The organism is Pseudomonas sp. PS01297 (genome assembly GCF_029959305.1).
GTDB lineage: Bacteria > Pseudomonadota > Gammaproteobacteria > Pseudomonadales > Pseudomonadaceae > Aquipseudomonas > Aquipseudomonas helleri.
The window spans coordinates 56,785-113,511 of sequence record NZ_JASCPQ010000002.1 but is presented as its reverse complement, the minus strand read 5'-3'; the positions used below and the strand labels follow the sequence as shown (position 1 = coordinate 113,511).

General features: G+C 57.3%; 53 protein-coding genes (2 of these 53 cut by a window edge). 20 read left to right on the top strand and 33 right to left on the bottom strand.

The annotated features are described in order from the left end of the window. On the top strand, positions 1-817 hold the final stretch of the coding sequence (locus tag QMX84_RS01525) for a DUF2235 domain-containing protein (protein WP_282362942.1). The gene continues 1,025 nt to the left of window position 1, outside the view; only the last 817 of its 1,842 coding nucleotides appear in the window; its start codon lies off the left edge, out of view; the stop codon is at positions 815-817. After that, the gene (locus tag QMX84_RS01520; protein WP_262126395.1) at positions 810-1,466 is read left to right on the top strand and encodes a DUF2931 family protein; all 657 of its coding nucleotides are present in this window, start codon (positions 810-812) and stop codon (positions 1,464-1,466) included. Before QMX84_RS01525 ends, QMX84_RS01520 begins: the two co-directional genes overlap by 8 nt. Positions 1,467-1,517: 51 nt before the next feature. On the opposite strand, the gene QMX84_RS01515 is transcribed toward QMX84_RS01520, so the two are convergent. Continuing rightward, on the bottom strand, positions 1,518-1,709 hold the full coding sequence (locus QMX84_RS01515) for a TolC family protein (protein WP_262126396.1): 192 nt from the start codon (positions 1,707-1,709) through the stop codon (positions 1,518-1,520). A 58-nt stretch (positions 1,710-1,767) separates the two neighbouring features. Then, positions 1,768-7,497, bottom strand: coding sequence for a glycosyltransferase (locus QMX84_RS01510; RefSeq protein ID WP_282362941.1), 5,730 nt, complete (start codon positions 7,495-7,497; stop codon positions 1,768-1,770). 292 nt (positions 7,498-7,789) lie between these two features. On the opposite strand from QMX84_RS01510, the gene QMX84_RS01505 reads away from it, so the two are divergent. From QMX84_RS01505 to QMX84_RS01495, 3 genes are read left to right on the top strand one after another with little or no spacing between them, the layout of a single operon-like run. Further along, positions 7,790-9,625, top strand: coding sequence for a DUF2235 domain-containing protein (locus QMX84_RS01505; RefSeq protein ID WP_282362940.1), 1,836 nt, complete (start codon positions 7,790-7,792; stop codon positions 9,623-9,625). Continuing rightward, positions 9,618-10,271, top strand: a complete 654-nt coding sequence (locus QMX84_RS01500) for a DUF2931 family protein (RefSeq protein ID WP_282362939.1) — start codon at positions 9,618-9,620, stop codon at positions 10,269-10,271. Before QMX84_RS01505 ends, QMX84_RS01500 begins: the two co-directional genes overlap by 8 nt. Positions 10,272-10,301: 30 nt before the next feature. Then, a complete protein-coding gene (locus tag QMX84_RS01495) occupies positions 10,302-10,955 on the top strand; it encodes a DUF2931 family protein (protein ID WP_282362938.1) in 654 nt (217 codons plus the stop codon). 75 nt (positions 10,956-11,030) lie between these two features. On the opposite strand, the gene QMX84_RS01490 is transcribed toward QMX84_RS01495, so the two are convergent. The 8 genes from QMX84_RS01490 to kdgR all read right to left on the bottom strand — a co-directional run bounded on the left by QMX84_RS01490 (position 11,031) and on the right by kdgR (position 21,848). After that, on the bottom strand, positions 11,031-11,831 hold the full coding sequence (locus QMX84_RS01490; RefSeq protein WP_282362937.1) for a hypothetical protein: 801 nt from the start codon (positions 11,829-11,831) through the stop codon (positions 11,031-11,033). 194 nt (positions 11,832-12,025) lie between these two features. Then, positions 12,026-13,963: an autotransporter domain-containing protein gene (locus QMX84_RS01485; RefSeq protein WP_262126400.1), complete on the bottom strand. Its 1,938-nt coding sequence runs from the start codon at positions 13,961-13,963 to the stop codon at positions 12,026-12,028. Positions 13,964-14,312: 349 nt separating this feature from the next. After that, positions 14,313-15,077: an amino acid ABC transporter ATP-binding protein gene (locus tag QMX84_RS01480; protein WP_282362936.1), complete on the bottom strand. Its 765-nt coding sequence runs from the start codon at positions 15,075-15,077 to the stop codon at positions 14,313-14,315. 10 nt (positions 15,078-15,087) lie between these two features. Next, the gene (locus QMX84_RS01475) at positions 15,088-16,185 is read right to left on the bottom strand and encodes an amino acid ABC transporter permease (protein ID WP_262126402.1); all 1,098 of its coding nucleotides are present in this window, start codon (positions 16,183-16,185) and stop codon (positions 15,088-15,090) included. 10 nt (positions 16,186-16,195) lie between these two features. Beyond that, a complete protein-coding gene (locus QMX84_RS01470; protein WP_282362935.1) occupies positions 16,196-17,377 on the bottom strand; it encodes an amino acid ABC transporter permease in 1,182 nt (393 codons plus the stop codon). A gap of 70 nt (positions 17,378-17,447) precedes the next feature. Continuing rightward, positions 17,448-18,431: an amino acid ABC transporter substrate-binding protein gene (locus tag QMX84_RS01465; RefSeq protein WP_262126450.1), complete on the bottom strand. Its 984-nt coding sequence runs from the start codon at positions 18,429-18,431 to the stop codon at positions 17,448-17,450. Positions 18,432-18,640: 209 nt separating this feature from the next. Then, positions 18,641-20,737 carry an FAD-dependent oxidoreductase gene (locus QMX84_RS01460; protein WP_282362934.1) on the bottom strand — a complete coding sequence of 699 codons (2,097 nt, stop codon included), beginning with the start codon at positions 20,735-20,737 and terminating at the stop codon, positions 18,641-18,643. Between the two features lie 331 nt (positions 20,738-21,068). Then, positions 21,069-21,848 (bottom strand): DNA-binding transcriptional regulator KdgR, encoded by a 780-nt coding sequence (gene kdgR / locus QMX84_RS01455; RefSeq protein ID WP_048367132.1) that lies wholly within the window; start codon positions 21,846-21,848, stop codon positions 21,069-21,071. Positions 21,849-22,049: 201 nt separating this feature from the next. Between kdgR and QMX84_RS01450 the strand changes: the two genes are divergently transcribed. From QMX84_RS01450 to uxuA, 6 genes are all read left to right on the top strand, one after another. Continuing rightward, on the top strand, positions 22,050-23,051 hold the full coding sequence (locus QMX84_RS01450) for a sugar kinase (RefSeq protein ID WP_153337862.1): 1,002 nt from the start codon (positions 22,050-22,052) through the stop codon (positions 23,049-23,051). 4 nt (positions 23,052-23,055) lie between these two features. Next, positions 23,056-24,267: a D-mannonate dehydratase ManD gene (manD, locus tag QMX84_RS01445; protein WP_282362933.1), complete on the top strand. Its 1,212-nt coding sequence runs from the start codon at positions 23,056-23,058 to the stop codon at positions 24,265-24,267. Positions 24,268-24,345: 78 nt separating this feature from the next. Next, positions 24,346-25,377: a Zn-dependent oxidoreductase gene (locus QMX84_RS01440; protein WP_123751382.1), complete on the top strand. Its 1,032-nt coding sequence runs from the start codon at positions 24,346-24,348 to the stop codon at positions 25,375-25,377. 68 nt (positions 25,378-25,445) lie between these two features. Next, positions 25,446-26,738, top strand: coding sequence for an MFS transporter (locus QMX84_RS01435; protein ID WP_153336573.1), 1,293 nt, complete (start codon positions 25,446-25,448; stop codon positions 26,736-26,738). A gap of 18 nt (positions 26,739-26,756) precedes the next feature. After that, positions 26,757-28,217 (top strand): mannitol dehydrogenase family protein, encoded by a 1,461-nt coding sequence (locus tag QMX84_RS01430; RefSeq protein WP_282362932.1) that lies wholly within the window; start codon positions 26,757-26,759, stop codon positions 28,215-28,217. A 14-nt stretch (positions 28,218-28,231) separates the two neighbouring features. Beyond that, on the top strand, positions 28,232-29,407 hold the full coding sequence (uxuA, locus tag QMX84_RS01425) for a mannonate dehydratase (RefSeq protein ID WP_282362931.1): 1,176 nt from the start codon (positions 28,232-28,234) through the stop codon (positions 29,405-29,407). A gap of 72 nt (positions 29,408-29,479) precedes the next feature. Here uxuA and QMX84_RS01420 read toward each other — a convergent pair whose 3' ends face one another. Continuing rightward, positions 29,480-30,367 (bottom strand): SDR family oxidoreductase, encoded by an 888-nt coding sequence (locus QMX84_RS01420; protein WP_282362930.1) that lies wholly within the window; start codon positions 30,365-30,367, stop codon positions 29,480-29,482. 116 nt (positions 30,368-30,483) lie between these two features. Between QMX84_RS01420 and QMX84_RS01415 the strand changes: the two genes are divergently transcribed. Then, on the top strand, positions 30,484-31,404 hold the full coding sequence (locus tag QMX84_RS01415) for a LysR family transcriptional regulator (RefSeq protein ID WP_282362929.1): 921 nt from the start codon (positions 30,484-30,486) through the stop codon (positions 31,402-31,404). Here QMX84_RS01415 and QMX84_RS01410 read toward each other — a convergent pair. Then, entirely contained in the window at positions 31,393-31,845 is a 453-nt protein-coding gene (locus tag QMX84_RS01410; protein WP_048367120.1) for an Lrp/AsnC family transcriptional regulator, read from the bottom strand. The two genes, QMX84_RS01415 and QMX84_RS01410, sit on opposite strands and share 12 nt — an antisense overlap. 145 nt (positions 31,846-31,990) lie before the next feature. Here QMX84_RS01410 and QMX84_RS01405 point away from each other — a divergent pair, with 145 nt between their 5' ends. Next, a complete protein-coding gene (locus QMX84_RS01405; RefSeq protein WP_262126413.1) occupies positions 31,991-32,608 on the top strand; it encodes a LysE family translocator in 618 nt (205 codons plus the stop codon). A gap of 43 nt (positions 32,609-32,651) precedes the next feature. Further along, positions 32,652-33,197 carry a DUF924 family protein gene (locus tag QMX84_RS01400; RefSeq protein WP_282362928.1) on the top strand — a complete coding sequence of 182 codons (546 nt, stop codon included), beginning with the start codon at positions 32,652-32,654 and terminating at the stop codon, positions 33,195-33,197. Positions 33,198-33,283: 86 nt separating this feature from the next. On the opposite strand, the gene QMX84_RS01395 is transcribed toward QMX84_RS01400, so the two are convergent. The 3 genes from QMX84_RS01395 to QMX84_RS01385 form a co-directional block, all read right to left on the bottom strand. Beyond that, complete coding sequence (locus QMX84_RS01395) at positions 33,284-35,716, bottom strand: TonB-dependent receptor (protein ID WP_282362927.1); 2,433 nt, start codon at positions 35,714-35,716, stop codon at positions 33,284-33,286. 103 nt (positions 35,717-35,819) lie between these two features. Further along, complete coding sequence (locus QMX84_RS01390) at positions 35,820-36,788, bottom strand: FecR domain-containing protein (RefSeq protein ID WP_262126416.1); 969 nt, start codon at positions 36,786-36,788, stop codon at positions 35,820-35,822. Continuing rightward, positions 36,785-37,291 (bottom strand): sigma-70 family RNA polymerase sigma factor, encoded by a 507-nt coding sequence (locus QMX84_RS01385; protein WP_048367786.1) that lies wholly within the window; start codon positions 37,289-37,291, stop codon positions 36,785-36,787. The genes QMX84_RS01390 and QMX84_RS01385 overlap by 4 nt, the downstream gene beginning before the upstream one ends. A 169-nt stretch (positions 37,292-37,460) precedes the next feature. Between QMX84_RS01385 and QMX84_RS01380 the strand changes: the two genes are divergently transcribed. Then, a complete protein-coding gene (locus QMX84_RS01380; RefSeq protein ID WP_262126417.1) occupies positions 37,461-37,850 on the top strand; it encodes a cytochrome c family protein in 390 nt (129 codons plus the stop codon). Here QMX84_RS01380 and QMX84_RS01375 read toward each other — a convergent pair whose 3' ends face one another. The 7 genes from QMX84_RS01375 to QMX84_RS01345 all read right to left on the bottom strand — a co-directional run bounded on the left by QMX84_RS01375 (position 37,851) and on the right by QMX84_RS01345 (position 44,323). After that, complete coding sequence (locus QMX84_RS01375) at positions 37,851-38,180, bottom strand: hypothetical protein (protein WP_282362926.1); 330 nt, start codon at positions 38,178-38,180, stop codon at positions 37,851-37,853. It lies immediately after the preceding gene. A 163-nt stretch (positions 38,181-38,343) separates the two neighbouring features. Beyond that, positions 38,344-39,138, bottom strand: a complete 795-nt coding sequence (locus tag QMX84_RS01370; RefSeq protein ID WP_282362925.1) for a hypothetical protein — start codon at positions 39,136-39,138, stop codon at positions 38,344-38,346. A gap of 223 nt (positions 39,139-39,361) precedes the next feature. Beyond that, entirely contained in the window at positions 39,362-39,691 is a 330-nt protein-coding gene (locus QMX84_RS01365) for a hypothetical protein (protein WP_153336565.1), read from the bottom strand. Between the two features lie 130 nt (positions 39,692-39,821). Next, positions 39,822-42,311: a TonB-dependent receptor gene (locus tag QMX84_RS01360; RefSeq protein ID WP_282362924.1), complete on the bottom strand. Its 2,490-nt coding sequence runs from the start codon at positions 42,309-42,311 to the stop codon at positions 39,822-39,824. Positions 42,312-42,426: 115 nt separating this feature from the next. Further along, positions 42,427-43,368: a FecR domain-containing protein gene (locus QMX84_RS01355; protein ID WP_282362923.1), complete on the bottom strand. Its 942-nt coding sequence runs from the start codon at positions 43,366-43,368 to the stop codon at positions 42,427-42,429. Continuing rightward, complete coding sequence (locus QMX84_RS01350; protein ID WP_153336023.1) at positions 43,368-43,868, bottom strand: sigma-70 family RNA polymerase sigma factor; 501 nt, start codon at positions 43,866-43,868, stop codon at positions 43,368-43,370. The genes QMX84_RS01355 and QMX84_RS01350 overlap by 1 nt, the downstream gene beginning before the upstream one ends. 161 nt (positions 43,869-44,029) lie before the next feature. Beyond that, on the bottom strand, positions 44,030-44,323 hold the full coding sequence (locus QMX84_RS01345; RefSeq protein WP_153336024.1) for a DUF3077 domain-containing protein: 294 nt from the start codon (positions 44,321-44,323) through the stop codon (positions 44,030-44,032). Positions 44,324-44,871: 548 nt separating this feature from the next. Between QMX84_RS01345 and QMX84_RS01340 the strand changes: the two genes are divergently transcribed. Further along, complete coding sequence (locus tag QMX84_RS01340) at positions 44,872-45,870, top strand: site-specific integrase (RefSeq protein WP_282362922.1); 999 nt, start codon at positions 44,872-44,874, stop codon at positions 45,868-45,870. Between the two features lie 324 nt (positions 45,871-46,194). Here the strand turns inward: QMX84_RS01340 and QMX84_RS01335 are convergent, their stop codons facing one another. The 8 genes from QMX84_RS01335 to QMX84_RS01300 all read right to left on the bottom strand — a co-directional run bounded on the left by QMX84_RS01335 (position 46,195) and on the right by QMX84_RS01300 (position 51,465). Then, positions 46,195-46,632, bottom strand: coding sequence for a hypothetical protein (locus QMX84_RS01335; protein WP_282362921.1), 438 nt, complete (start codon positions 46,630-46,632; stop codon positions 46,195-46,197). After that, positions 46,629-47,072, bottom strand: a complete 444-nt coding sequence (locus QMX84_RS01330) for a DUF2528 family protein (protein ID WP_282362920.1) — start codon at positions 47,070-47,072, stop codon at positions 46,629-46,631. Before QMX84_RS01330 ends, QMX84_RS01335 begins: the two co-directional genes overlap by 4 nt. Then, positions 47,069-47,332, bottom strand: a complete 264-nt coding sequence (locus QMX84_RS01325) for a hypothetical protein (RefSeq protein WP_282362919.1) — start codon at positions 47,330-47,332, stop codon at positions 47,069-47,071. The genes QMX84_RS01330 and QMX84_RS01325 overlap by 4 nt, the downstream gene beginning before the upstream one ends. Before the next feature lie 67 nt (positions 47,333-47,399). Next, positions 47,400-47,693: a hypothetical protein gene (locus QMX84_RS01320; protein WP_282362918.1), complete on the bottom strand. Its 294-nt coding sequence runs from the start codon at positions 47,691-47,693 to the stop codon at positions 47,400-47,402. 23 nt (positions 47,694-47,716) lie between these two features. Then, positions 47,717-50,419 carry a toprim domain-containing protein gene (locus tag QMX84_RS01315; RefSeq protein WP_282362966.1) on the bottom strand — a complete coding sequence of 901 codons (2,703 nt, stop codon included), beginning with the start codon at positions 50,417-50,419 and terminating at the stop codon, positions 47,717-47,719. Between the two features lie 8 nt (positions 50,420-50,427). After that, positions 50,428-50,661: a hypothetical protein gene (locus QMX84_RS01310; protein WP_282362917.1), complete on the bottom strand. Its 234-nt coding sequence runs from the start codon at positions 50,659-50,661 to the stop codon at positions 50,428-50,430. 79 nt (positions 50,662-50,740) lie between these two features. Beyond that, positions 50,741-51,223, bottom strand: a complete 483-nt coding sequence (locus tag QMX84_RS01305; RefSeq protein ID WP_282362916.1) for a YmfL family putative regulatory protein — start codon at positions 51,221-51,223, stop codon at positions 50,741-50,743. Between the two features lie 29 nt (positions 51,224-51,252). Then, a complete protein-coding gene (locus QMX84_RS01300; RefSeq protein WP_282362915.1) occupies positions 51,253-51,465 on the bottom strand; it encodes a DNA-binding protein in 213 nt (70 codons plus the stop codon). Positions 51,466-51,549: 84 nt separating this feature from the next. Here QMX84_RS01300 and QMX84_RS01295 point away from each other — a divergent pair, with 84 nt between their 5' ends. Together QMX84_RS01295 and QMX84_RS01290 are read left to right on the top strand one after the other, a co-directional pair. Then, on the top strand, positions 51,550-51,900 hold the full coding sequence (locus tag QMX84_RS01295; RefSeq protein ID WP_282362914.1) for a helix-turn-helix transcriptional regulator: 351 nt from the start codon (positions 51,550-51,552) through the stop codon (positions 51,898-51,900). A gap of 100 nt (positions 51,901-52,000) precedes the next feature. Further along, the gene (locus QMX84_RS01290; protein WP_282362913.1) at positions 52,001-52,189 is read left to right on the top strand and encodes a hypothetical protein; all 189 of its coding nucleotides are present in this window, start codon (positions 52,001-52,003) and stop codon (positions 52,187-52,189) included. A gap of 43 nt (positions 52,190-52,232) precedes the next feature. Here QMX84_RS01290 and QMX84_RS01285 read toward each other — a convergent pair whose 3' ends face one another. The 3 genes from QMX84_RS01285 to QMX84_RS01275 all read right to left on the bottom strand — a co-directional run bounded on the left by QMX84_RS01285 (position 52,233) and on the right by QMX84_RS01275 (position 55,402). After that, positions 52,233-52,490 carry an ogr/Delta-like zinc finger family protein gene (locus QMX84_RS01285; protein ID WP_282362965.1) on the bottom strand — a complete coding sequence of 86 codons (258 nt, stop codon included), beginning with the start codon at positions 52,488-52,490 and terminating at the stop codon, positions 52,233-52,235. 79 nt (positions 52,491-52,569) lie between these two features. Then, positions 52,570-53,436 carry a phage portal protein gene (locus tag QMX84_RS01280; RefSeq protein WP_282362912.1) on the bottom strand — a complete coding sequence of 289 codons (867 nt, stop codon included), beginning with the start codon at positions 53,434-53,436 and terminating at the stop codon, positions 52,570-52,572. Next, complete coding sequence (locus QMX84_RS01275; RefSeq protein WP_282362911.1) at positions 53,348-55,402, bottom strand: terminase family protein; 2,055 nt, start codon at positions 55,400-55,402, stop codon at positions 53,348-53,350. The genes QMX84_RS01280 and QMX84_RS01275 overlap by 89 nt, the downstream gene beginning before the upstream one ends. 162 nt (positions 55,403-55,564) lie before the next feature. Here QMX84_RS01275 and QMX84_RS01270 point away from each other — a divergent pair, with 162 nt between their 5' ends. Both QMX84_RS01270 and QMX84_RS01265 read left to right on the top strand, forming a co-directional pair. Next, positions 55,565-56,485, top strand: coding sequence for a GPO family capsid scaffolding protein (locus QMX84_RS01270; protein WP_282362910.1), 921 nt, complete (start codon positions 55,565-55,567; stop codon positions 56,483-56,485). 1 nt (position 56,486) lies between these two features. Then, positions 56,487-56,727, top strand: the 5' portion of a protein-coding gene (locus QMX84_RS01265; RefSeq protein ID WP_282362909.1) for a phage major capsid protein, P2 family. Its footprint extends 779 nt past the window's final position; 241 of the gene's 1,020 nt are visible here — the first part of the coding sequence; it begins with the start codon at positions 56,487-56,489; the stop codon falls past the right edge of the window.

Below are 56,727 nucleotides of genomic sequence, written 5' to 3'. Positions count from 1 at the left end.
TTTCAACCTCAACTTTATCGGACTGTTTGACACTGTGGCCGGTGTGGTTGCGCCCTTGAGCGGCGACTTTAGCCCGCACAATGCCAGCAACCCGGGTCTCGACCTGCACCTTGCCCCGGGCATTGCGCGCCATGTGGTGCAATTTGTAGCGTGCAACGAATATCGTCACAACTTCTCACTGACCCGCACCGACAATGACGTCGAGCTGCCCGGCGTCCACTCCGATATTGGTGGCGGTTATTTGCCTTTGGCCACCGAAAAAGTGCTGCTGAGTAAACCCCAGAGCAGTCAGGTGCCTGTCGACATGCCAGAAACCTCCACGGTCGCTTATGACCGAGCCCGGCAGCTCATGGGGGTAATGCTGCCGGACATGGAGCCCTATCTGCAGCGCTGGAGTATCGACACATGGGCGGTGGTTCTGCCTTATAACAGACGCCGTGACATGTTTGCCGAGAAACGCGTGTATGCCTCCCTACGCAGTGAACGGCAAGTGCATGGTCAGTTGTCACTGATTTACTTGCGGGCCATGCGCGAGCTGGGAATACGAAACGGGGTTCCATTTGATGTGGTTCCAGACACTTCTGCGTTTGCCTTACCAGCAGACCTGCACACTATCGCTGTAAAGCTTCAGGCGTACGCCGTCGGCGACAGCTTTCCCGGACTGACCCATGAAGAGGTGGCTTTACTACAGCGCAAATACATCCACTTGTCAGGCAATTGGAATGCCGTCTGGGGCAAACACAACAGCGACATTGAGGTGCTCTTTATCAATCGGCCGGCTGCAGGCGGTAAACGTGCGGTGCATCCCAATGAGTAAATACAAGCTGGTATGGGTATGGGGTGTGTTTGGGTTGATGGTGGGCTGTGCCAAGGGCAGCAATGGGTTGCCCTATGATGCATGGCGCTTAGGGCTGGGAGCCCCTGATTATATGGAAGTGTGGATCGAAACCGCAGATGCAGTAGATGTGCGAGACCGTGTCTTCAAGCGAGCTATGAGCGGAGTAGCCGCTATCAATACACCTAAAAACCTCAAGGGCCACACGCGCGGTTGGCCCAGCTATCCCGGTTGGGGCGCAGGCAAGTATGTTTATGGGGCAGCAGTACCGCGCCTGATCTATGTGCGTTGGCAATCGCTGGTGGAGCCGCAAACCTACGAGGCTTATATCGTGATCCCAGAAGCCATTCAGCAGGCCATGGTCAAGCCTGAGAAAGCCTTTTGCGAGTTCGATGACAAATGGATCACTGATTACCGCAAAGGCGTGACGGTAGGGTTGGCCCCTGGCGGTATTGCCAAAGTGTGGATTTCAGGCCCTTGCGTCAGCCCAATCGAAGTGGCCAGGGTTCAGGGAGAAGTCGTTAAAGAGGGGCCTGATGGCGGTCGATCTGGTGGCAATTATGCCTTGCCCTTAAAACCAGAAACAAAAGCCTACATCGAAAAATACGGGGTGCCTTATGGCTCTTGGTAAAGGGCCTCCGCACACCTGTTAAGCATCCAATCGACATCCGTTTTTTCGACATTAGAGTGTGTCAGGAGAGCTCCAACCTGACCCCAGGCTCTTTTGCTGGGCTATGTAGTTCTTGATCAACTGGCCCTCACTCTGAATCCGGTCTTGTTCAGCCTGGTAACGGGTGCGTTCGGTGTCCAGCCAGTCAGGCACGCTGCTGGTGCCAGCACGGTAGCGTTGGTCGGTGAGTTGGGAGGCCTGCATTGCGCTGCATTCAACCCGCCCTTGGCTAAGAAGTGCGGGTTTTTTATTGTTAAGGGTTTTACTCCCAGGAATGTTCGCTGCCAACAGTGATCGGGTATTTATCCGCAAACGGGAAGAAGTGATTCGTGCAATCTATCGCTTGCTTGTTATGCAAAAAATCATGGACGCCGAGTGCTTGGACCGTGTTGTATTTGGGCATCAACTGATACACGGTGTTGTAAACGGCGGGGATTTTATCGATCAGGACATCATTCATCAGGGCGGGCCCAGTGAGTTGAAAGTATTTTTTATGATAAGTCTTGTACGCCTCCTGATTTTTCACCAACGCTTCCCCGGACAATGTTTTATCAAGCACAGGTTTTGCTTGTGAGTAAAAAGCCCTGTTATCTAAAAAGCGCTTATGCATTTCGGCAGAGATAGCGGTGAGCACATTGTTATTTGGGTGTGATGCAAAATGGCTGGTGTTATAGCCCTCAAAGTCCAGCCCGGGCTCCTTGACCACGCCACCTAACAAGAGGTCATACGGGCCGGCTTTAATATCGTCTGCAACGAGCGCTTTGCTCAGTACATCATCCAAATCCAGATAAAGACCGCCGTAATGATTGACCAGCGGAAAACGAATCACGTCGCTGGCCGCAGACCAGGTTTTATGGGTGGCTTCAAAAATGGTGGTGTACTGCTCAGCGTTCGAACTGTTTTTGAACACGTCGTAAAAGGCTTCTCCCCTGATTTTTGAGAGCCTCAAGTTGGGAGCGTGTTTCTGGCAGATGAGCTCTATTTGGATATAAAGCGCGTCACTGACATCAAGATGCAGGGTCGAGGTGAATTCGCTGGACAACGTCATGTTTTTAGCAATGTTTTCCACCAGATGGGTACCCGGTACTTGAGTGCCTACCCAGATGTAATGAATGTTATTCGGGATGGCCACGGGGTGTTGAGGCAGTTGCGGCAACAGCGGCAGGGTCAAGGACATCAGTTGTTTAGGGGGCGGGAGTGATGACCTGATGCTGTTTAAGGTTGCAATGCTGCCTTTTTGCCATTTTCCTTCAGCATCAAGCCAAACTGCATCGCCCAGAGGGTTATCAACATAACGGAGCTGTTCACGCCATGTAGCGAGGTCAGCGTCATACACCACAGAAATAGTGTAGTTGTTCCATTCGATGGCATAGTTGGGTACCGAAGAAGGCGCATTAAGATTAAACACTTTATCCATGGGGATACTTAACTGACGCTGATAAATCTGCACAGTCGAGGATGTTTCCATGCCGCCTGCCAGGCCGCTGCTGGCAAGCTCCCATATTTTTTCGGTTGTGTTAAATCGAACTATTGGCCCGGTGACAGGGCCTTTATACAGGTTCAATGATGTACTGCTTGCAGAGCGAGTAACCGCAAAGATATTGCCCTGCATTTTGATATAGCTTAAACCTGCCACTTGATAAATATTATCGATCTGCCGGGCGCCCGAAAGATCGATGTCGTCGATATGAAACATGCGTTGTTGAGCCACGCTCAGCTTTCTGTTTCCCCAGGAAAAATCCGGATTGAACGGAACAAGCGGCGGGTTGACGAGGCCGCTGCTAATGGTTTTTGGCTGAATAAAAGGTGTCGTCGAAGCCGATAAAAAAGCGGCCTCTGGATTCAGCTGTGTTTTTAGTTGCACGAGCGTTGTTACATTGTTTAGCGCTTTTTGGGTTTGTAGTTTGCGCTGAATAAACCTAAAGCCTTTATATCCGGCGCGAAACAACAGGCCGCCCAAGGCCAGAGGGTTGGCGGCAGAGATCAAGCCTTTACCCGCCGTTGTCGCAAACGCTTTACTGGCATACAGGGTGCGCATGGAGGCCAGGGCGAACTTCGATACGCCAAATGATGTGCCGCGCAACACAATTTTGCCCACCGCCACAGAGGCCTGGAAACCGCTGTAACCGCCTTTCCCGAAAGGCACGACAAAAGACACGATTTCTAACGCGCCGAAAATAACAGTCCAGGCGGTGACCTTGTTGCCTTCGATATCCCGATACAACGAGTAGAACGGAATGATGGCTTTGAAAATGCGCTCTGCTTTGTTGACCAGTTCATCCTTGTACTGCTCATAAGGCGTGGGGTGCCTGAATGCCGTACGCAATTGTGAAAGGCTTTTGCTGAAAGCTGCGTTGACCATTTGCTCGCAGAGTTGCTCGACGCGTTCCTGTTCAGGCTTATCGGTTTGCTGATTCCAGGTCATGCTCAACGCCAATGTCGGCGTGGCTCTCAGGGCACCCGGTTTGCCGTCCAAATAAGCCATCTGGTCCAGTTTTGGCAAGCCGCTGACAGAAAGTGCTTTATCGAGCGCAAAGCCCTGCTGAAGGTCATAGACGATGTAGCCACTGGCTTCTGGCGTGACCTTTCGGATCGTGCCGGAGGGGCAGAATATTTCATACACGTAGGTGTCATCAGGGCGCGTGGACAGTGCAAGCAAGCCATAGTGTCCGGCCGTTTCGTTACCTTCGACGGAAAAGGAGGCGGTCAAAAAATGATTGGCGCTTAACACCTCCTTTCGTTGTTCAGGAGGCAAGTCATTGATGGCATGAATCAGTTGCACCTTCACTGCGCTGTTGTATTGCACCTGGAATGCATCGAACTGTTCATTAAAGTCGCTTAGTAGTGCGCAACCTCCCAGCCCCTTTGAGTCGAAGCCCAGCACTTTGTTCGTGAAGGCTCGGCCCTGCCCGCAGGTTATGTACTGCTCCAGGAGCGACAGGTGCATGTTGCGGCCGCGGTTTTTGAATCGAGGGATGAAGTACTCATGAATTTCAGCGTCAGTAAATCGCCTTCTTGCACGTGCATTGACGGGTGGGTGGAGGTTCGATAACTGTTTGAGCGCCATCTGTTTGCGATCTGGAGGCGGTTGCACCAACGCTGTCATGGCAGTTGCCTTTTGCTCTTCAAGGTCGCTCACGTATTGCAGGGCGGTGATCACATCGGCGGGGTCTACATCCGCCGTGTCTGTGACCGGGATTTTTCCCCGGCACATCGCAAAATGCAGAACGGGCTCACGGCGCAGTAGGGTGATTGCCAGTTGTTCATCAGGGGTCATTGATTGTGCGAAGGTCGCGTTCAACAACGCGCTCAGGCGTTCATACCCCAATGCGACGGCAGCACCGGGGTGGGCCGATTCGGCCAGTGCCACGGCATGGCGAAAATGGATGGAGTCGGGGGTATACCCATAGCGCAGATCCTGCGGTACGTCATACACCATCAACTGCGGGCAGTAGCGCCCTGCAATCAGCTCGAACGCTACCTGCAGGTCAGTTTTGGTCTTGCAGTGGAGCGTGCTGCGCAGTTGCTCCATGACCTGGCGCCGGACTTCCTGGATCGAGTGCCCCCCCATTGCGGGAGTATTCAGGTTAAGCCCGCAGACATACCCTTCGCTGTGGTGTACGGGCGGGCACAGGTAGTCGGTGATGCACGTCAGCGTCAGTGTTCGGATCATGCCCGGCGTGGCGATTTTGCGTTCTTGTGTTGTCCATGAGGACGCGCCGACAACAGCCTGTTCCAACTGATGAAAAGCAGGTGAATCAACCACGATGCTCATCAGTGTGGAGCCGCTAAGCGGTTCTGAATCGGGCAGCTTTATGGCGGGCAAAAATGTCGGTACCTGCAGAAACTCCGTCAGCGCAGTGATATCCCGTGTTGGCTCAACCCCCGAAATATGGGCATGGATGTCCAGCGTTGAAGTGGGCACGGATAATTTTGCTGATGCTCCTGGGGGGGAACTCACAGGCTCAATGCTTGTACCTGTATCAGGAGGACTGCCCAGCATTAGAAAGCACGAGGTGAGGTAGTGATAGTCCGCGGTGAAAAACTTGTTTTTGCGAAGTCCTTGCTCCACCGCGATGATGACCCGGTGATTGAGGCTATCAATCTCGGGGACTGCTTTACTGTGGCTGACATATTTGTGCACCAGCTTCAGACCCGTTTCGGCGGTCATCGGAAAGCTTTCGGGGATCCAGTCAAGCCCCTCGTCCAGCACCTGTCTCAGTAGCGTTTTGTGCGCGGGTTTCGCCAGCAGATCGCTGGCGAAGGTTTTAAATTGCGCATCGGTGATCAGTGTTTGCAGATCGGCTGACGGCTTAAATACGTTGGCAATGTTGGGCACCGGCAATGGACGATGAACAGGCAGTTCCATGTCCGGTTCTTGCAGGCTAAAAAAGGCCTGGGCTATCGCTTTGGTTGGGGTGGGTTCGATAACACGCAGAGCTCGGGCATTCAAAAAGCCCTCTGTCGTGGGCACTGATGTGCGGCGTGTCGCCTGGTCAAACAACGTGCTCAGGTAGGCAGCTTTTGCTCGTTTTTCAAGCGCACGGGACTGATTAAAAACGGTGGTGATGTCTTGATAGTTTTGTTCGAGCTGGAAAGCGATCATCGCCTCTACGGTGTTTTTTCTGAGGGGCTCCACTTTCACGGTTTTGGGCCTGTGATGACTGAAAAACGCCGTCTCTGCCTTGTGTTCAAAGGCGACCTGTTCCACCCAGTCAGGGAGTGTCTGGCGGTTGTTCAATCGCTGGTTTAACGCAACTCTTGCTTGCCGGGCTCTGCCGAATACCTCAAAGCCGTTTTGCGGGGTGAACACGTACGTAGTCAGCAACACTTGAGCGCTGGGTGTTCTGAGCTGAAATGCCACGGCAAATGAACAGCGCCGCGGCTTGAGTGACGCCGCATTACGTATGGCGAGGCGCACAGCCCGCAATTTATTGGGCGCTTTATACGGGGCCTGGAAAATCAGGTTACGAATGGCGGTGTCATCGTCCTCGTCAAGGCTGCCATCGGCGCACAACAGTTGCAGTTGTGTTTCCATAAGCAGCCTGTAGTGGGTGACGTAGTCCTGTTCTTTTGTCGGAGCCCCTGCGCGGCTATCTGCGGGGTTGGCCCAATAGCGTTTCAGGCTTTCGATGTAGGTTGTGTCTAGATCTTTGATGCGCGCCCAGAAGGCTTTGAACTGAGTTTCAGTGATAGACAGGTAGTGTTCCTGGAGTGGATCCAGTTGCGTCTGATAGTAAATCTCACGAGGCAGAGGCGGTGGCTCTGCGGCCGATGTCAACGAGCGCTGGATCAGGTTCGCCAGGCTTTGATCAGGCACATTGTTGCCCTCCCTGTCGACAAACCACAGCGAGTTAACGTTCGCCAGCATCAGCGTATCCGGCAGGTCGGTAAAAATGGCTGTCAGTTCCGCGTGCAGGCAGTCCATCAGGCTCGGTTGCCTGGCCATCAGCATCTCAATGCCGTTGTGAGTCCTCAGCCGGTTGATCAGCACCCGTTGCAGGTTGTTCAGGTGCTGGCGGTCGAGCAGGTTGGCGATGAAGTGAGTGGTGCATTCGCTCATCACGCGGCTTAGCGCAAAACTGGACAGCTTTGTGATGATGGTTGTTCTGAACGTTGCGCGCGTCGTTTGGTTGGGGTGTATTACAGGGTAACTCAGCAACGGAAACTCAAGGCTCCAAATCAGGTTGGCCAGTTTGGACACCAATTCGCGTACGTGCTGATGACCGGTTTTCTCGACATCACTGCCCACGGCCAGTGCGGTGGTGCGGCGAACGCTGAGTTGTGTGCAAAAAGTTTTCAAGAAGAGCGGGTCTGCGCACTGCTCTTTTGAAAGGTCAGTGACGGAGCACTCGCGGAGCAGTTGGGCGATGATTTTCATCGCCAGGCTAAAGGCGCTTGAGTCACTGCGGTCGGTGGTGCGATAGCCCAGGTTATTGGCGATGTCATAGACATCCAGGCTCTGTATTTTTTGGCTGATATCGGTGTTCATGGGAGTCACTTGCCTTGGCGGTTTTAATGCCAAGGTAAGTGAAGGGCCTGGGGCCTGGTGGTAGATAAATACAGCGCTGTTGCGCCAGGTAAATTTCGGAAAGCTACGCGTACTACAAACCAAACTGATCCTTCTGACAGGGTTGTTCCGCACCCCCTCGGCATACTGGCTGAGCGCCGCCAACTGGCAATTTGACAGTTAGCGGGCACTCAACCTTCCTCCACCAGGATGCCGACATGCCCCTATTACACAACAACGCTAACGATTTGCCCGGTGCCTGCGTATGAAGCGCATGAACATCACCGTCGGGGCCAGAACCACGGTGGGCGGCGTGGTGGTGTCGGGCTGGGAACTGATGACAATCAATGACCAGATACTGGCCCGCGAAGGTGACAGCATCGAGTGCCCGGTGTGCGGCAGCACAGGCGTTATCGTACTGTGCGGTCCGCGCCATGATGAATCACTGGGAGGGCGACAAGCCGCGCTAGAAGGGGATTTGTGCCAGTGCCTCTGCCGCCCTGCGCCGCGACTGATCCCTGATCAATACATCAGAGGCCAAGTGCTGGGAGATGCCAGAGGGCCTCAGCAGAGTTACATGGAGTATTTGGCTCAGTGGCCCGAATCGCCGGCACCTAAAAAAACAGCGCCCGCCAGTGCTGAGCCCGAGCTGGAAGAAGAGGACGAAGAAGAGGAACTGGAGTCCGGCATCACCCTGCATGTGGGCTTGTTCTTCGATGGCACCGGGAATAACCAGGGCAACAGTGAAGCGGCGAAAGGGTGCCTGGCCATTAGCTTGGGTATGGGTGAACAGGAAGGCGCGGATATACGTCAGCATTGCGCGAGCTTTGGCTTTGACGGTAAAGGAAACTCGCCGGATAACAGCTATACCAACGATGTCACCAATGTGGCGCGGCTTTATGACTTGTATCCGGATCATGCGGATACGCAATTGCCGCAAGGAACAGAAGAGGCGTTTCTCAGTGTCTACCTAGAAGGTATCGGTACAGTCACGGGGCAAGCTGACTCGGTCTATGGCCAGGCCAGCGGTCAAGGCAGCACTGGTATTGTGGCGCGAGTTGAGCAAGCGCCTGCCTTGATTTTGGAGCAGATTCGAAGGCTGCAAAAAATTAATCCCGGCATAAAAATTTGGCGAATCGTCTTCGACCTGTTTGGTTTCAGCCGTGGCGCTGCTGCCGCACGGCATTGTGCCAATGACTTGTTGAAGGGGCCGAAAAGCCTTATCGCCCAATCGATCCCTCCGGGAACGAAGGGCATGTCAGATGGCTTTAGATGGCGCCACCGAACAGATTTCAACCTCAACTTTATCGGCCTGTTTGATACGGTGCCTGGGGTGGTTGCACCCTTAAGCGGCGACTTTAGCCCGCACAACGCCAGTAACCCGGGCCTTGACCTGCACCTTGCCCCTGGTATTGCGCGCCATGTGGTGCAATTTGTGGCGCGCCACGAATATCGTCATAACTTCTCACTGGTTCGTACCGACAATGACATCGAGCTGCCCGGCGTCCACTCCGATATTGGTGGCGGTTATTTGCCTTTGGCCACTGAAAAAGTGCTGCTGAGTAAACCCCAGAGCAGTCAGGTGCCTGTCGACATGCCAGAAACCTCCACGGTCGCTTATGACCGAGCCCGTCAGCTCATGGGGGTAATGCTGCCGGACATGGAGCCCTATCTGCAGCGCTGGAGTGTCGACACATGGGCGGTGGTTCTGCCTTATAACAAACGCCGTGACATGTTTGCCGAGAAACGCGTGTACGCCGCCCTTCGCAGTGAGCGGCAAGTGCATGGTCAGTTGTCACTGATTTACTTGCGGGCCATGCGCGAGCTGGGAATACGAAACGGGGTTCCTTTTGTATCCATTGATGATCGAAACCCTGCATTGGCGCTTCCTGCTGACCTGCACGACATTGCCATCAAGCTGCAAGCGTATGCCGTCGGCGACAGCTTTCCCGGACTGACCCATGAAGAGGTGGCCTTACTACAGCGCAAATACGTCCACTTATCGGGCAATTGGAATGCCGCCTGGGGCAAGCACAACAGCGACATTGAGGTGCTGTTTATTAATCGGCCGGCTGCGGGCGGTAAACGGGCGGTGCATCCCAATGAATAAATTCAAGCTGCTAGTAATGTGCGGTGTACTTGGGTTGATTGTGGGCTGTGCCAAGGGCAGCAACGGGCTGCCCTATGATGGCTGGCGGCTTGGACTGTTCGCTCCCAACTATATGGAAGTGTGGATCGAAACCGCAGATGCGGTGGATGTGCGAGACCGTGTCTTCAGGCGTGCTATGAATGGAGTGGCCGCAATTCAGACTCCGAAAAACCTCAAAGGTAATCCTCGTGGCTGGCCCGGCTACCCCGGTTGGGGCGCCGGCAAGTATGTTTACGGGGCAGCGGTACCACGCCTGATCTATGTGCGCTGGCAGTCGTTGGTGGAGCCGCAAACCTACGAGGCTTATATCGTGATCCCCACAGCCATTCAGCAGGCCATGGTCAAGCCTGAAAAAGCCTTTTGCGAGTTCGATGCCAAATGGATCACCGGTTACCGCAAAGGCGTGACCGTAGGGTTGGCCCCCGGCGGTATTGCCAAGGTGTGGATTTCAGGCCCTTGCGTCAGCCCAATCGAAGTGGCCAGGGTTCAGGGAGAAGTAGTGAAAGAAGGACCTTATGGCGGGAAGTCCGAAGGCCATCATTTCCCGCTTGGCGAAACGTCAAAAGCCTACATCGAAAAATACGGGGTGCCTTATGGCTCTTGGTAAAGGGCCGCCGCACGTGGGCGGAGCATCCCAATGACTATATTCAAGCTGCTATGGGTGTGCGTTGTGCTTGGGTTGATGGCGGGTTGTGCCAAGGGCGCTAATGGGCTGCCCTATGATGGTTGGCGACTTGGACTATTCGCACCTAACTACATGGAGGTGTGGATCGAAACCGCAGATGCGGTGGATGTGCGAGACCGTGTCTTCAAACGAGCCATGAGCGGAGTAGCCGCTATTCAGACTCCGAAAAACCTCAAGGGTAATCCTCGTGGCTGGCCAAGTTATCCCGGTTGGGGTAAAGGTAAATATGTTTACGGGGCTGCTGTACCACGCCTGATTTATGTGCGCTGGCAATCATTGGTAGAGCCACAAACCTACGAGGCTTATATCGTGATCCCCGAAGCCATTCAGCAGGCCATGGTCAAGCCTGAGAAAGCCTTTTGCGAGTTTGATGCCAAATGGATCACTGATTACCGCAAAGGCGTGACCGTAGGGCTGGCACCCGGCGGTATTGCCAAGGTGTGGATCTCGGGCCCTTGCGTCAGCCCAATCGAAGTGACCAGGGTTCAGGGAGAAGTAGTGAAAGAAGGACCTTATGGCGGGAAGTCCGAAGGCCATCATTTCCCGCTTGGCGAAACGTCAAAAGCCTACATCGAAAAATACGGGGTGCCTTATGGCTCTTGGTAAAGGGCCTCCGAGGCGACACTGCGGTGTTCAGCAGCGGATGACTCACTACGCGCCACTGGCCATGGCTTTAGCATGTCAGTGCGCGACAGGGTTCGTGTCAGCTTTCAAACCCGCCTTCCAGGGCGTGTATTCAATTCGGTGCACCAGGCTGGTCAAACCCGTGGCCTTGAAGCCCGGCATGGCGCTCATGTCGGTCTGTTTGCAGCGGGCGATCAGGGCGCGGAGTAAAACATCGTCCTGTTTGAATTCGGCCCGGCGCAGTACATGAGGGGCCAGGCTGGCCGCGCATTCCTGTACATGGCCACTGTTGTCGGTCATGACAATCAGGGTTGCGACACCGATGCTGTCGACAGGCAGCGGTGTGAACAGTTGCTGGTACAGAAAATCGTCTTGCGTCTTGGCTTGCACGGCCTCGTCGCGTTTGAGGCGTTGCTCGTCGCTCATCCCGGTCAGTGGGCCAACCGCTATCGGCGCAACCACTGTTGCCGTGCGCTTCTTTGGGTTGATTAATGACGATGGCAATTCGGGGAGTACGGCCGTCCAGCAGATTGGCAGCAGGTCTTTGGCCAGTTTTGCGTTGTAAGGGTAGAGTTTCGGGTCGAATTTGCGGTTGATCTGGGTATCGCAACCGATCACCCGATTATGTTCATCCAGGGTGATTTTCAGATTAAAACTGCCAGTGCGGCCCTCGGTATTGGCCAGATTGCCTGCAGGGCGCAGCACCCTGGTCATCAGCACTTCGTACAGTGCGCGTTGCCGGGCCTGATCATTTTCCTGCGTGGGAGTGAGCGTAGTCGCGCTGGTATCCGTGGCAGTGGACTGGCAGCCCGCCAGCAGCAGGCCAGCAAGCGTGAGGGGGAATGCGCGTTTGAACATGACGATCCTTGTGCGAGAGACAGGCCCGGTCGAGTGTTTGTCGACGTTTAGCGGGCCGCAGTCTATCTCAGTCAGGGTGCTTCATGCACATGAGATCTATTCGTATTTATGGGGCGTAGCGTCATTGGCGTTTGAGGCCGAACGCGGGCCTGCAAAGCGGAGGCGCCTGAGCGCCTCCGGTTAACCGCAATGGATCAGAACAACCATTGAGCGCCGATGGAGTAGCCGGTCTGGCTGCCTTCATCGTTGCCCAGGCGGCCATTGATCTCGGCATACAGCCCCAGTTGCGGGGTGATGGCGAGTTGGCTGCCGAGCTGGGCACGGCCATAGCTCTTGTCGACGCTGCCCAGGTGCGCGCCGCGTGCCTGGCCGTCGGCGCGGCTGGTGAGGAGGATGTCATCCAGACGCCCGTCACCCATTTCCTTGACCCAGGCGATGTCGCCGTAAGGTTGCAGACTCATACCGGCCGGCAGGTCGAACGTGCCGCGGGCACGCCACCCGAGGCTGGCTTGCACAGAGTCGAAGCTCTGCTCTTCGTAGCTCAGGGCGGTGCGCAGGTCTTGTTTCTCGTGAAACTTGTCGATGCGGTAGTGGCTGTAATCCAGGCCTGCAAACGGGCCGCTTTTGAGCGCGCCGAAATCAAAGTCATAGCCGCCGATCACGCGGGCACCCAGGCTGAGTGCGTCCGTCTTGCCGGTCAGTTTCTGGCTCAGCAGCACAGGGCCGCCGTTGGCCTGAATCACCAGATTACGTTTGCTGTCGAACTGGGTAGTGCCAGCGCTCAAGTCACCGGCCAGCCAGAGTGGGCCGCCATCGTTGAGCAAGGCGTAGACCGCTGCCTGCCAGCTTTCGCTGTCGAGTTTGCCGCCGCGTTCCAGTTTGTCGCGCCCGTTCAGGTAGCTCAGGCTGGCGCCCACGCTCAGGCTGGAGGTCAGTTGGTAGTCGCCCAGCGCATGCAAGCCAAGACGGCGACCTTCGTTGAACGGCCCGCTGTCTGCGCTGTATTCGCCATCGATACCGATTTCACCATCAAAACTGCCGACGTCGCGGCTCGCGGCTTGCAACGTCAACCAGCGGCGATCCAGCAGATTGACCTGGGCCTGATGCTGGCGTTGCAGGTTGTCTTGCTGAGCGCGTGCGACCGCGCCGCCCGAGGCGGTGGAAGCCATCAAGTCAGCGTTGGTCAACTCCAGCACCAGACGGCTGAGCAGTCGCGAATAGTCGCGCAGGCGCTGGTCGATGCGTTCCTGGCCGAAGGCGTTGGTGAGCACAGCTTCGTTGTCTTTCTTCGGGTCATGCCAGGTCGAACCGCCAGGGATGGCCGGGTTATCGGTCTGGGTGTAACCGTCCAGATCCCCCAGTTCCCAGTTGGTGGCCTCAACGTAGAGCACCGGGATATTCAGCTTTTCAAACGATTCGCCATCACTGCAGCAACCGGTGCCCGCCGGGTAGGCGGCATCGAGGCCAGGGTTGCTGAACAGGTTGATGTTGAGTTCTTTGGCGAGCTTGAACGCATGCTCACGCAATGAGGCCAGGCCCGGATTGCTGACGCTGTTTTTGCCGGAGTGGGCGTACATCATGTCGCCGGTAATCAGGCTGTCGAGGTTAATCATGGCCAGCATGTTCTCGCGCTGGCTGGCGCTCAAGCTGTTGACGAAGGCTTTGGAGCCTTGCAGGCCTTCTTCTTCCGCACCAAAGCCAATCACTTGCAGGCCGTACTCGAGCGGTACGCCGTTGAGGTTACGGGCGATTTCGGTGAGTACGCTGGCGCCAGAGCCATTGTCATCCAGGCCTTGCAGGGTCGGGCGGCCAAAGTACGTGTCGAAATGCGCACCGACCACCACGTATTGCGGTTTAGTGCCCGCCGCGTAGGCCACCACGTTTTGCGAGCTGCGACTGTTACCCGCCCCCCAGGAAAAATCCTGGCGGCTGATGCTGTAAGCATCGCCCATCTGGCTTTGCATCCAGTCGGCGGCACCGGCAAAGTTGGCCGTGCCACGGTAGCGGCCAGGGTAGTCGTTAATCAGCTTATCGAGGGTAGTTGCAGCATGTTCGCCGTAGTTATAGGCATGGCCTTGGGTTGACAGCAGGGCGCCGGCAACGCTGACAGCGAGTGCGAGGGGTTTGATCACAACGTCTTCCTTGGAGTTATTAGAGGTTTAGCGATTTATCCTGTTGCAGGATGTGCGCCCTCTATTGGGCGTGTAGGGCAGATTGACGCACTGTATTAAGCCTTTGTCGCTCCTGTATAAACGGGCGCACTTTTTTGCGCCCGAACACGATCATCCCGATCAGGGCGTGACTCAAAATCGGGCAGGATTATGCGGCAGTGATGCGAAAAGTAGCACTGTGCTATCGGCTGTTCAGCCCATAAACGTCACATAGACCGACCCCTGTAGGAGCGAGCTTGCCTCGCGATCTTTTGATCTTTAAAAGATCGCGAGACAAGCTCGCTCCTACAGCAGGCTGCAGCCTATGGCATCAATGCAGAATCTGGCTCAAGAACAGCTGGGTCCGTTCGTTCTGCGGGTTATCGAAGAAGGCATCAGGCGCTGCCTGCTCGACGATTTCACCTTTGTCCATGAAGATCACCCGGTCGGCCACGGTGCGGGCAAAGCCCATTTCATGGGTGACGCAGAGCATGGTCATGCCGTCTTCGGCCAGGCCGATCATGGTGTCCAGAACCTCTTTGACCATTTCCGGGTCCAGTGCTGACGTCGGCTCATCGAACAGCATGATGGTGGGCTTCATGCACAAGGCGCGGGCGATGGCCACGCGCTGCTGTTGACCGCCAGACAACTGGCCGGGGTACTTGTGGGCTTGCTCCGGAATACGCACGCGCTCCAGATAATGCATGGCGATTTCTTCGGCCTGGCGCTTGGGCATCTTGCGCACCCACATCGGCGCCAGCGTGCAGTTTTGCAAAATGGTCAGGTGCGGGAAGAGGTTGAAGTGCTGGAACACCATGCCCACTTCACGGCGAATCGCTTCGATCTGTTTGAGGTCGTTGGTCAGTTCCACGCCATCGACCACGATGCGGCCTTGCTGGTGCTCTTCAAGGCGGTTAAGGCAGCGGATGGTGGTGGATTTACCCGAACCCGACGGGCCGCACAGCACAATTCGCTCGCCCTGGTTAACGTTCAGGTTGATGTCTTTCAACACGTGAAACTGGGCGTACCACTTGTTGACGTCCTGCATCTGGATAATCCCGGCAGGGCTGACAGGGTGTTTGTTTGCTTGATTCATCGCAGAACTCCTAACGTTTATGACCGGTGTCGAGCTTGCGTTCCAAATGCATGGAGTAGCGCGACATGCCAAAACAGAACATCCAGAACACCAGGGCGGCAAACACATAGCCTTCAGTGGCCATACCCAGCCATTTTGGGTCGGCGGCGGCTTGCTTGACGCTGTTGAGCAGGTCAAACAGACCGATGATGATCACCAGGCTGGTGTCTTTGAACAGCGCAATAAAGGTGTTCACGATGCCCGGAATCACCAGCTTCAAGGCTTGCGGCAAAATCACCAGGCCCATGCTGCGCCAGTAACCCAGGCCCATCGCCGCGGCTGCTTCGTACTGGCCTTTGGGGATGGCTTGCAGACCGCCGCGCACCACTTCAGCCACGTAGGCTGACTGGAACAGAATCACGCCGATCAGCGCCCGCAGCAGCTTGTCGAAGTTCATGCCTTCGGGCAGGAACAGCGGCAGCATCACCGACGACATAAACAGCACCGTGATCAATGGCACGCCGCGCCAGAACTCGATGAAGGTCACGCACACCACCCGGATCGCCGGCATGTTCGAACGGCGTCCCAATGCCAGCACGATGCCCAAGGGCAACGCGCCCGCAATGCCGACGGTGGCGATCACCAGTGTCAGCATCAGGCCGCCCCACTGGCTGGTCGACACGCTGGTCAGGCCCCAATAACCGCCATGCAGCAGGGTGAAGGCCAGAACCGGGTACACCACCAGAAAGCCCAAGCCGTAAATGGCCTTGTGCGTAAAGCGTGAGATAAACAACGGCGCTGCGCCGATGACGGCCAGCCACACGGTCAGGTCGACGCGCCAGCGCAGGTCAGCGGGGTAGTAGCCATACATGAACTGCCCGAAGCGCTGCTGAATGAACACCCAGCAAGCGCCTTGCCCGGTGCAGTCGGCGCGGGTGCTGCCTGTCCAGTTCGCGTCAAGGATGGCCCACTGCACCAGCGGCGGCACTGTCAGGTACAGCAGGTAGAACGCCAGCAACGTCAGCAGGGTGTTGAAACCGCCACTGAACAAGTGGGTACGCATCCATGCCATGGGGCCGAACACTTTGTTCGGGGGCGGCAGGTCGGGTTTGAAATGATGAGTCGTCATGGCCGTCTCCTTAGCGTTCGATCAGCGCGATGCGCTTGTTGTAAACGTTCATCAGCAAAGAAATGCTGATGCTGATCGCCAGGTACACGCTCATGGTGATCGCAATGACCTCTATGGCCTGGCCGGTCTGGTTGAGCACCGTTCCGGCAAACAACGAGACCATTTCCGGGTAGCCGATCCCGGCCGCCAATGACGAGTTTTTTGCCAGGTTGAGGTATTGGCTGGTCAGCGGCGGAATGATCACCCGCAGCGCTTGCGGGATGATCACCTTGCGCAGCGTCGGCCCGGGGCGCAGGCCCAGGGAGCGTGCGGCTTCGGTCTGGCCGTGGCTGACCGAGGTGATGCCCGAGCGCACGATCTCGGCGATAAACGCTGCGGTGTACACCGTCAGCGCCAGGGTAAGCGCCAGCAGCTCCGGGATCAGCACCCAGCCACCGACAAAGTTGAAACCCTTGAGCTCGGGCATTTCCCACTGCAGCGGCGCGCCAAAAATCAGCGCACATACCCCGGGAATCACCAGCAGCAAGCCCAGCCCGGCCCAGAACTTATGGAACGGTTGGCCGGTGGCTTCAAAGCGTTGGTTGGCCCAACGCATCATCAACCCGACAGCAACGAGGGCAAGCAGCACGCTGCATGCAAAGGGCCAAAAGCCGTCAGCGGCCAGCGCCGCAGGCATGTTCAGGCCACGGCTGCTGACAAAGAAGGTGTCATTGAAGTGATGGCTATTGCGCGGCCCCGGCATGCTCAGGAACACCGCGAAGTACCAGAACAGGATTTGCAGCAGCGGCGGAATGTTACGGAATACTTCCACATACACCGTCGCCAGTTTGTTGATCATCCAGTTGGGGGACAAACGCGCCACGCCGATGATGAAACCGAGGAGGGTGGCCAGGACCACGCCAATTACCGTCACCAGCAGGGTGTTGAGCAAGCCGATGACAAAGACTCTGGCGTAGCTGTCCGATTCTTTGTAATCGATTAAATGCTGCGCGATACCGAAACCGGCACTGCGCTCAAGAAACTCGAAACCCGAGGTGATCCCTCGGTGTTGCAGGTTGGTCTGGGTGTTATTGAACAGGTACCAGCCCAGTGAAACGACCGCCACAATCGTAATGATCTGAAACAGCCACTCACGCACTTTGGGATCGCTGAAGCGCAGCTTCTGCTTGGGTGCGTCGATTAGGTTTTGCATGGAATGCCCCGGAAAAAAGCAACAGAACATCGCCCGGCGATCAACCGCCGGGCGACAACGCATTCAACGATCAGCGCACAGGCGGTGCGTATTGAATGCCGCCGTTGTTCCACAGCGCGTTCAGCCCGCGGTCGATTTGCAGAGGGCTGCCTTTGCCCAGGTTTCGCTCAAAGACTTCGCCGTAGTTGCCGACTTGCTTGACGATCTGCACCACCCAGTCCTTGCGCAGCTTCAGGTCTTTGCCGTATTCGCCGTCGGCACCCAGCAGGCGGGCTACGTCGGGGTTCTTGCTGGTCTTGGCTTGAGCTTCCACGTTCTTCGACGTAATGCCCGCTTCTTCAGCGTTGAGCATGGCGTAGCCCACCCAGCGCACAATGGCCAGCCAGTCGTCGTCACCGTTGCGCACGATAGGGCCCAGCGGCTCTTTGGAAATGGTTTCTGGCAGGACGACGTAATCGTCAGGGTGGGCCAGTTTGCTGCGCTGTGCGTAGAGTTGGGACTTGTCGGAACTCAGCACGTCACAGCGGCCGGACTCCAGCGACTTGGCGCTTTCATCGGAGGTGTCGAAGGTGATCGGGCTGTACTTCAGCTTATTGGCGCGGAAGTAGTCGGACACGTTCAACTCAGTGGTGGTCCCGGCGAGGATGCACAGGGTTGCTCCGTCCAGTTCCTTGGCACTTTTTACACCGAGCTTTGTGTTGACCAAAAAACCAACGCCGTCGTAATAGGCGATAAATCCGGGGAATTTCATGCCCATTCCTGCATCGCGGGAGCTGGTCATGGTGGTGTTGCGCGACAAGATGTCGATTTCGCCCGATTGCAGGGCAGTGAAACGCTCCTTGGCATTCAACTGGCTGAATTTGACCTTGCTGGCGTCACCAAACACGGCGGCCGCCACCGCGCGGCAGACGTCGGCGTCAATGCCCAAAATCTTGCCGTGGGCATCCGGTACCGAGAAGCCCGGCAAACCATCGGAGACACCGCATTGGATAAACCCTTTCTTCTGGATGGCGTCCAGCGTGGCGCCCGCCGAGGCCCCATTGGCAAGACCCATCAGGGATGTGGCGGCGAGTGTGAGCCCAGCAAGTTTCAATCTATTCATTCCAATGCCTCAAGTGATGTTTCATTGTTGTTATCAGTTGCTTGAGTGTCTTCGCGTTCAGATAAATATTGAGCGAAGCAGGTGCCAGCCTCATTAAATGTGCGGCACTAAGTCGATAAAAGCTTAAATACGCTGACAAGAGCGCGTTTTATAAACCGCCTTCAATAGTGTTTTTTATTCACAGTGATGCCAGAGAGTGTCGATGCCCTTGCGTGAATAAGTTCTTGAACCAAAGACGCCCACACTAAACCTTGTGTTGTTCCACCGGCATAAGTTGCTCCGGCGGCAACACGATTAAATGCACACCAATGCACAATCGACAGCCCATCTTGAGTACCGGGCCGGGCACATTCAATGATCTGTAAGTTGTCACTTTCAATCGCCTTGGCATACGCGTGCGGGAAATGCCGGGCAACAGCGGCCAGGCAGGCGGTGAGTATGTGTTGTTTATCCGCCGGGCTTGCATCGGGTGGCACCTGGCCGCCGGAGACCAGAATGTGGCCTGCGTCCAGGCGGCAATTCATGACACCGATTGGCAACGCGTAATGCAACTTGACCCCGCGCAGGTCGGCGCCTTCGTTGCCGACAGCGATCAATTTGAAAAACCAGCCGGTGATCGGTAAGACGTCTGGTTGCTCAACGCCCATGGCGGTGATGACGAAGTGTTCTCTGCTCAGTTCGGTTATTTGCCCCCGGCTCAGACGCTGAGGCCGGAACTGAACCCCGGCGCGCTGCAAAAGCGTCACCAACTCGGCCATCACCTCGACAAACGCCAGGTCGTAGCCCGACACCTTAATGGCGCGGCTGATCCCGGGGATTGCATACCTGGCCTCAAATTGCTGCTGGCTGATCTCAACAAGGTCACCGCCCGGCCTGCCACTCGGCCAGGGTGAGCGTTCAATCGCGCGTTGCTCGCCAATTGCCGCGTCTACGCCTTCGTCACCTTCCCGATAGGCGCGCACAATCCCCGCCTTGGCGAAGGGGCGCAGTGACGGGTTGTCAGCCAGGAGCTTTTCAAACAGCTCGATGCCTGCGCGGTTGCACGCAATGGCCAAGTGTTGGTTGGCGGGGAGCAGGTAGTCGTTATGCAGCGGCTTTGCCGCCGTCTCCGTTGCAGACAGATGGCGCATATTGACGTTCTTGTGACTGGCGCCATCGCTTTCCTGATCTCCGCCGTAGACCGTGACCTGATAATTCGCCAGGCGGCACATCACCGCCTGGAGCAGGCCATTGATCCCCCTGCCAATGATCGACACGCTGGGCGCTCCGGCCTGTACCGGCTTGGTCGGAATCATCAATGAGCGGGCACATTGACGCCTGACAAGGCCGCGCAAGGCGGTGAGGCTCAGTTGCACGCAGACGGCGTAGTCAAGGTCGCGATGGCAGGCTTCAGTGGTTGCCGCCTGCGTCGTCAGCGTCGCCGGCTGGCACCACGTTGAGGTGCTACAACCGAGCGCCAGGGTGCGCAGACGAAAGGCGTCCAGTGTTGCGGGCCCGTAGTCCACGATTAACTGGATGCCTTGCGCTTGTGCCAGGGCCTGCAACGCCGCATCGCTGAACACCTCCGGTTTGGCGACACAGACCACACGGGCCTGGGAGTGCAGGCTCTCAATGAGGGCCCGGTCAATGCGCTGTGTGGAGTCCTCATTCAGCGACAAACAGATCGCAACGGCGTGCGCCCCTTGCAGTGCTTCAAGCCAGTCAGCGACAAATGAGACCCGGCTGATTGGCGCTGGCGTTTGGCCGGGGCGTACTAACACCGTGATCCGGATCTCCGGGTTTTGCTCAAGTAACAGGTTGACCAGCGCTTTGCCGACATTGCCGTAGCCCAGCACGCTAACAGCCTGTGCTGTGCCGCCATCGGCCAGTGTCAGCCAGTGCGCGATATAAGCCGCGACGTGCGGCGCGTTGACCCCCGGCGTATTGATCACCCGAACATGGTTGGGCGCGCACAGGTCCAGTCGCACTTTGTCCAGGCTCGCCCCCCTGCGAATCAGCACAAGATCGCCGAACGGGTGGCACGTTCGCCACAGGTCAATGACCTCGGCATCAATGCTTTGATCCCCGACAACGAGGGTTGACGGGCGCAGCAGTGCGATCTGTATCAGCAGCGTTTGCCGGGTTAAGGTCGGGGGCAGAAAGATCACATTGCTGGGTGCATCGGCTTTCCAGTCACTGGACACCGGCGCGATATGTAAGATGTTTTCGGTAGTGGCAATCAGTGATGCAGCAACTGGCGGAACGCAAGAGAGCCTCATGGCGTTATCTCCAACACTTCTGACCTGTTAATGCCTCACGCAGAGGCACTTAATAAAGTTGGCGTTGCAACAGTAAGCATGGGGTTTGTATGGGGGGTGAATATAGGGATTAACGTCAAGGGACTTCGAGTGGGATATAACCAAAGTTCAAGGCAAGTTGGATCGTTACTAATGTCTTGAACGTGATCATGATTAAGTCCCGTGTGATTTAAAAATGCGTCATCTAATTACTTCGGCAAAACTAGCAGTAACTAGCATCAAGGTCTGTAGGACGCTTCCTAAATTTCAGGATTACTTAATGTGGGTGCCGCCTGCGACACCCACAACACCTCTAAGGGCGCCAGCCCAGTTGGCTGGAGATTTGTTGCGAGGCTTCCATCAGTTGTTTGACGTAGTCCTGTTTCAGTTCTTCGCGAAAGCGAAAGCACGGAAAGGACACGCTCATGCCACCGATCACATGACCAAAGCGGTCCCTGATCGGCGCCGCCAGGCAGCGCATGTTGTCTTCGAATTCCTCATGGTCTTCGCCATAGCCTTGCTCGCGCACTAGCGCCAGTTCGTGCAGGTACTCATCAATGCTGGTGAGGGTGTTGGCGGTACGACGCTCAAAACTTTCTTCGCGCAGGTGCGCGAGCAACTCGTCTTCTTCCAGCCAGGCCATCAACACTTTGCCGATCCCGGTGCAGTACAGCGGGGCACGGCGGCCGATGCGCGAGTACATGCGCAGGTTGTATTTGGAGTCGATCTTGTGCACGTAAACGATGCTGCCTTCATCAAGGATGCCCAGGTGCACGGTCTCGCCGGTCAGCTCATTGATGCGCCGCATGCCCGGTTCGGCTTCGCGCACGATGTCCAGGTGGGGCAGGGCCTGGGCGCCCAGTTCGAACAGGCGAACGCTGAGGCGGTAGCGGTCTTCGGCATCCTGGACCACATAGCCGCGGGCTTTGAGCGACTGCAAAAAGCGGTAAACCGTGCTTTTTGACATGTCCAGCTTTTGCGCGATTTCTGACACGCCGCTTTCTTCAGGGTGCTCGGCCAGGGTTTCAAGCACAGCCATGGTCCGGCCTACGGCCGACACCAGTTCATTGTTCTGGGTGGTGCTGTTGTCCATGGAGGCTCCAACACAATTAAAAAAAACAAGGATATACCCTGGCGAATCGAAACGCTGTTCCATTTTGCTTGACGGTGTAGGAATTAGGATTAGAATCGGCCACAAGCTAAAAAATGAAACGCCGTTTCGAAAACAATAATAGCGCTGCACAAGACCCTCCCTTACGGGTCTGCGTTGACGCAAAACACAAGGCGCGCAGTGATGACAGTAATGCTCGGGCATTGCCCACAGGCCGAACGATCCCGCCCCCTCAAGGTGGCGTTGATTGGCGAGTGCATGATTGAGATGCGCGGTGAGCCGGGCGCGACGTTCAGCCAGACCTTTGGCGGCGACACGCTGAATGCAGCGGTCTATCTGGCCCGTGTCAGCCAAGGCAGCGCGATGGGTGTCGACTACATAACCGCTGTCGGTGCCGACGCTTTCAGCGTTGCCATGCGCCAGATGTGGCGCGACGAAGGCGTGGGTGACCAGCATGTTCGGGTGATCCCCGATGCACTGCCGGGGCTGTACTTTATCCAGACCGACGACCAGGGCGAACGCCGTTTTGCCTACTGGCGTGGCGAAGCCGCCGCCCGCCGGGTGTTCGACGGGCCGCAAGCCGATGCCTTGCTCAGTGCGTTGGCCGATTATGACTATGTGTATGTCAGCGGCATCAGCCTGGCAATCCTCACGGCCGGTGGCCGCGAACGCTTGATGCAAGCCCTGAGCCTGGCCCGAGCGGCCGGTACGCGCATCGTCTTCGACAACAATTACCGCCCCCATTTATGGCCCGACGTGCACGCCGCACGCCAGGCGTACAGCGACATGCTGCGCCTGACCGACTTGGCCCTGATCACCTGGGAAGACGACGCCGCGCTGTTCGGTTATGCCGATCACACAGAACTGTTTCGCGCTTATAAAGCCTTCGGCGTAGGCGAAGTCGCGCTTAAACGTGGCGCGGCCTCGTGTTTGATTCAGTGCGCGGCGGGGCACGTTGAAGTGCCCGCCGAACACGTGCAGCACATCGTCGACACCACAGCGGCGGGCGACTCGTTTAGCGCGGCGTACCTTGCTTGCCGTTTGCAAGGTGGCGAGCCCGCACTGGCGGCGCGCTGGGGCCATCGGCTGGCCGCGCAAGTGGTGCAACACCCCGGGGCGCTGATCCCGCGCGCGGCCATGCCGACACTGAGCATGCCCGCATTGTCTTCTGTGGCTGAGGCTTGAGCGTATGAAAATTGTTGAAGCGCGGGTGATCGTTAGTTGCCCTGGGCGCAACCTGATCACCCTGAAAATTGTCACCGACTCCGGCCTGTATGGCATCGGCGACGCGACCTTGAACGGCCGCGAAATGGCCGTGGTGGCATACCTTGAAGAGCACGTTTTGCCTTCCTTGATCGGCCGCGATGCGCAGCGTATCGAAGACATCTGGCAGTACCTGTATCGCGGTGCCTACTGGCGCCGTGGCCCGGTGACCATGACCGCGATTGCCGCCGTTGACGTGGCGTTGTGGGACATCAAGGCCAAGGCCGCCAACATGCCGTTGTACCAGTTGCTGGGTGGCAAGAGCCGCGAGCGAGTCATGGTGTACGGGCATGCCACGGGCAAGGACATCGACGGTTGCCTGGAGGAAGTCGCCCGCCATGTTGAGCTGGGTTACAAAGCCGTGCGCGTGCAGTGCGGGATTCCGGGCATTGCCACCACGTATGGTGTGGCCAAGCGCAGTGGTGAACGCTATGAACCGGCCGACAGCGACCTGCCCGCCGAGCATGTGTGGGACACCGCCAAGTACCTCAACCATGTGCCCAAGCTGTTCGCCGCCGTGCGCGAGTGTTTTGGCGATGATCTGCACATTCTGCATGACGTCCATCATCGGCTGACGCCCATTGAAGCCGGGCGTCTGGGCAAGGCCGTCGAGCCGTTCAACCTGTTCTGGCTTGAGGACTGCACCCCGGCCGAGAACCAGGAGGCTTTTCGCCTGATCCGTCAGCACACCACCACACCGTTGGCGGTGGGCGAGGTGTTCAACTCGATTCACGACTGCCGCGAAGTGATTCAAGAGCAGTTGATCGACTACATCCGCGCCACGCTGGTGCATGCCGGTGGCATCAGCCACGTGCGACGGATCGCTGATTTTGCCGCGCTGTACCAGGTGCGCACCGGGTTCCACGGCGCCACTGACCTTTCGCCAGTGACCATGGGCGCGGCGCTGCACTTCGACACGTGGGTGCCCAACTTTGGCATTCAGGAACACATGCCCCACGACCCGCTGACCGAGGCCGTGTTCCCCCACGCTTACCGCTTTGAAGACGGCCATTTCACCCCCGGAGAAACCCCGGGCCATGGCGTGGATATCGACGAAACACTGGCCGCTCAATACCCCTACAAACGCGCCAGCCTGCCGGTCAACCGCCTCGAAGACGGCACGCTCTGGCACTGGTAACACACCGTTTAAAGCTTTTTGCGCGACTGTTTAATAACTATAAAAAATTGGGCGTCATGCCTTGGCAGGAGTTATCCGATGAAAGCGTTTCAAGTGAGAGCACCTTTTGAGTTCGGCCTGGCTCAGGTTGAAGTCCCGCAGGTCGCCCGTAATGAAGTGAAGGTCGATGTGGCCTACGCCGGTATCTGCGGTTCGGATCTGCACATCATTCACGGGCAGAATGCCTTTGTGCGGTTCCCCCGCGTCACCGGCCATGAGTTTTCGGGCGTGGTGCACGAAGTGGGCGAAGGCGTAGAGCACATCAAGGTCGGTGACCGCGTGTGCATCGACCCGGTGATCAGTTGCGGCACCTGCTACCCGTGCCGCATCAACCGGCCCAACGTGTGCACCCAGTTGCAAGTGATCGGCGTGCACCGCGACGGCGGTTTCAGCGAGCAAGTCAGCGTGCCGGCGAGCAATGTCCATCGCCTGCCAGACTCGATGTCCCTCAGCCACGCCGCCCTGGTCGAACCTTACTCCATCGCCCTCAACGTACTGGATCGCATGCAGCCGCACCCCGGCGACAGCCTGCTGATTTACGGCGCCGGCGTGATCGGCCTGACCCTGGTGCAAATGGCCCGCGCATTGGGGTTGACCGACATTACGGTGACCGACGTGATTGACGAGCGCCTTGAAACCGCGCGCGCGCTGGGCGCTACCCGAACCCTCAACGGCAAGGACGTCGACGTTGAAGCGACCATGCGTGAACTGACCGAGGGCCAGGGCGTGCCGCTGATTGTCGATGCCGCCTGCATCCCGGCATTGATGCCACAAATGGTGCGCCTGGCCTCGCCGGCGGGGCGGATTGGCCTGCTGGGGTTCAACGCCACGCCCACCGACCTGGTGCAGTTGGAGATGATCAAAAAGGAACTCACCCTGGTGGGTTCGCGCCTCAACAACCGCAAGTTCCCACGGGTGATCGAACTGATCGCCAGCGGCAAATTGCAGGTTCAGGAAATGATCAGCCACCGCATCGGCTTTGATGACATGCCCGAGGCGATCGCCCTGATCGAAAACCACCCCGAACAAACCCGCAAAGTGCTGGTGCAACTCAACACCGCTCATTCCTGAACACCTCAGCTCCATGTGCCCGCTGCTGGGCACCCTCACCGAATAAACATAAAAAGCGGGAGGTTCCAATGTTTGGTCAAGGTCGTACGTTAATCATCATCATGCTGTTCCTGGCAGGCGTCATTAACTACCTGGATCGCTCGGCATTGTCCGTGGCAGCCCCGTTCATCCAAAAAGACTACGGTCTGACCACGGGTGAAATGGGCATGATCTTCAGTAGTTTTTTTGTCGGCTATGCCGCCTTCAACTTTATCGGCGGCTGGGCGGCCGACCGCTATGGCGCCAAAACCACGCTGCTGCTGGCGATGGTGCTGTGGTCGCTGTTCAGTGGCTTGACCGTGCTCACGGTCGGCTTCATGTCGCTGGTGTTTATCCGCATTCTGTTCGGCATGGGCGAAGGCCCGCTGAGCGTGACCACCAGCAAAATGGTCAACAACTGGTACACGCCTAAACAACGGGCGCGGGCGTTGGGCTCCTCCATGTCGGGCACCCCGTTGGGGGGCGCGATTTCCGGGCCGGTGGTGGGCTTTATTGCCATCAGCTACGGCTGGAAGGTCTCGTTCATCATCATTATGTTGATCGGCCTGGTGTGGGCGGCGGTCTGGTACAAGTTCGTCAAGGACAAACCTACCGGCAAGGTTGCGCAAGAGATTGCCGAAGGTGAAGGCCAGAGCGACATGGCGGCGCTGCCGGTGCATCCGCTGCGTTACTACCTCAAGCAACCGACGGTGCTGTTCACCTCGCTGGCGTTCTTCTCGTACAACTACACGCTGTTTTTCTTCCTGACCTGGTTCCCCAGCTACCTGACGATGGCCCACGGCCTCAACGTTAAAGAGATGAGCATCGCCACGGTCATTCCCTGGGTGCTGGGCTTCCTCGGGCTGGCGCTGGGCGGGTTTATCTCCGACTTCGTGTTCAAAAAAACCGGGCGCATGATGTTCTCGCGCAAAGTGGTGCTGGTCACGTGCTTGCTGGCCTGTGCGGTGTGCATCGGTTTCGCCGGTATCGTCAAAACCCTGTACCCGGCGGTCGCGCTGGTGGCCTTGGCGGTGTTCTTTCTGTACCTCACCGGCGCCATTTACTGGGCGATCATCCAGGACACCGTGCCCGCCGCACGGGTGGGCGGAGTCAGTGGCTTCATGCATTTTCTGGCCAACACCTCGGGCATCATCGGCCCGACCCTGACCGGCTTTCTGGTGCAGTTCACCGGCTCGTTCACCAGTGCCTTCTTGCTGGCGGGGCTGCTGACCATCATCGGTGCCGTGTGTGTGGCGCGTTATGTCCGACCGCTGCCCGTCACCGACGTTGCTGTGCCGCCAACAGACACGGTTGTGCCGCGCCCGGCGCTGTCGCAGCCCTGAGCTTTGAGGAAAGTCGCGATGCCTGTTGTTCAGCGTGTGCCCTCGGTCGCGGCCGAGGCCGAAGTCGGGATTGTGCATTTGGGTCTGGGAGCGTTTCACCGCGCTCATCAGGCGGTGTATGTGCAGCGTCATCTCAATCGCCACGGTCACAGCGCCTGGGGCGTGTGCAGTGCCAACCTGCGCTCCAACCGGGCGCTGGTCGAGCAATTGCGCGAGCAGCACAACCGCTATGCGGTGGCGGAGTACCAGGACCGCGAACAGGTGACCTTGCGCGACATCACGGTGGTGCGTGAGGCGCTGTTTGTCGGGGATGGCGGGCAAGAGCTGGAGCAACTGTTACAGCGCATGGCCGACCCGAACACCCGGATCGTCACGCTCACAGTGACCGAGAAAGGCTATTACCTGAGCCCGGCCAGCGGGCAGTTGCAGGTGCAAGATCCGGCGATCATTCACGACCTTGAACACCCGCAAACGCCGCGCACTGCGCCGGGGATTGTGCTCGAAGCCCTGCGCCGACGGTTCCAAGCGGGCGTCCCGGCATTCACCGTGTTGTGTTGCGACAACATGCCCGACAACGGCCAGCGCACCCGCCAGGCCGTGAGCGGTCTGGCGGCTGCACACAACCGTGAGCTGGCGCAGTGGATTGAACAGCAGGTGGCGTTTCCGGGCTGCATGGTCGATCGCATCGTGCCCGCCATGGACGCCAAGGCCTTCAACCGGCTGGCCCAAGAGCTCGATTGCCATGACCCGGCGGCCGTGGTGTGTGAGCGCTTCAGTCAGTGGGTGATCGAGGACCACTTCCCCCAAGGGCGCCCGGACTGGGAAGTGGAGGGCGTGCAGATGGTGGCCGATGTCCGGCCTTTCGAAACCATGAAGCTGCGCATGCTCAACGGCAGCCATTCGTTGATGGCTTACATCGGGCTGCTGGCGGGGCATGAGTCGGTGTTCGAGGCCATCAGTGACCCGGATCTGCTGCGCTTTATCCGCCACTACATGAATGAAGAAGCAGCGCCGACTCTGGACATGCCCGACGGCATTGATGTGACGGGTTATGCCCGCGATCTGTGCGCACGGTTTGCCAACGACAGCCTGCAACATCGCCTGCGGCAGATCGCCATGGACGGTTCGCAAAAATTGCCGCAGCGCTGGTTGCAAGGCGCCCGGCAGTTGCTCGATGCGGGGCAGCCCATCGACTGCATCGCCCTCGGCGTGGCGGCCTGGATTCACTACTGCACGCAGCCTGTGGCGGGCGGCGTGATGCACATTGTCGACGACCCGTTGAGCGCCACGTTTGCCGATCTAGCCGGGCGTTATGACGGCGCGGCGCGGGTCGATGCTTTTCTCGATCTGGAGCAAGTCTTCCCGGTCGAGCTGTCTTCGCGAGGCGCTTTTCGCGAGGCCGTGCAGCGGGCTTACAGCGCCCTGCAACACAGCGGTATGCCTAACCATTTAAAAACCTTTGCAGCACACAACGAATAACAAGGGAGACACACATGGAACAGACGTGGCGTTGGTTCGGCCCCCAAGACCCTATCTCACTGGCCGATGTGCGACAGACCGGTGCGACCGGCATTGTCACCGCCCTGCATGAAATTCCTAACGGCCAAGTGTGGCCGGTGGAGGCCATTGCAGCGCGTAAAAAAATGATCGAAGCCGCCGGTTTGACCTGGTCGGTGGTCGAGAGTATTCCGGTGCACGAAGACATCAAGCGCGGTTGCGGGCGCCGTGACGAATACATCGCCAACTACCAGCAAAGCGTGCGTAACCTGGCGGCCTGCGGCATCGATATCGTCTGCTACAACTTTATGCCGGTATTGGACTGGACCCGCACCGACCTGGCCTGGGAACTGGAAGACGGTGGTTGGGCGCTGCGTTTTGATCAAACCGCCTTTGCCGCCTTCGACCTGTTCATTCTTCAACGTCCGGGCGCGCAGGCCGAGTACAGCGCCGACGATATTCAGCAGGCCAAAGACTACTTCGAGGCTCTGACACCGGCGCGCAGCGAAGCCTTGGTCAACACCTTGATCGCCGGGCTGCCGGGGGCAGAAGAACACTACACGCTGGACAGTTTTCGAGCGTTGCTGCGCACCTATGACGACATCGATGAAGCCAAACTGCGCGAGCACTTGGGGCACTTTTTGCGTGAAGTGATCCCGGTGGCTGAAGAAGTGGGCGTGCGCATGGCCATCCACCCGGACGATCCACCGCGGGCGCTGCTCGGCTTGCCGCGCATTCTCTCGACGGCCCAGGACGCGCAATGGTTGCTCGACGCAGCGCCAAGCCCGGCCAATGGGTTGACCTTCTGCACCGGCTCTTATGGTGTGCGCGAAGACAACGACCTGGTGGCCATGGCCAAGCAATTTGCGCCGTTCATTTACTTCACCCACCTGCGCTCAACCCGCCGCGAGGCCGACCCGCGCAGCTTCCACGAAGCCCACCACCTGGGCGGCGACGTCGACATGGTTGGCGTGATCGGCGCGTTGGTTGAAGAAGAACTGCGCCGCGAACGCGACGGCGGCCCGCGCCTGCCCCTGCGCCCGGACCACGGCCATCAGCTACTTGACGACCAGCACCGCAAGAGCAACCCCGGTTACTCCTTGATCGGTCGCCTCAAAGGGCTGGCGGAAATACGCGGTGTTGAACTGGCGATGCGTCAACAGCTGAGCTGACCCTTGATCGCAGCCTTCGGCAGCTCCTACAAATCTGTAGGAGCGAGCTTGCCTCGCGATCTTTTGACGTGATCAATACGCAAAAGCACTGCGGTGCTTTTGCACAAATTCTTCCCAGCGCACCGGCTGGCGGCCGGTAATGGCCGTGAAGTTGTCAAACGTGTCCTGGGTACCCGGGATGCTGTTGGCGGCCATGCGTTTAAAGTTGTCATACACGCAACTCATGTACGCCATTTCGGCACCGGCTGCGCGCATGTTTTCCAGGAACACTTCGGGTGGCTGGGCGTCGTAGCGAAACGGCTGGCCCAATACCCGCGTCATGATGCTGGCCACGTCACCGTACGATTGCACGTCGTAACCCAAACGATAGGTCTGACCGGCGTGTGTGTCCGGGTGCAACAGCGCTTGCGCGGCCACGCGGGCAACGTCTTCGCCATCGACCCAACTGAACGGCGTGTCGCCGGTGTACTGCTCAATCACCCCGGATTTCACCGCTTGAGTGCCGTCATAACTCAGCAGGTTTTGCATAAAGCACTCAGGGCGCAAGTGGGTGAACGAACAGCCCGACCACTCAATGTACCGCTCCACCAACTGGTGCCAGGCCCAATGCCCGATGCTGGCGTCGTCACGGCCGCAGGCGCCCAAATGCACGATGTGCTGCACCCCGGCTTTTTTCGCCTGGTCCACAAACACTTTGCTTTGGCGCAGCATGTCGACGGTGTAGCCGGTCACCAGCAAGACCCGGTCGATGCCCTGTAAGGCGGGCGCCAGGGTTTGTTCTTTATCAAAGTCCATGATCACGCTGCGGATGCCGCGCGCCTCGAACGGTTGGGCTTTGGCGGTTGAGCGCACCGCCGCGACCAAAGTGATGCTGTCGTCGTCCTGCAACAGGCGCAGCGTGTCACCGCCGATCTGGCCCGTGGCGCCGGTGATTAAAACGGTGGGTTTTTGCGAGGTCATAAAAGCGCCTGTGGGGTGAGTAAAGTCGTGGCGCTGAGCTTACTGGGGAAATGGGGGCGTATTTACGATACCTTTTACCGAATTAAGTGAACTGAGTTCATCAGTAAGAGGCCGTCATGTTTTCTTCCGAGCGCTTGAAGGGTATCGATGTGTTTGTCTGCGTCAGCGACTCGGGCAGTTTCAAGGCGGCGGCCGAGCGCATGAACCTCACCGCGTCTGCTGTCAGCAAAGGCATCGCACGGCTGGAAAGCCGCTTGCAGGTGCGCCTGTTCAATCGCACCACCCGGCGCCTGGCCCTGACCGATGCGGGCACGGCGTTTTATCGCACGTGCACGGCCGTGCTGGCGGATCTGGAAGAAGCCGAGTTGACGCTGCACGCCGACTCAGCGCAGCCGCGCGGGCGTATTCGCATCGACCTGCCTGCCGCCTTTGGGCGTTTGCAGGCGTTGCCGGTGGTGTTGGCGTGTGTGCAGCAGTACCCGCAGTTGCAGCCTCACCTGTCGTTTTCTGACCGGTTTATCGACCCGGTGGAAGAAGACGTGGACGTGGTGGTGCGCGTGGGCGGCCCGGACGTCTGGCCGGCGGCGTGGGGGCACCGTTATCTGGGCAGCGAGCGGCATGTGTTCTGCGCTTCGCCGGCTTACCTCAAGCAACACGGCGAGCCTATGACCGAGCGCGATCTGGAGCACCACGTGTGCGTGGCGTATGGTCGCGCAGACGGCACCGTCAGCCCTTGGCGTTTTGTGGGCAAGCAGGGCGCCGCCATGGAGCGTCGGGTGATGTCAGCGCAGTACATCGTCGGTGATGGCGAGGCGCAGGTCATCACGGTCATGGCCGGTTGCGGGATCGCGCAGTTGCCCACCTGGCTGATCAAGCAACAACTGGCCGAAGGCAGCCTGGTCGAAGTGCTTCCGCATCTGGCGAGCGAGGGGCTGGCGATACACCTGGTGTGGCCCAAAAACCGTGACGCGCTCCCCAAGGTCAAGGTGCTGCTGGATGCGCTGGCGCAGGGCTTGATGCCCGGCTTACAGCGGTAGTACCCGGTCATTGATGACGTTCTTCATCACCAGCGTCGACACCAGCCGCTGCACGTTGGGCAGCGAGGTGAGGTGTTCGTCGTAAAGGCGCTGAAAAGCCGGCAAGTCTTTGGTGATGACTTGCAGCAAGTAGTCCGGGTCGCCAAACAGGCGCTGCGCTTCGATGATCTGCGGGATCTGTGGCAGCGCCGCCTCAAAGTCGGCAATGGCCTGGCGGGTGACTTCGCGCAGGGTCACGAACACGATCGCAGAAAAGCTCAAGCCCAGTTCCTTGGGCGCCAGCAGGGCGCGATAGCCCAGGATCACCCCCGACTCCTCCAACGCCCGCACCCGTCGATGGCACGGCGAAAGGCTCAGCCCCACACGTTCTGCCAGTTCAGTGAGGGACAAGCGGCCATCGGCGTGCAGCTCAGCGAGAATCTTGCGGTCAATTCGATCCACGTGGAAGAACCTTCTAGGTTGATAGCGCTCTAGGGGTATAAACGAAAGATAATCCTATCAGCATTTCCCTATTCTTCTACGGGCTGCCCACGCTCAAAACGGCGTGGTGCACACCCCTCCGGCTCACTGTAGAAGGTAGAACCCTGTGACTCTCAGCGTATTGGCCGCTTTCTGGGCGGTGTCTTTTCTGTTCATCATTACCCCCGGTGCAGACTGGGCCTACGCGATTTCTGCGGGTATGCGCGGGCGTCTGGTGACCCCGGCGGTGGCCGGTTTGCTCTCGGGGCATTTACTGGCGACGGTGGTGGTCGCGGCCGGGGTTGGCGGGTTGGTGGCGAGCCATCCGATGATCTTGCGGGCCATGACCATTGCCGGTTCCGGGTATCTGCTCTGGTTGGGCGTCAGCATGATTCGCCACCCCTCGACGCCCGAGTCAGGCAGCGTGCAAGTGGCCGATTCCGGGTTGCGCTGGGCCTGGAAGGGGCTGTGTGTCAGCGGCTTGAACCCCAAGGTGTTTCTGCTGTTTTTAGCGTTGTTGCCGCAATTCACCGACCCGCTGTCCGTGTGGCCGATCCCGGCGCAAATTGTCGCCTTGGGCGCACTGCACGCATTCAGCTGTGGCGTGGTGTACCTGATGGTCGGCTTCGGTGCCAAAGCCGTGTTGCAGACCCGCCCCAGCGCGGCGCAAAACGTCAGCCGCGTGTCGGGCGCGATCATGATCGTAATTGCCGTGGTGTTGCTGGCTGAGCAAGTGCTGCATTAAAAGCGTCTAAGCTCCTGCAACAACCTTTAGGGAGGGACGCAACGTGACGACTGACACCACACCGCACGCGGTGGTTGAATTTTGGAAGCAGGCCGGCCCCACGCATTGGTTTGCCAAGGACGATGCCTTCGACAAGCGCTTTCGTGAGACCTTCTACACCGCGCATTTTCAGGCCGCCAGGCGCGAGCTGGAGCCTTGGGCGGCCCAGCCAGAAGGCGCGTTGGCGTTGCTGTTGTTGCTGGACCAATACCCGCGCAATGCCTTCCGTGGCACCGCGCATATGTTCGCCACCGACCCGCTGGCGCGGTTTTACGCCAGGCAGGTGATTGAGGCGGGGCTGGACCAACAGATCGAAGTGGCCTTGCGCGGGTTTTGTTACTTGCCGTTTGAGCATTCCGAAGACGCCGATGACCAGCGCCTGTCGTTGGAACTGCATGAAAAACTCAACCCGCAAGACACCCGTTGGGCCAGGGAACACGCCGATATCATTGAGCGGTTCGGGCGGTTTCCCCATCGTAACGACGTCTTGGGGCGTGTCTCGACTGAGCAGGAACGCACGTTCCTCGCCGCGGGCGGTTTTGCTGGCTGACGCGATGTGCACGTGTCTCGCGATCTTTTTGAAAGATCAAAAGATCGCGAGGCAAGCTCGCTCCTACAGAGATCAGAGATTAGAGATCAGAAATCAGCTTTGAGTGACATGACGAAATTGCGCGGTTCGCCATAGAAATTGCCGAAGCCTTCGGTGCCGACAGTCACGTAGTAGCGCTTGTCGAACAGGTTGTTGCCGTTCAGTGCCACCGACCAGGTGTCGTCGATGCGGTAGCTCACGCGGCCGTTCCACACGGCGTAGCCTGACTGGGTCATGTCATTGCCGCTGATGGGCGAGACGCGGTAGTTGCTGCTCTGGGCATTGACCCCGGCGCCTACGCTGACGCGGTCCAGCGCGCCGCTCAGGCCGTAGTCGGCCCACACCCGCAGCAAGTGGCGCGGCACGTAAGAGTTATAGGGCACGCCATTTTGCGCGGCGTCGGCGTCCTCCAGCACTTTGGTCTGGGTGTAGGTGTAGCCGGCCAGCAGTTGCAGGCGATCAATGACTTCGCCGCTCACTTCGGCTTCAAAACCCTGGGCACGCACTTTGCCGGAGTTCTGCGAGCAACTGCTGTCGGGGCACAGGGGATCATCTTGGGCGGCGTCTTTTTGAATCGTACGGAACAGGTTGAATGCACTGTTCAGACGCCCGTCAAACCATTCGCCCTTGATGCCCACTTCGTAACTCTGGCCGATCAGTGGCTTGAGCGTTGCGCCGCTCAGGGTTCTGTAGTTGCCTTGCGGGGTGAAAATGTCGGTGTAGCTGGCGTAGGCGGTCAGGTTGTCATTGAGGTCGAACAACACGGCGGCAAACGGGGTGACTTGCCCGGTTTCTTTGGCTTGGGTATGCACCGGGGTGCCTTCACCGCGCCAGTAAGACACGGAGTCGCTGTTGGAGGAGTACCAGCTCACCCGGCTGCCCAATACTAATGTCAGCGGTTCGGCCAGTTTCAGGCGGGCGATGGAGTAGGCGCCGTATTGCTTGATGCGCATGTCCATCGGGCCGCCACGGGAGGCATTGGCCAGGTAGTAGCTGTCGTCGGGCTGCGGCAGGTGGTGGTTGGGGTTGAATACGTCTTGCCGATCCGGGAGCACGGCCACGGCGAAGAAGTCATCCTTTCTGGAGCGACTGGCATTGGCCCCGACCGTGAGTTCGTGCTGCTGGCCAAAGGCATCGAAGGTGCCATTGAGGTAGGCGTCAAAACCGTAGTCGACCTGGTCATAGTCATAGGTGCTGCCAATGACCAGCGTGCTCGATTGGGTGGCACCCACCGGTACCGAGCCGCTGGGGAAGGCGTATTCCATGTCCTGGGTGTTTTTGGAATAGACCCCGGCAACCTTCACGGCCCAATCGTCATTGAGTTGATGTTTTAAATCGCCGAACCAGGTGGTGCGCTTGCTGCGCTGATGGTTCCACGCCGGGTTCAGGCACGTGGACCGCTTGAGCTTCAGGTCACTGCCATCGGCATAGCGCGGCAAGCCGCCCCAGCAGGGTGTGGCGTCGACGTCTTCATAGGCCAGGCCGACACCCAGCGTGGTGTCGGGGCTCAGGTCGACATCCAGCGCACCGTAGTAGATCTGGTCTTTGCGCTGCCCGACGTCATAGAAGTACTGGCGCGTTTGCTCGGTGATCACTGCCCGGCCGCGCACGCTGCCGGTGTCGTTCAGCGGGCCGCCCGTGTCGATCTGCCCGCGGTAGTTGTCCCACGTTCCGGCCGACAGCGACAGTTGGGTGTGTGGGGTGTATTCGCCGCGCTTGCGCACAAAGTTCACGCCGCCCGAGGTACCGCCCGCGCCTTTCATCATCCCGGCGGCGCCGCGCAGCACTTCAACCCGGTCGTAGATCGCCATGTCGCTGTTGAAGCTGTCGGCCTGCACGTAGCTGCTGCCAATGTCCAACGGCACGCCGTCGTACTGGTATTGGCCGGTCATGCGAAAGCCACGGGAGTAGAAGTACTTGCCGCCCATGGGCGAGTCGTACACGGTGATGCCCGGGGTTTTCTCCATCACTTGCTCGATGGTGTTGAGGTTCTGGTCATCGAGCATTTTGCGGGTCATGACGGTGATGGATTGCGGGGTTTCCTTGAGGCTGTGCGCGCCCTTGCCGATGGTCACGGCGCGCGCGCTGTAGGAGCCTGAACCTTCAGTGGTGGCATCCAGGCTGCGCTCGGTAATGCTGGTGACGCCCAGTTGCAATGCCTGCGCATCGTGAGGTGTCGGTTCGACGCTGAAGCTGCCTTGCGCGGTGATGCGCAATTGCAGGCCGCTGCCGCGCAGGGCTGCTTCCATGGCGTGCTCTGGCGACATCTGGCCGATCACCGCAGGTGCCTGTTTGCCCTGCACCAGCCCCGGTTCCAGCGAAACGATGTGCCCGCTTTGGCTGGCGATGGCGTTCAACGTCGTGGCCAGCGGACCTGCGGGTACATTGAAATTGACCTCTTGGGCTTGCACCCAGGCCGGGTTGGCCAGGGCGGCGAGGGCTACAGCGGCGTAACGGGTGTGGGGCCACGGGTTGAGCACAGCATTCTCCTGATCGTGTGGAAGTCTCAGGAGATAGGTGGGCTGAGAATTAAAAACCGGACACGGATGCGAGCAATTATCAAAAATATTTTTGCGCCGTGGCTCAGGCTGGCCGGATCAGCGTCAGCCACGGGCTGTAGCGGTCCACGCGAATGGGCAGGGTTTCGGCCAAAGCGGTGTAGGCCCGGTCGGGGTCATTCAGCGGGTACACGCCTTGTACACGCAGGCCGCGCACTTCAGGTGCGACCCGCACCAGCCCACGGGTGTAAGGGCGCAGCGCATCGACCACTTGCGCCAGGGAGTCATCCAGTACGTTCAGCCGCCCGTTCAACCACTCGGCGCGGTAATGCTGGTCGCCCGCTTGCGGCACAATCCGCCGGGGGTAGAGCAGGGCAGACTGGCCTTCTTGCAGGGTCAGGGTGGTGCCGTTGAACAACCGGGTTTCAACCGCATGCTCAAGGACCACGACGCGGCTGGCCGCTGATTCTTGCGATACCAAAAAGCGCGTGCCCAAGGCCTGAATCTCGCCCTCGGCGGTGCGCACGCGAAGCGGACGACGCGCATCGGGCGCCACCTGAATCACCAACTCGCCGCGACGTAAAATCACCAGCCGTTGCTGGCTGTTGAAATGCAGGTCAACGGCGCTGTTGGCATTCAGGCTAAGGCGGCTGCCATCGGCCAGGTTAAAGTCATCGCGCTCACCCACCCCGGTCGACACATCGGCCAGCAGTGATTCACCCAACGGGCTACTGGCACCCAACCACAACCCACCGCCGAGCAAGCCCAAACCGGCCAGCGTGCGCAAAGCGTCCCGCCGAGTGGTGCTCGGTTGCAGCAGCACTAACCGTGCTTCACCCGCCTGGCCGGGCAGGCGCCGGTCCAGCGCGCGAACGGTATTGAACGAGCCACCGAGGCGTTTTTGCAGGGTGTCCCACGCGTGCACATGTGCCGGGTCTGCGGCCAGCCATGCGTTGAAACGCTCCAGCAGGGCGGCATCAGGCGTGTCAGCGCGCAGCTTCACCATCCAGTCGATGCTCTGTTCGCTGACCGGGTCCAGGCGTAACTCGCTCATAGCGCTGCCTCGCACAGATAACACTGGCGTAATGCCTGTTTCATGTAGCGGCTGACGGTGCGTTCCGACAGGCCGAGTTTTTGCGCAATGGCCACATAGCTCAGGCCGTCCAGCTGGCTGTACAAAAAGGTGGCTTTGACCACCAGCGGCAAGCCATCGATGGCCCGATCGATGGCCACCAGCGCCTCAATCAACTGCAACTGTTCTTCGGGGGAGGGCACCACGGTTTCCGGGAGCAAGGCCAGGCGTTCCAGATAGGCGCTTTCCAGTTTGCCGCGCCGGTGCCGATCGAAAATCAAACGTCGCGCAATCGTCGATAAATAAGCCCGCGGCTGCTCGATGCTGTCCGGGTCGACCCGTGCGGCGAGCATTTGGCAAAACGTGTCGGCTGCCGTGTCCTCGGCATCCGCAGGGTTACGCACGCGCCGACGAATATGCTGCAGCAACCAACGGTGGTGATCGCTGAAAAAAAAGCCCAGCTTGCGAGTCGAGAGAGGTTGCACCGGTCGGTTTTCCAGAAGGTGAGTGCGAATCGTTCTCAAGTCTAGCGGCGATATGATGGCAACTGCAATCACCGCCGAGCGAAACACATGATCTGGGTCTCGTGACGGGTTTTAGGCCTGGGCTATAGTGGCGCCTGCCTGAACACCTCGACCTGATGTGGAGTTATCGATGACGTACCGAGCCTTGCTGACCTTGCTTGTGACCCTGAATGCCGGACTGTTTAGCCTGGGGGCTGCGGCGGCGGGCGATGCAGAGGCGGGCGGCAAGTTATTCAGCAAGACCTGCGGCGGGTGCCACAGCATCGGGGAAAACGCGCGCAGCGGTTTTGGGCCGCATTTGAATGGTGTGATCGGGCGACAGGCCGGGAGTTTGCCGGGTTACCAGTTTTCCCAAGCGATGAAAAACTCCGGTGTGGTCTGGACCCCCGAGACACTTGCGGCGTACATCGAAGCTCCGAAAAAAGTGGTGAAGGGCACGCGCATGATTTTCTGGGGTATCAGCGACCCGGAGAAAATCGCCAACCTGCTGGCCTATATCGAAACCTTCAAAGACCAGTAATCACAGGATGTCGTGTAAATAATCCTTGAGGGCCAGCAGCGGCGCGTTCAGTTGCTCCAGGCTGTGCGCCTGTTGCACCCCAAGCGCCAGCTTCTGCAATTCGTGACCCATGGGCGAGTCCGCACCACCAATGGCGTCCATGGCCAGGTCGGTGCACTCATCGATTTTGGCCTTGATTGCCTCCAGGTCGCCCTTGCGCACCAGAAAGGCAAAGACGTCGCGCTGATAGTCACCCATGACCATGTCGTCGCGCAGAATCGGGCTTTGGCCCTCCGTTTCGTAGGCGAGCTTGAGCGAGAAAAGGGCGACGGTCTCCAGCGGGCGTTCCATGGGGCGGGGTCATCAAGCTTTTGAGATTTTAAATAATATATTGAATGTGCTCAAGTCAGATATGTATGGCCGCCTTGAGATTTTAAGACTCTTGGAGGCCATTGTGTAGGTTGCTATGGATTTGTCTAGATAATCTGATGAGTACAAGTTTTGGTTCTTGTTTTTATAAGTTGTTTACTATATTCCATAGATGATGAAATTCTTTGTGTTTGCTGCCAAGTGTGTCAGGAATTAACTCGTTTAAGCGTGTTTGAAATTTACCTACGTCAAGAAGGACTTCTTCTGGGTTGTCGTCTTTGTATGAAATAAAACCCTCGCTTTCCAAGCATAAAACTATCCCGAGTAATACCCCGGATGCCAAATCTTCAGTAATGCCTATTTCATTAGCTAGCGGCTCAATTATGTTGGTCTGCACATTGTCTAGAGTCCATTTTCTTTTGATTGCCTCTCCTATGCATATGCAAGCAATACTGATCCAGACTCGGTTACTGCTGAAAATTGAATAGGATTTTTCGTCTGTAGCATCTTTTGATTTTGGATCTGAACTCAAAATCGTTTTGGCATCTGAAAATATGCCAGCAATTTTGTTTGTAGCGTTCGTATTTTCCTTCAGTTGGCTACCGAGATTGTCTGTTATGCCACTTAGTATTGAAGCTGATTTAAGAAGTTCTTCCTTCGATTTTGTAATGTCTTCGCCAGCTGTAATTAGTCTTTTTATTTGCTCGCTAATTTCTACTGCGGAACTATTCTGTGATATGGATTGCACAAATGAATAAACAATTGCGATTAAGCCAAGTAGTATGGATACAACAGTGCCCGCGAATGAAACATAGCCTAGCGCGCTTGCGCTTCCACCATACTTCATTGAGAGCCAATGTATAAGAAATTGTGTGAGGGATAAAATTATTATAATAAGTATCCATTCTCGGGTGGATATCTTTTTAGTTTTTTTTGTCATGTGTTTAGTGGTCTGTTGAGGTTGGTCGGTTTTAAGGATTCTAAGTGGGTAGAATTTTGTTGTGGAGTCAATGATTGACACTGATAAGGTTTTATGTGTGAGTTGTTATGGGTGTCGGGGCTCATGATTAATGTGCTATAGGGCTGAGTACTTATATGCGGTCTTTATTTTATGTTGAAAATTTAATTCATCAAATTGATTTATGTCCTTTTTATGATTGATCTCACAGGATGTCGTGTAAATAATCCTTGAGGGCCAGCAGCGGCGCGTTCAGTTGCTCCAGGCTGTGCGCCTGTTGCACCCCAAGCGCCAGCTTCTGCAATTCGCGACCCATGGGCGAGTCCGCACCACCAATGGCGTCCATGGCCAGGTCGATGCACTCATCGATTTTGGCCTTGATTGCCTCCAGGTCGCCCTTGCGCACCAGAAAGGCAAAGACGTCGCGCTGATAGTCACCCATGACCATGTCGTCGCGCAGAATCGGGCTTTGGCCCTCCGTTTCGTAGGCGAGCTTGAGCGAGAAAAGGGCGACGGTCTCCAGCGGGCGTTCCATGGGGCGGGGTCCTGTGGCGGGGATTGAGCGGGGGATGATGGCTTTTTTGCCGGTGAAAAAAAAGTCTTGGGTCTCAGTAAAAACGCCGCCGTCTCATCACTGAGAGGGCGGCGTTTTAAGCATCATCGGGTTAGAACGTGTACTTGGTCGTCAACATCACGTTTCGCGGCGGGCCATAAGAGCCGCTGCGGAAGTTCTCGTCCAGCGAACTGATGTACTTTTTGTCGAACACGTTGTTGAGGGTGGCTGTGGCCGACCACTGCGGCGTAAGTTGATAGCGCGCCATGAGGTTGGCAACGGCGTAGTCGCTTTGCTTGACCTTGGCCGGGGTGGTGAGTTGCCAGCTGTCCACGGTCATATGGATTGCACTTTGCCAGTTGACGCCGCCACCGATGGTCACGCGGTCCAGTTCGCCGGGCAGGCGGTAGGTGGTCCAGACCTTCAGCATGTCGGCCGGGATGATGGTTTTGACGCGCTCGTTATCAGCGTCTTTGACCACGCTGTGGCTATAGCTGGCGTTGAGGTTCCAGTCGGGCAGCAGTTCGCCGCTGACTTCCATGTCAATGCCACGGGTCTTGGTCTTTTTCGCGACATACGCGGTCAGGTTGTCGTTGCCTATCACCAGCCCGTCGGCGATGGCGTCGTTCTCCAGGTCAACTTCGAACAGCGCGATGGCGGTGTTCAAGCGGCCGTCATAGTAGTCACTCTTGAGACCGATTTCGTAGTTGTCGCCTTTGCGCGGGTCCAGCAAGTTGCCGCTGGTGGTGCGGTAGGGCTGCGGCTTGAAGATGCTGGTGTAGCTGGCGTAGACCGAGTGGTTGGGGGTCAGGTCGTAGACCACCCCGGCGTACGGCGTGACCTTGCCGTTGACCCGCAAGGTGTCATCGGTGTTGAAGCGTTGCATGTTCGCGACGTTGTAATGCAGAAAGGCATCGTAGCGATAGTTGCTCACGCGTGTGCCGAGGATGACAGAGAGGTCATCGGTGGGTTTGAGCCGGGTGGCCAGGTATACACCGTTCTGCCATTGGTTGATGTTGTCGTCTTCGCGGTTGAAGTTGTAAGAGGCGCTGGGCGCGTAGTTATCCCAGTTGTAAATATTCACCGGCTTGCCGCTGACGCCATTGTCGCTGGTGCCGTTGGCCAGCAGATTGCCGAAGCCGTTACGACGGTTTTCGTAGCTCTGGTAGTTAAACCCCACCACCAGTTCGTGCTCGCGCCCCAGCCATTGGTAAGGGCCGGACAGCATCACATCCAGGCCTTTTTGCTCTTGGGTATTGTCGCCCTTGGTCGCGGTGTAACTGAGGCCGCTGCCGGTCTGCGGGTTGAGAAAGCCCGTGGTGGTGCCGACGATGATCGAGTCGTACTCGCGGGTGCCGTACAGGGAGTTGGCGGAGACCTTCAGCGTCCAGTCATGGGCCAGTTTTTGCTCGATCGAGGCGAAGGCATTCACCGACTCCTGGCGGTTGGTGCTGTCGCGGCTGGCCGGGTTTTCGCTGCGTGACAGGTGCAGTTGGTTGCCCTTGTTGTCCACCATCGGCAGGCCGGTGGTAGAGAAACCGCGCGGGTCGTTGTAAAGGTATTCGGCCCCGACCGTCAGCAGCGTGCTGTCACTCAGATCGGCTTCTGCCACGCCGTAGAGGATGGTTTTTTCCTGCTGCAGGTAATCGGTAAAGCTGTTGGCTTGCTGATAGGCCGCGACGGCGCGCCCGCGTACATTACCGGTCGGCGTCAGCGGGCCGGACACGTCCACTTCGGTGCGGTACAGGTCCCATGAGCCGAGGCCGGCACTGACGTAGCCCTGGAACGTCGAGGTAGGCTTTTTGCGCACCATATTGATGGTGCCGGAAGGGTCGCCCGTGCCGGAGAGCAAACCGGACGCACCGCGCAGTACTTCGATGTGGTCATAAATCGCCATGTCCGACAGCGCTTGTGGCAATGCCTGGCTGAACGCAAACGAGGTGGTCGGCATGCCGTCGTATTGATAGTTATCAATCGCCAAACCGCGGGAGAACACATACAGGCGATCACTGCCGGGGCTTTGCACGTTGATACCGGGCGTTTGCTCCAGCACCGAGCCGATGCTGCTGAGGTTTTGGTCGTCGATGCGCTGGCGGGTCATGACGCTGACAGACTGGGGCGTCTCTTTAAGGCTCAGGTTGAGCTTGGTGGCCGTGGTCGTGGAGCCGGTGGTGTAGGAACCGGTATTTTCGCTGACTTCACCCAACGCTTGGCCGGTGATCGACGTGGCCCCCAGTTGCAGCGAGCCATCCTTTGCGGCGGGCACCAGCACGTAGGCCCCATTGGCCTGGCGCTGAGCCTGCAAGCCACTGCCTGCCAGCAAGCGCGCAAGGCCTTCATCAACACCATAGGTGCCGTTAAGGCCCGATGTGGTCATGCCTTGGGTTTGTTCGGCGTTAAACGACAGCGTCACATTCGCCGCCGTCGCAAACAGGCTCAGGGCGGTACCCAGTGAGCCGGCATTGATCTGGTAGGCGTGGGTCTGGGTTTGCGCCGACACATGGGGGGCGGCCAGGGCTGCGGCCGCAGAGGCACCGAGCGCCACCGCCAGGCGAATGGCCTGCGCGAGCGGCTTGGCGGCGCTAAGGGTAAATCGTGACATACGGGTTTCCTTCCGTTGGCGGGGGCAGAGGCGCAGCTGTGATCGCTGCTTTCTGTACATGGCCGAACGAAAATTGAAATCGGCAACCCTTAGTGGGAATTATTCGCAAAAAAATTTAAGCCGCTTCGACAGTGGCCCAATAACGTGTGATGAAACGCACCGTGACCGGCAGCGACTGGCTGAGGTTTTCCAGAATGGTGTCGGTGTTATCAATCCGAAACGCGCCACTGAGGCGCAAGTGCGCAATGTCGGGATCGCAACGCAATACGCCGGGGCGGTAGCGGCTTAGCTCAGTGATGAAATCGCCCAAACGCCAATCGATGACCGTCAGCATGCCTTGGCTCCACGCACCAGCACCCGCCGGGGCCGCGGTGATGGCGCTGACCTCATTGGGTTCCAGGTGAGCCTGTTGGCCCGCATCCAGGCGCTGCACCCGTGACGGGTGATTCAAGGGCCGCAGCTCAACCGCCTTTTCCAGCACGCACACCTCGGTAAAGCTTGGCCCGCAGCGCACCACAAAGCGCGTGCCCAAGGCGCGCACACTGCCTTGGGGCGACTCGACGATAAAAGGCCGAGAGTCGCTGGCGGTTTGCACCAGAATTTCGCCCCGGTGCAGGCGGATCAGGCGCGTTTGCGCACTGAAAACAATGTTCAGCGCGCTGTCGGTATTGATGTCTATCTGGCTTTCATCGCTTAAGCGCAGGTGCCGACGCTGCCCGGTAGCGGTGCGCTGATCGGCCAGCATGGCCCGGTAAGGCACGTGCTCCGTGGCCAGCCAGCCACTGCCGCCTGCGGCCAGCAACAAGCCCAGGGTTTTGAGTACCGCGCGGCGACGCGCCTTCACCCCGGCCAACGTTGTCAGTGTGACCTCTGCCGGCAGTCCGGCCCATTGGCTTTGCAGTTTCTCCACGCGCGCCCAGGCCCGTGCATGCTGCGGGCTGGCCTGCAACCAGGCGGCCCACGCCTGTTGGTCTGCCTCATTGGGCGCGCTGCTGCTGAGCCGCACATACCAGGTGGCGGCGGCTTCGAGGGTGTGCAGATCGAGAGGCGGTGCCATCAGTCTTCCGTTAACAGCAAGCAATGCGTCATGGCGCGGATCACGTGCTTTTTAACCGTGGTCACCGACACTCCCAGGCGTTTGCCGGTGGCCACATAGCTCAGGCCTTCGAGTTGAACGCTGAGGAAAATCTGCCGCGTGCGCTCGCCCAGGCCGTCCAGCATGGAATCAATCGCCACCAGGGTTTCGAGAATCAGCAGGCGTTTTTCCGGCGAAATATCCATCGGCTCAGGGTGCAGGGCCAGCGCTTCGCAGTAAGCCTGCTCCAGGGCGCGGCGCCGAAACTTGTCGATCATCAGTGCGCGGGCAATGGCGCTCAAGTAAGTGCGCGGCTCGCGGATCTGCTCGATATCACGGGACGCCAGCAAACGTACAAACGTGTCCTGAGCCAAATCGGCTGCATCGCTGGCGTTACCCAGCCGCGCGCGCAACCAGCTTTTGAGCCAGCCATTATGTTCGCTGTACAACAGGTGCAAGGCGCTATGGTCAGGAGCAGGCATAAATGGCCAACCAATATCACTAATTGATAATGAGTCGCATTGTCTAGATCGCGCTGCAATTGTGCAAGATGGTTGAGCAGGAGAGGGCGCTTTGAGCGCGGGGTTACCGATGTGTGGCACAAAAAAACCGGCGCGGTGGCCGGTTTTCTGCGCAGGTAATCTTAAACGGCATCCCCTTCTTGAGCCTGCTGCAGCCCCAGCGTGAGGTCATCAATGACCGCCTTGGCCATCTCGCTGAGATAGTGCGAAGCCCAGCGCATGGCTTCGTTGCCATCGTCCATGGCCCCGAGAAACGACAGCGTATTGACGCAGTTCATCAGCAGCGAGGCATGCTCCATCGCCTCAACGCCCGAAATACCGGGGTTGACGCTGAACAAGCGTTGATTCTGAGCATTGCACGTGCCGAACGTAGCAGCACCGGTGGTATGGAGCAAAGGGGAAGCAGGGCGTGTCATTGGGCGTAACTCCTGTATGTGAGGAGCTGCCACAGTTCGCCGCGAAACGAATATGGGTGGCAGCCATGTGCGGGTTCGCGGACCGGGCATACAGGAACCCCGGCAGACCCGAAGGTCTCCCACACACAGCCGCCATAACAGACTAGCGGGCACAAAAAAGCGCCAGCTATTGAAATGGTGGCGCCTGTGCGCCTGTATATGCTCGGACCGCGACGTCCGGTCGCTGAATGGGCAGCGACGGAGCGAGAGTAACCCTCCCGGTTGAAAAGGGCAAACGTGGCGCACACGCCATCTGTAGGAGCGAGCTTGCCTCGCGATCTTTTGATCTTTTCTACAGGCGAAAAAAAAGACCTTGATAATCAAGGTCTTTCTTAAGATGGTGCCCCGAGGGGGATACGGGATCATTCCGACAGCAAACGGCTTTAAGCGGCAATCTCTTGAAAGCCCCGGTTATGCTGGGCTGCAGCTGTGTAGGGTTATGGCAGCAGACGGCAGAATCTTGCAACAGCGTGGTAGCCTTTACGCCATTTTTACGCCAGGAGGGTGTGATGGCTTCATACCGTAAACGGAGTGGTGGTTGGCGGGCTGAGGTGGCAAAGCTGGGGGTACGTGACTCCCAAACCTTCGACACTAAGGCAGCGGCAATCGCTTGGGCTACAGCACGCGAAGCGGAGATCAACGCGCAAAAGGGGAAGTCCCGATCCACTGTGTCGATGACTCTCTCCGAAGCCTTGCGCCGATACAAGCGTGATGTGTCACCCACTAAGGCTGGCCAGCGTTGGGAAGAACTTCGGCTTGATAGGTTCGATCGGGAACTGGAGTGGGTCGGGGAGCTGATGGACCGCATCACCTCGGAGCAGGTCGCTCAATGGCGTGATGCACGGTTGAAGGTGGTGAAGACAGCGACTGTGCGGCGTGAAATGACCCTCCTGTCATCTGTGTTTGAACTCGCAAGACGAGAATGGAAGTCGTGCATGGTAAACCCCGTTCGTGATGCCAAGCGCCCGAGTAATGGACCTCCCCGTGATCGCCGGATCGCACCAGGTGAAGTCAGCGCGTTACTCAATCGACTTGGCTTTGCCGATGGGCACCCGCCGGTGACGCTCCTGCAGGAACTTGCGTATGCATTCCTCATTGCCATCGAAACCGCCATGAGGCAGGGGGAGATATTAGGCATGACAGCGAAGTGCGTGAATCTGCGAGAACGCTTCGTGCACTTGCCTATGACCAAGAATGGCACCAGTCGTAATGTTCCACTAAGCACGCGGGCCGGTGAATTGTTAGAGCCGCTGTACAAAGGGAAGGGCCCTAGCGATCGTCTGTTCAAGCTTGAGTCAGCTTCGGCAGACACGATGTTTCGAAGGGTTCGCGACGAGTTGGGGATTGATGGTCTGACTTTCCATGACACGCGTCATGAAGCCATTACGCGGCTGGCCCGCAAGGTTGATGTGTTGGACCTGGCACGTATCACTGGCCACAAAGATTTGAAGTCCTTGATGATCTATTACAACGCCACAGCATCGGAACTGGCCCAACGATTGGGATAAAAAAAGCCTGCGGAGTGCGCAGGCTTAAATCTCATGCTAACTGTCTTGATCGTCTCGCCGCCGGCAACCTCGCTCGATGCTGCCGCAACCAGGTAATCACCTCTCCCGCAAACCAACGTTTAGCTGCTTTTACTCCAGTTGCGCAGGGCTGTACGCTCGTAGGGAAGCCGGGTTGAACAACGACCCTACGTTCAACCGTGTAGGCAGATAGCTTCAAGTAGGCAGCAATATCCTGTGATGTCCACAGCTCATGCTCTGCCGCGACGGCTGGCCGTTGCAACTGACGAATCAGTTCGTGCAACGAGTTGAGTAGATCCGGGTTAGTCATGGCTTTAATCCGTTCAACCTTGCCACGTCGTCAAGCGCTGAGTTGTAAATGTTTGCAGCGTCTTCTCCATCCGATTTACGCATATACCGCCAGTCAGCAGCGGTCTTACGATCGGGCAGCACCACCGCTACCGGCTTTGTCAATTTTTCCAGCGCATCCGTAACATTCGCAAAGCCCATGTCTCGCGCCTTCTGCCAAACCTCGTCGTACAGCTCTGCTCTGTATTTGTCGCTTGTGGTGCCATCCGAGATTGGCGGGGGCTGCTGTTCTGGATGACTGTAGAGTGCTATTGAGTTTTTATACATAGCGTACCCGTCTATACAGGCAGAACTCATGGGATACGTCACCAACTTATCTAGTGCTTTTTGTGAGATGTATCCCACAGGCTTGCCCTGTGGCTGCTCAGGTGAGTTCGGTAATGCTTTCATGCTCATTGGCCAACCTCCGCTAACTCAACATCGTCAAAGCCGGGTGCTTCTACATCTGCCGCAATAACGCGGATCCCACAAAAGCCGTAGGGGTCGCCTTTAATACTTCCTCCCCAGCCTTCTTCTTCATGTAAGTCTTCTGTCCAGACAGGGCCAGGCTGGCCAAAAGGGTCACGTTTACCAGTATCGATGCTGAAAGATGACCCGCCTTCGCTGAGCATCAGTCTGATCATCGTCTGACCAAAAAGACGAATGACTGCTTTTACAACATCACCGTTTGTTATCTGCAAACGGCTTTTATGATCTGACCAAAAGCTGTTGATCATCGTGGCAACTTCGGGAGTCAATCTTGCGTGGTTAACTTCTAGGGTGACTTCATAATCCTTCCAGACTTCCTTCACCACGTAGCGTTTGATTACGGTTTGATCTGCAGTGACGGTGCTCATACGTTCGCTCCAAATTGAGTAGGTTGGTTCAGCAGCTGTGCCACCACAGCTGCTTCGTTTGCAGTGAGATCACCCAGCAGGTGGGCCATGCTGGTGAGGGATTCGAGGCGGATCCGCGCATCGGCGGTTTTCCGCACCTGGTAATCGAACAACGCTGTTCCGACGATCCGGATCGCCATCAGATGCCGCGCCGCTTGTGCGCCTTCAACGGTCAATGTGATAGCCTTCGGGTCGCTGCTGCTTTGGTGCTGTGCTTGCATGGTGTTGCCCTCAGTGGTGGTTGGTGTCGGGGAGCTGCGAACTCCTCGATGCCTTTTCAAAATCCGGTTAGTCCTGGCGTGCCAGATGAATAACCAGGTCGCTAAAGTTCGGGTCATCCTCAGTCAGTGACCGCCATTCCAAGACCTTCAAAATCTGCAGCCGGGTGCAACCCTCCACCAAGACTTCACGCTGGCCAGCTGCTGCACGCACTTCCAAAATCTCAATCAAGCCGTCTTCGCCGTAAGCACCGGCTTGAATAATCGGCGCGGTATTTCCAACTGCAATCAGTTGGTCATGCACTTCCTGCAAGTTGCTGTTCTTGCCGTTACTGGCATTGCCTATAAATACTTGAACGTGCATCTGCATAACTCCCTTGTTTGTAATCAGGCTTTGAACACCCAGCAGCGAACTGACTGTGGGATCGGATTAAGTGGGGTGCGCGCCTGCAGGTTTGCCCTGATCGCGCTATCAGTTGGCCGGCTGGCATCAATGAACTTATGGGTGCGGCCTTCCTTGAGCATCCGTCGCAAGACGCTCAAGTCTGGAATCCGCTGACGGTGTTCCAGAGCCACTTCGGCAAACTGGTTGAGGTTGATGGCGATCACCCCAGTGGTTTTGCTGTGGTTAACCAGCGGCTCGCTGCTGAGCGATTCCAGGTAGTCGTACACCTGCCAGAATTCGTTCAGTTCCTGCGGGTCGGTGGTGATGGCTGACTGACGCTCTGTTGCCATGGCAAGGATGTACTTGCGTGTCTCGCTGACCATGCGGTCGGTCAGGGGGAGTACCAGTTGCAGGCAGTCCACCAGTGCGAGCAGCATGCTGTGGTTGCGAATGACTCGATCGGAGCTGAGCTTTTTGCTTGCCCACAACTCGGCACGGTACTTGGGGTAAGCCTCGGCAAAACGGGCCATGACCTGTTGCTCTGCTTTCATGGCCTTGACCATGAAGTGGCTTACCTCGCCAACCTCTGTTTGAACCAATGAGTCAGCTGCTGCGCGGCTTTCCTCGGTGATGTTGGGCTTTGGGAAGTACAGCTTGGTAATACGGCTGAGAATCGCCTCATGGCCAGACACAGGTGAGTTCTGAGCAATGACGATGGATGCGCGAAAAGGCGGTTCATACGTATCGTTGCTGTTGGTCTTGATGCCACGCGTACGCAGCAAGCCGCCGCCGTAGTAGTCCTTGAACTCATCCCATTCAAACGACTTGGAGTTGTCTGCGTTGGTGTTACGGTCGGCTTCCAAAAGCACAAGGGGAAGGTTGGCCACCTGGCCCATCGCACGGCTACGGCCAGAAGCGGATCCTTTGGCAGGGTCGAAGCCTTCGTAAAGGCGACCGAACAACTTCCAGATGAACTTAATCAGGGTGGTCTTCCCTGAGTCAGGTTCACCCGACATTTCCAGGAACGGAAAACTTTCGTATTCGGCGCGGATTTGCTCCGCAAACAGTGACCCGAACCAATACGTCAGAGCTACCAAGCCTTTTTCACCAAAGCACAGCCACAGTTTTTGCAGCCAGTCTTCACGGTAGCCTTTAGCGTCCGTTGATAAATTTATTTTCACCGACTTCATCAGGCACTTGACCCGCTTTTTACTGAGGTCGAAATAGTCCTCTGAGTTGGCTTTGAAAACTTTTCCGTTCTGTACGGCTATATCGTTGAAGATGTAAGCCTTGTGGTCCTTGCTGTAACCAATGAAGTCTATAGTTTCGACAATTTTAAGGCCTTCGGTTTGCCGGATTATGATCTGGTCCAGGTGCTTCTGAGAGCCCAGCCAACTGGCACCTGAAAACATCAGCCGCGCCTTGAATTCGCTGCTCGATGTGATTTGTTTTGGAGTGAAAGTGAACTTCTCAGGGCCGTTATCGCTAGGCGTGTCAACTCGGAAGTAGAACCAGGCTTCGCTGGTTACCTCATTCACTTGTTTGTAGAGCGCTTCAAAGTTGCAATTAGTGATCAGTTTTAAAGTGCACACGGATTCAAGCACCTTACGGCGAGCATCCCGCTCGTTCAGCAACTGGTCGTCGTGGTCATCACTGTTAAGTAATTCGCGTTGTTCTTCTTCCAACTTGGAGACATCGAACTTTGCCCAGTACATCCGGTTCCCAAACTCCAGGCAGAATTCGGACGTGGAGTCCTCCCAGGTGTACATGAGCATGGCTTTATCTTTAGGTGAGCGAGCCAGCAGCAGGTCACCTTCATGACGGGCAATTTCGAGATCACGTTCACGCCGCTTATCTCGTTTATCGTCGTCTTCAAACTGCCAGCGTTGATGAAGATCGTTCCAATCGACCTTGCGTCCATCCCGTTGCGGGATTAAAGCGGCAACGCACTTGAAGCCCAACTCCCGGGATAGTTTGGCCCAGCGCTGTAGGTAAGTGCGTGCAGTTGGTTCATTGTCCGACGCCCATACCAACGTAGGGAGATTGCCTTTGCGTAGCTCCAGCAGCTGTTCAAGAGCGTGAGCGGGGTACACATTGCTGGACATGGCCGATACAGCAGCGATGTTATTGTGAACCAAGCTGATGGCGTCAAAAATCCCCTCGACAATCCAGAGTTCTTTCACCGTTGCTAAATCAACGGTGGGTGGGCACCACCAGTGGCCTTGGGCGCTGTACATCGGCTTGAAGCGGGCTTTCATCTTGCCGAAGCGTGACGGACGATCGATCAGGCGCTCCCAATAGCCACCATTCGGAAGAGCAAACCGCACAGTGGCGCTACTCTCATTCAGGTCCTGGTTGTAATAGTTCTCCTGGGTGAACCAGTTGGCGATGATCCCGGTGTTGAAGCCGCGGGAGAACTCCAGATAGGCGCGAGCGGTGGCCACAGGATCGTTTTCAGTGGACGGGGCTCGTTTGCTCCAGTCTTCGAACAGATCCTCGTAAAGCTCTTTGACGTGCGCAATGTGGCCGCAGCGCTCCGGCCGGCCACAGCGGATTTGCCAAGGTTTGTCATAGCGAGCGTACAGCTCTTTTTTGCCACATGCAGGGCACTCGCCCCCGCGCATGTAGTTGGTTCCGCCGCGATGTTTCAGGTTGAAGTCGTGCTCCAATCTCCGGATCACGTCTTCGCGAATACTTTCTTTCATCATGGCTGTTACTTCACTGATTTAAGGCTGAGGGAGAGGGCTGCCATAAGGCGTTTTTGGGCAGCCATTACCGGGACGTGGGCGAGGATGGCGCCATGGCGCAGGCCATCCGCGATCAAGCGGAACTGGTCGGCATACCAATATTCATTGAGGCTTGAGCGGTACTGCTCACGCAGGGCCAAGAGCAATGCTTGAGCCTCTGCCGGTGGCAGTTGGGCGGTGACAATCACGGCATTTCCCATAGTGAAACCTCAGATTTGGACGCAGCTCACCCAAACCCACGGGGTTGTGTGGGGCAGGCAATGTTTTGGGTTGGTGGTTTTACTGAGCGCCGGATGCCGGGCTTTTTGCGTGCAGGTGGATAACAGCGAGAACTTCTGCACGTCTTGCAGCCATATGCAGGCTGTCAGCTTTCAGGATTGCTTCGGTTTCGGCTTCGTCAATCTCGCCATCCTCAAGGGCTTGGGCAATGATTTGGTCGACCATCCCGCGCTTGGCGTCGGCCTGCACACCCAAGGTGTACAGCTCAAGATTGTCCAAGGTCTCTGGTTTAGGCACGGGTACGAACATCCCGCCGTACATGCTCGCGACATACTCAGCAAAATGAGTAGTCCCGGTGACGAGTTCCAACAGATAAAGCTGTTCAGCCGTCAGTGGCCGGCTTTTGTTGTTTTCGTAAGCGTGGTTTTCGAACTTCTTTTGTTTCATGCCGAGCAGATCGGAAGCGAATTTGCAGCCGCCAGGCAAAGAGCGAATCAGCTCACTGACCACGTCCTTGCGAGTTTTTAGAATGATGGTTTTCATCTTCTGTTTTTCCCTGTGAGCCTTTGGCATTACTGTTCAATCACGCCGTCTTTGATGCCTAGCAACACAGCGGCGCGATGTGCCTCCCCACGGCGACAAAGACTCTGTCCACTCAGCACCGCGTAAACGGTGCTGGGGTTCAGATTGTTCAGTACGGCGAAATCTTTCGCCGATTGCCCGCGTTTCTCCAAGGCCTCACGCGCTTGCTTACGCGCTTGATCGGTAGTACTTGTGTTAGGCATAGTGCAGTTCCGTGCAATTTCATGTGATGTGAGATGCACAATGATGCACTTAGATGCATTTGTAAATACAAGGAATGAATTATTTTGCATCTTTCCGAAGAGATTGGGGCCCGGCTGCAAGAAGAACGTAAGCGGTGTTCGATGACGCAGAACGAACTTGCGGAGGCCCTCGGGATAGCCAAGCGAACGCAAGCAAACTATGAAGCTGGGTCTAGTGACGCGACAGCTGCCTACTTGAGCAAGGTTGCTACTCAATTCGGCTTTGACGTTCCTTACGTACTCACCGGCGTTCGTACAACGCTTTCTGAGGACTCTCTCTCACACGTGGAGGACGGCCTGGTTAAGCAATATCGAAGCATTCCGGATGACGACCAAAAGGCCGTTCGCAGGATCCTCAAAGCAATGGCGGATGACGCTGCTCGAGCCAAGAATTAATTTCTTAAAAGAATCTGAATCATTCGTCGCAAACCTATTTCAAAGCCGTTAGCCCGCCCGATAACGTCAATTCAACAATGCATTTTATGGAGTAGTAAGCATGTTGGATGATGCAAAAACTGGTAGCGGCTGCGTACAAAATGGTGGTTTTGAATGGCATTCACTTACGAATGTCGAGCAGGGTCTGATTAGGCTTTACCGACAGTTGTGTGAAGAGGATCGTAAGCAACTGCGACGGGTAACAGAGACTTTGGCAACCAACCCGGAAGAACAGGCTGTCACTCGATAGCCTATTCCCAGTAACGCGATCGCCGGCATTTTGAGTCGGCGGTTTACGCAGTCGACTGTGCCCCCAACTGCTCAAACATTTCCTGCAACTGTGCCTTGGGCAGCTCTTTCAATCGGCCAAACAATAACTGGTCGACCATTTTTGCTGACGGGTGGGTCGTATGAGAAAAGGTCAGATGTGCTGCCCATTGGTGACCGCAGTTAGGGTCTAAACAAAAGCAATACAGTGTTCTGAAATCCGTTGATGTCGGGCTGCTGGTTTTGATTTTTCCCTTGTGTCCGCATCTGCATGTAACTCGCATTGTTGTCCCTCCCCAGGGGCAAATAATCGCCATTATTTTGCCACAAATAGTAGTGGCATTTGCCGTATATTGAGTGTTGCTAAGTGTTTTCGCCTTCCTTGTGAGCTTCCTTCCAGTTAAATCGTCTGTCTTCGCGCAGCAATGAGTTTACCTGGTCAAACAGTTGGCAGATCGGACGTATCTCGTTGCTGGTGTAGACCTGGTCGATCTTTTGGATATCGCCAAAGCCGGCGCTGTTTTCCGGGATGATGCCCGCCAGTGCCGGGTTCATTCGCCATGCCGCGATCACGTCGTTGCGGGTGATGTTCTTGACCTTCTCCAACTCGTCTTTGGCCTGAAAGTCGCCCACCGGGATAATCTGAATAGCGTTCTCTTTGCCGTTGGGGATGTTGACGAACAGCGATCGGAAGTTACCCACACCTTTGCTTGAGCTGATCTGTTCGCGCATGTTGTTTTCGTCTTCCTCCGTCAGGTCCGGGTCGTTGGTGTAGAAGATGTAGCCCGCGTGGGCGCCGTTGCTGTAGTAGCGGCGGCGGAACAGGGTCGCGGCTTCGTTGAGCAACAGCGCCTGCAGCCCGCCGAGGTAGTCCGGTATGCCGTAAATGGTCTGCTCGACGTCGTAGTCCATGACGTGGGCGATCTCGTCCGGGTCGAAGTCGATGAACTTGTTGTCTGCCTGCAGCATGCGGTAACCACCGTCGACCTTTACCCGCATGTTGATCGCGGGCAGGTGTTCAAGCTCTAGGCATTCCCCAAACGCGTTGGGGTGGCGGTAGAAGAACGCATCGCCAAACACCATGTAGTCCAGCGCAGCACAGCCCATGGTGTGAGCACTGCAGCCCGCTGACGGGATGAACTCACGCAGCAGCAGGTTGCGTTTGAACTTCGGAATGGCGCCGTGGTGCGCGTTGGCACGCAGCAGCTTGGCCAGGCCGGTACGCGACACCGGGGGCTTGTAGATATCGCCGTCGTCGCTGGGAAACACCCCGATGTACTCGCCGATGTTGCCGCTCAGAACCTGTTCCGGTTCTCCGAACGTAAACATTCGCGTGGGCTGCTGCGGTCGTGGTTGAGTGGCCTGCTGCTTTCTGCGTCGTGGTTTGGGCATTGCTGTCGCTCGTCAGATAGCGGCTACGGCGCCGCTTGTTCGTGTTCAAGGGTTCGTTGGCCAGGGCGTGCATGATTGCCCAGGCAATGTCGGCGTGGCCGGTGGCCTCGGTGCGCGAAGCGCTGTAGGTGATCTGGCCGCTGCCGGTGGTACCGCGCTTGATGGTCAGGAAGGCTTGGGCGACGTCCGTCCAGCCGGCATCCCACTCGATACGGCTGCCTTGGATCGTGTCCTGTGCCTTAAGAACCAACGTGTTTTTGGCTTCCAGGCTGTAGTGAATCGGCGTTGCGCGCGGGTAGAAATCGCGCACCAGGTCGAACACGCCGTAACCGATGCCGGTGATATCGATGCCGATGTGTTGCACGTTGAAGCGCTCGGTAAGTTTCTTGACCTCCCCGGCCTGGAACTTGAACGACTGGCCCCGCCAACTGTGCTTCTCCAGGATGCGGAATTTCGCCCCGGGCTCCAGCGGCGGGGCAATGACCACACAGGTGGCGTCGTCGCGGGTGCGGCTTGGGTCATAGCCGATCCATACCGGGCTGTTGCCGTAGGGGCGATCCTCGTCGGGCTTGTAGTCTTCCCACAACGTCAGGTCGGAATAGCAGCGCTCCAGGTCTTTGAGGCCGAACGCGCTTTGCGTGCTGTCGATAAACTTGCAATAGAACAGCTGCTGGAACTTGTCTTCGTCGTACTCCAGCTGCAGTTGCTCAAGGTCGAACAGATCGCAGCCACCGTCGATAGCATCCTGAATGGTGATGGTCTTGCGCCATTGGCCGTCCGGGCACAGCGCGCCTTGGGTGTAGGCCGCTTCGGTCGGCCAGGTGCCCCCGGCCTTTTTCCCGCGCTTGCTGTTGCGGAACTCGTCGCCTGACCAGAACGGGTACGCCTGGTGCGACACCGCGCTGGGCGTTGAAAAGTAGGTTTTGCGCCACTTCTTGTGGGTGCCCATGGCGCTGGCCACGGTGCTGAGTTTTTCAAAGTCACGGATCCAGAAGTACTCATCCACGTAAACGTGGCCGTGGTAGCCCTGGGCGGTGCTGCTGTTGGTACTGAGAAAGCGCAGTTCGGCGCCGTTGCTGAGCACGATCGGGTTGCCGGTCAGCTCGATGCCAAACCACTTCTGGGCAAACTGAATGATGTAGCTGCGGAAAATTTCCGATTGCGATCGGCTGGCCGACAAGAACACCTGGTTGTCGCCGGTTAACACCGCGTCCATGAACGCTTCACCGGCGAAGTAGTAGGTCAGACCGACCTGTCGACTTTTGAGGATGTTCCGGATCCGGCAGGTCAGCGGGTTTTGCTTGGCCGCGAACAGTTCTTTTTGGTAGCCGTACATGCTGCCGATGAACTGATCCAGAAAGTCGACCTCAGTCAGGCCGCTGATGTCGTTCTTGGGCTTCTTTTCCCGTCTCTTATCGCCGCTATCCCTTCGGCCTTGGCGTTCGCCACGCGTGCGCTGAGAGCGCTCCCGGGGTTCGTCCGGTTCGTCTGCCGTTGCCGCCGGTACCGCTGCAGGTCTGGCAGCCTGCTTAAGTAGGCGCTCACGTACGGTTGTCAGGCGGTCCAGCTCGTTCAGTTCGTCTTTGGTCAGGCTGCTGGCTTTGTCCAGGAGAAGGGTGATCCGCCGTCCGACCGCCGTCAGCGGTTCTTCGTCCGAAAGCATGTCTTCCCATCCGCCCTGACGGATCCAGTAGTAGACGATCCGGATGTTGGGCAGGTTGAGTTGCGCCTGAATTTCTTTGGCCTTACAGCGGCGCAGAAACAGGCGTTTGGCGGCTTCTTTAACTTCGGTTGAATAGAACATGGGCCGCAGTCTATGCGGCGAAAAGGCGGTGAACGCGCAGTTAAATTCCTCGTTTCTCCTAGATCGTGAAAATAGGAGGAAAGCGAAAGTAAACCGTTTGTTTGAGGGGTATCGGCTCCCTATCGTGTGGGCTACTTCACCGATTGAGCGCAGTTATTACTCATGCCCCGTTCCCTTGTTTCGTACTGGAAACGTGTCGCTGTCAGCGGCCCGACCGTCGATGGCCGCGAGATCCTTCCCCAGGAACTGCGCGATATCGCTGAGACCTACAAGCCTTCGCTTTACACAGCCGTTATCTGGTGTGAACACGAACGCTGGTCAGGCTCCCACGGGACTGTATTTGCTGTTCGCCTGGTTGAAGAAGACGACGAACTGGAGCCCGGCCAAATCGCGCTGGAAGCACAGCTTAAGCCAAATGATCGACTGCTTTACCTCAATGACCAAGGCCAGAAGCTGTTCAGCAGCATTGAAATTTATCCGAATTTCCGCGGCACCGGCAAAGCGTACATGACCGGCATGGCCGTCACGGATGAGCCAGCCAGCACCGGCACTCAAGAGCTGTATTTTTCGAAAAAAACCAACAAAGCCGCGTACTACGCAGCCTCTGTCGAGCTGGGCAACTTGAGCGAAGAAAAGCCACAAGGCGAGGTGAACAAGCTTATTGGCGCGCTCACCAACCTGTTCAAGCGTTTTTCCCTGGACAACAAACCCGCCGAAACCCCCTCAACTTTCACTGAGAGCAAAACCCCTATGGATGAAGCTACCGCAACGGCTCTTGCAGCCCTGCTGGAGCAGCTGTTAATCGTCGCTGCCGGTATTAAGGCAGTCATCGAACCAGCTGTTGAAGAAGCACCCGATCCCGACCAGGAACCGATCGACGACGTGAGCGATGCGGTAGGTGACATCGTGGCCACTGTCGAAGAAGAGCGTGAGTTCCGTCGCAACGGTGGCGGGAACAAGGCTGTGCTGTCTGCTCTGGCAGACCTCAAAAAGCAGTTCTCAACTCTGCAAAACACCCCAGCAGGTCGTCAGTTGCCACGCAACACCGGCCCGCAAAACCCTGCCAAAAAGCGGGTGCTCTAACATGGCCCAGCCACTGAGCGCTAATGGCGCCAAAAAATACAGTGCATTGCAGGCCGCTATCGCCGAGTCATACGGTGTTCAGCAGGCCAGCGAGATGTTCTCGGTCGAGCCGTCGATTGCGCAGGAACTGAACGACGCAATCACCGCCAAAGCTGACTTTCTGGAGCGAATCAACATCGTTCCCGTGAGTGAAATCAAGGGCGAAAAGGTCTTTATCGGTGTGAACGGCCCGGTCACTGGTC

What these genes read in the sequence shown, in the direction of transcription:
- QMX84_RS01520 (WP_262126395.1), top strand. Translation starts at nt 810, where the DNA reads ATGAGTAAATACAAGCTGGTATGGGTATGGGGTGTGTTTGGGTTGATG.
- QMX84_RS01515 (WP_262126396.1), bottom strand. Translation starts at nt 1,709, where the DNA reads ATGCAGGCCTCCCAACTCACCGACCAACGCTACCGTGCTGGCACCAGC.
- QMX84_RS01510 (WP_282362941.1), bottom strand. Translation starts at nt 7,497, where the DNA reads ATGAACACCGATATCAGCCAAAAAATACAGAGCCTGGATGTCTATGAC.
- QMX84_RS01505 (WP_282362940.1), top strand. Translation starts at nt 7,790, where the DNA reads ATGAACATCACCGTCGGGGCCAGAACCACGGTGGGCGGCGTGGTGGTG.
- QMX84_RS01500 (WP_282362939.1), top strand. Translation starts at nt 9,618, where the DNA reads ATGAATAAATTCAAGCTGCTAGTAATGTGCGGTGTACTTGGGTTGATT.
- QMX84_RS01495 (WP_282362938.1), top strand. Translation starts at nt 10,302, where the DNA reads ATGACTATATTCAAGCTGCTATGGGTGTGCGTTGTGCTTGGGTTGATG.
- QMX84_RS01490 (WP_282362937.1), bottom strand. Translation starts at nt 11,831, where the DNA reads ATGTTCAAACGCGCATTCCCCCTCACGCTTGCTGGCCTGCTGCTGGCG.
- QMX84_RS01480 (WP_282362936.1), bottom strand. Translation starts at nt 15,077, where the DNA reads ATGAATCAAGCAAACAAACACCCTGTCAGCCCTGCCGGGATTATCCAG.
- QMX84_RS01475 (WP_262126402.1), bottom strand. Translation starts at nt 16,185, where the DNA reads ATGACGACTCATCATTTCAAACCCGACCTGCCGCCCCCGAACAAAGTG.
- QMX84_RS01470 (WP_282362935.1), bottom strand. Translation starts at nt 17,377, where the DNA reads ATGCAAAACCTAATCGACGCACCCAAGCAGAAGCTGCGCTTCAGCGAT.
- QMX84_RS01465 (WP_262126450.1), bottom strand. Translation starts at nt 18,431, where the DNA reads ATGGGTCTTGCCAATGGGGCCTCGGCGGGCGCCACGCTGGACGCCATC.
- QMX84_RS01460 (WP_282362934.1), bottom strand. Translation starts at nt 20,737, where the DNA reads ATGAGGCTCTCTTGCGTTCCGCCAGTTGCTGCATCACTGATTGCCACT.
- kdgR (WP_048367132.1), bottom strand. Translation starts at nt 21,848, where the DNA reads ATGGACAACAGCACCACCCAGAACAATGAACTGGTGTCGGCCGTAGGC.
- QMX84_RS01450 (WP_153337862.1), top strand. Translation starts at nt 22,050, where the DNA reads ATGACAGTAATGCTCGGGCATTGCCCACAGGCCGAACGATCCCGCCCC.
- manD (WP_282362933.1), top strand. Translation starts at nt 23,056, where the DNA reads ATGAAAATTGTTGAAGCGCGGGTGATCGTTAGTTGCCCTGGGCGCAAC.
- QMX84_RS01440 (WP_123751382.1), top strand. Translation starts at nt 24,346, where the DNA reads ATGAAAGCGTTTCAAGTGAGAGCACCTTTTGAGTTCGGCCTGGCTCAG.
- QMX84_RS01435 (WP_153336573.1), top strand. Translation starts at nt 25,446, where the DNA reads ATGTTTGGTCAAGGTCGTACGTTAATCATCATCATGCTGTTCCTGGCA.
- QMX84_RS01430 (WP_282362932.1), top strand. Translation starts at nt 26,757, where the DNA reads ATGCCTGTTGTTCAGCGTGTGCCCTCGGTCGCGGCCGAGGCCGAAGTC.
- uxuA (WP_282362931.1), top strand. Translation starts at nt 28,232, where the DNA reads ATGGAACAGACGTGGCGTTGGTTCGGCCCCCAAGACCCTATCTCACTG.
- QMX84_RS01420 (WP_282362930.1), bottom strand. Translation starts at nt 30,367, where the DNA reads ATGACCTCGCAAAAACCCACCGTTTTAATCACCGGCGCCACGGGCCAG.
- QMX84_RS01415 (WP_282362929.1), top strand. Translation starts at nt 30,484, where the DNA reads ATGTTTTCTTCCGAGCGCTTGAAGGGTATCGATGTGTTTGTCTGCGTC.
- QMX84_RS01390 (WP_262126416.1), bottom strand. Translation starts at nt 36,788, where the DNA reads ATGAGCGAGTTACGCCTGGACCCGGTCAGCGAACAGAGCATCGACTGG.
- QMX84_RS01380 (WP_262126417.1), top strand. Translation starts at nt 37,461, where the DNA reads ATGACGTACCGAGCCTTGCTGACCTTGCTTGTGACCCTGAATGCCGGA.
- QMX84_RS01375 (WP_282362926.1), bottom strand. Translation starts at nt 38,180, where the DNA reads ATGGAACGCCCGCTGGAGACCGTCGCCCTTTTCTCGCTCAAGCTCGCC.
- QMX84_RS01370 (WP_282362925.1), bottom strand. Translation starts at nt 39,138, where the DNA reads ATGACAAAAAAAACTAAAAAGATATCCACCCGAGAATGGATACTTATT.
- QMX84_RS01365 (WP_153336565.1), bottom strand. Translation starts at nt 39,691, where the DNA reads ATGGAACGCCCGCTGGAGACCGTCGCCCTTTTCTCGCTCAAGCTCGCC.
- QMX84_RS01360 (WP_282362924.1), bottom strand. Translation starts at nt 42,311, where the DNA reads ATGTCACGATTTACCCTTAGCGCCGCCAAGCCGCTCGCGCAGGCCATT.
- QMX84_RS01355 (WP_282362923.1), bottom strand. Translation starts at nt 43,368, where the DNA reads ATGGCACCGCCTCTCGATCTGCACACCCTCGAAGCCGCCGCCACCTGG.
- QMX84_RS01350 (WP_153336023.1), bottom strand. Translation starts at nt 43,868, where the DNA reads ATGCCTGCTCCTGACCATAGCGCCTTGCACCTGTTGTACAGCGAACAT.
- QMX84_RS01345 (WP_153336024.1), bottom strand. Translation starts at nt 44,323, where the DNA reads ATGACACGCCCTGCTTCCCCTTTGCTCCATACCACCGGTGCTGCTACG.
- QMX84_RS01340 (WP_282362922.1), top strand. Translation starts at nt 44,872, where the DNA reads ATGGCTTCATACCGTAAACGGAGTGGTGGTTGGCGGGCTGAGGTGGCA.
- QMX84_RS01335 (WP_282362921.1), bottom strand. Translation starts at nt 46,632, where the DNA reads ATGAGCATGAAAGCATTACCGAACTCACCTGAGCAGCCACAGGGCAAG.
- QMX84_RS01330 (WP_282362920.1), bottom strand. Translation starts at nt 47,072, where the DNA reads ATGAGCACCGTCACTGCAGATCAAACCGTAATCAAACGCTACGTGGTG.
- QMX84_RS01325 (WP_282362919.1), bottom strand. Translation starts at nt 47,332, where the DNA reads ATGCAAGCACAGCACCAAAGCAGCAGCGACCCGAAGGCTATCACATTG.
- QMX84_RS01320 (WP_282362918.1), bottom strand. Translation starts at nt 47,693, where the DNA reads ATGCACGTTCAAGTATTTATAGGCAATGCCAGTAACGGCAAGAACAGC.
- QMX84_RS01315 (WP_282362966.1), bottom strand. Translation starts at nt 50,419, where the DNA reads ATGAAAGAAAGTATTCGCGAAGACGTGATCCGGAGATTGGAGCACGAC.
- QMX84_RS01310 (WP_282362917.1), bottom strand. Translation starts at nt 50,661, where the DNA reads ATGGGAAATGCCGTGATTGTCACCGCCCAACTGCCACCGGCAGAGGCT.
- QMX84_RS01305 (WP_282362916.1), bottom strand. Translation starts at nt 51,223, where the DNA reads ATGAAAACCATCATTCTAAAAACTCGCAAGGACGTGGTCAGTGAGCTG.
- QMX84_RS01300 (WP_282362915.1), bottom strand. Translation starts at nt 51,465, where the DNA reads ATGCCTAACACAAGTACTACCGATCAAGCGCGTAAGCAAGCGCGTGAG.
- QMX84_RS01290 (WP_282362913.1), top strand. Translation starts at nt 52,001, where the DNA reads ATGTTGGATGATGCAAAAACTGGTAGCGGCTGCGTACAAAATGGTGGT.
- QMX84_RS01285 (WP_282362965.1), bottom strand. Translation starts at nt 52,490, where the DNA reads ATGCGAGTTACATGCAGATGCGGACACAAGGGAAAAATCAAAACCAGC.
- QMX84_RS01275 (WP_282362911.1), bottom strand. Translation starts at nt 55,402, where the DNA reads ATGTTCTATTCAACCGAAGTTAAAGAAGCCGCCAAACGCCTGTTTCTG.
- QMX84_RS01270 (WP_282362910.1), top strand. Translation starts at nt 55,565, where the DNA reads ATGCCCCGTTCCCTTGTTTCGTACTGGAAACGTGTCGCTGTCAGCGGC.